Source organism: Coraliomargarita parva (assembly GCF_027257905.1).
Taxonomy (GTDB): Bacteria; Verrucomicrobiota; Verrucomicrobiia; order Opitutales; family Coraliomargaritaceae; genus Coraliomargarita_A; species Coraliomargarita_A parva.
In genome coordinates this window covers 173015-230322 of sequence record NZ_JAPZEI010000006.1, presented here as the reverse complement: position 1 = coordinate 230322, position 57308 = coordinate 173015, and the positions used below count along the sequence as shown (strand labels likewise).

Sequence of the window (57308 nt, the reverse complement as noted above, 5' to 3'; positions counted from 1 at the left end):
ATACTGGACCGGGATCTTGCGCTGAGCCTGGGTGATGGCAACCAGTCCGGCAGTCACGATAAACAGAAGCGCCAGCATGAGGATGGCCTGCGGCACACCGAGGCGGGCTTCCGTCCCGATCGGGGCGTTGAACATGGTGTAGGTCGCCATGACGGCTCCCGGAAGGCGCGAAATGATACCGACCGTAATCAGGAGGGAGATTCCGTTGCCGATGCCTTTCTCGGTAATTTGCTCGCCGAGCCAGACCATGATCATCGATCCTGCAGTCAGGAAGATAGTACCCGTGATAAGGAAAGGCACCTTGCCTGCGATCACAACCGGACCATATTCCTGTGCACTGAACCCTTGGCCGACGATGCTGCCCGGATTGGTGGAAAGCGCAACCAGCAGGAGCAAGCCCTGGACGATGCAGATCGCAATCGTCAGGTAGCGGGTGTACTGGTTGATCTTCTGGCGGCCCACATCACCTTCCTGCTGGAGGCGTGCAATGGACGGGAACACGGCCCCGACCAGCTGCATGATGATGGACGCACTGATGTATGGCATGATACCAAGCGCGAAGAGTGCCCCGTTGAGCAAAGCGCCCCCGGTAAACATGTTATACAGCCCGACAACACCGCCGCTGGCATGTGACTGGTCCGCCAAGAAATCACGGATCGGTTGAATATCCATTCCCGGCAGCGGAATATTGGCCCCGACACGGGCAATAAACAGCAAAGCCAGCGTAAAAAATATACGCTGGCGGAGCTCCGGAATCTTTAGCGAATTGGTAAACGCAGAAAGCATCAGTGGTGGCTCTTCGTCCTTTCAGGACAGGGGTGGAGAGGCGGGTTACGCCTCTTCTGTATTCTCCGGCTGTTCCGCAGCCGCCTCAACAATCTTACCGCCGGCAGCCTCGATCTTGCTCTTGGCCGACGCGGAGACCTTGTCGACATTCACAGTGAATGCCTTCGAGATTTCACCATTGCCCAGCAGCTTGACGCCTTCGCTGTTGTCGCGAATCAGGCCAGCCTTGACAAGTGCATCACGATCGACGCTCTCACCTTCGAGCTTGGCCAGCTCCCCGACGTTGACAGTCTGGTAAGTGGTACGGTGATTGAAGTTGTTGAAGCCACGACGCGGAAGCTTACGGTAGAGGGGCATTTGCCCCCCTTCGAAGCCAATGCGGATACCGCCACCGGAACGGGCCTTTTGGCCCTTGTGGCCCTTGCCGCAAGTTTTACCGTGGCCGCTGCCTTCACCACGGCCAAGACGCTTGGTCGAGTGGGTGGCACCTTTGATAGTTGGAATGTTTTCTAGATTCATGGTAACGGACCCTTAGGCTTCCGCTGCGACCTTGTCGCTGAAGCGGAGGTTCTTGATTTGATCGTTGGAACGAAGCTGCTTGAGGGCATCCATAGTGGCATTGACCATGGCAAGGTGGTTGTTCGAGCCCAGAGACTTCGAAAGCACGTTGCTGATACCCACCGCTTCGAGAACGGCACGCACGCCACCACCGGCGATGACACCGGTACCGTCGGAAGCCGGGCGAAGCATCACCTTGCCGCCGTCGGCCTCACCCAGCACGTGGTGCGGGATGGTGTCGCCACGAAGCTTGATCGAGATCATGTTCTTCTTGGCTTGCTCGGTGCCCTTGCGGATGCACTCCGGCACTTCCTTGGCCTTGCCATATCCGACGCCGACTTCCCCCTTCTGGTTGCCCACCACGACAAGCGCGGCGAAGCTGAAGCGGCGACCGCCCTTGACGACCTTGGCGCAACGGTTGATGTGCACCACCTTCTCAATCAGTTCAGGGGCTTCCTCGTTTTCCTCGGGAGAGGTGAAAGATCTTTTTTCTCTGCTCATATTGGAACCTTAGAATTGGAGCCCAGCTTCGCGGGCGGCTTCGGCGAACGATTTGACACAACCGTGGTAACGGCGACCGGCACGGTCGAAGACAACAGCCTCAATCCCGGCAGCTTTCGCTTTTTCAGCGATCGTCTTACCGAGTGCAACCGCACCTTCGATGTTAGCCTTGGCATCCCCCGCACCAACCGAGGAAACATAAGCCAGGGTGTGGCCCTTGGAATCGTCGATGCACTGTGCGTAGATGTGCTTGTTGGAGAAATGTACCGCCAGGCGGGGACGCTCTGCAGTGCCCTTGACCTTCTTGCGGATGCGCCAGCGGCGCTTTTGTAAAAGATTCTTTTTCAGTTCGAGTTTCATGCTGCGTGCCTATGCTGAGGATTAAGCGGACTTCTTGCCCTCCTTGCGACGGACATACTTGCCAACGATATGGACCCCCTTGCCCTTGTAGGGCTCGGCCGGGTAGAATGCGTAGATGCTCGCGGTGACTTCACCCACCACTTGCTTGTCCGCGCCTTCCACGGTCAGCTTGGTGTTTTCAGCCACAGTCACGGTGACTCCCTCCGGAATCGCCAATTCGCACGGGTGCGAATAGCCGAGGGAAAGATCGAGGACATTGCCCTTGAGGACGGCACGGAAACCGACCCCCTTGATCTCGAGTTGCTTTTTGTAACCCTCAACCACGCCAATCACCATGTTATTGATGATGGAACGGGCGGTGCCGAACATGGCACGTGCGTGACGGCTGCTGTCAACCGGCGAAACACGAACCTCGTTATCCACCAGCTCGATATTCACCGAGCGGTCGAAAGTCTTTTCAAGTTTACCCTTGGGGCCTTCGACTACGACAGTTTGACCGTCGATAGCCACCTTAGCCTTGTCCAGGATAGGAATGGGAAGTTTACCAATTCTGCTCATCGTAGTGCCTTTCTTTACCAGACCTTGCAGACAAGCTCGCCGCCGACGCCGTTTTCACGGGCATCGCGGGCGCGCATGACGCCTTTGGATGTTGTGAGGATGGCAACGCCGAGACCGCCGAGAACGCGGGGGATCTCACGCACGCCGTAGTAGAGGCGGCGGCCGGGAGTACTGTGACGCTCGATACCGGTGATGGCCGGGGTATCGTCGACGTATTTCAGGGAAACCGTCAGCGTTTTGAAGCCCTTGGCATCCTGGGATTCAGCGAAGTCTGTGATAAAGCCTTCGTCCTTCAGGATGGAAGCGATGGCGACGCGCATCTTGGAGTGCTGAGCACTGCAGGATGCCTTGCGAGCCATGCTGGCGTTGCGGATTATAGTGAGAAAATCTCCGATTGTGTCGTGAACTGCCATAGTCGTAACTAGTGGGTTTTCAAATGGATGGTTGGATCTCCGGCAGAATTACCAGGAGGACTTGGTCACGCCCGGAAGCTTGCCTTGGCTGGCCAACTCACGGAAGGTGATACGGGAAAGACCGAATTTGCGGATGTGGGCGCGTGGACGACCTGTGATCGAGCAGCGATTGCGCGCACGGATCGGGGAGCTGTTCTTAGGCAGCTTGGTGAGCTTGGCTTGTGCCTTGTAGAAGTCTTCGTCGGAAGTCTCCGGATTGGCAATGATCGCCTTCAGCTCGGCACGCTTGCTGGCGTACTTCTCGATCAGGCGGCGGCGCTTCAAGTCACGTTGGATTGCGGATATCTTGGCCATGGGATATAAAATTAATTACTCTTGAGCGGCAGCTGCAGCCTCCTCGGCGGCAAGCTCGGCGCTGGTCTTACGGAAGGGAACGCCAAGGAGACGAAGGAGCTCACGGCCTTCTTCGTCAGTGTCGGCACTCGTGTTGATGCAGATGTCCATACCGATTGTGGCGGTAGTGCCTTCTGCGCTGATTTCCGGGAAGATGGAATGGTCCGAAACACCCAGAGTGTAGTTACCTTTGCCGTCAAACTTCGTCGGCACGCCGCGGAAGTCACGAATGCAAGGCAATGCGACGAAAATCAGGCGGGCCAGGAAGTCATACATGGCACGGCCACGCAGCGTCACCTTGCAGCCGATCGGCTGACCTTCACGCAGTTTAAAGTTGGAGATGCTCAGCTTAGCCTTGGTCGTCACCGGGCGCTGACCGCAAATCTTGCCGATTTCCTCGTTCACATAAGTGACGTGGCTCTTGTCAGCGCTGGCGCTGAAGCCGGAGTTGATCACGATCTTCTTGATCGACGGCACGATATGAGCGTTGTCGTAGCCGAACTTTTCCTTCAGCTGGGCGACAACCTTCTCGTTGTAATGCGTTTGTAAGAATGGGAGTTCCATGGTCTTGGTGAAGCGGATTTCCGTCCCGCCTCGTTTATGGGTTCTCGTTGAATTGGAAAAAAGTGCGTGAAACTGTGATGAAATACGCGTCTGGCAAGTTAATTATACTTACTTGCTCTTGGCGTCATATTTTTCAGCCAGCATCACGTTGGAATAGTGAATGGGAGCTTCACGCTCGACGGAACGCCCTTCCGGGTTTTCCTGGGTCTTGCGCTCATACTTGGTGATCATGTTGACACCTTCGACCAGGACCTTCTCGCCGGCTTTGACGGAAAGGACCTTGCCGCGCTTCCCCTTATGGGAACCGGAAATGACAACAACTTCTTGTTCGCGTTTGATCGTCTTGGCCATGTTACAATACCTCCGGTGCGAGTGAAATAATCTTCATGTACTTGGCACGCAGTTCACGGGCAACCGGCCCGAAAATACGTGTGCCCTTCGGGTTGCCGTCGTTGTTGATGATCACAACGGCATTATTGTCGAAGCGCAGGTAGCTGCCGTCACCGCGACGGATCGGAGCCTTGGTACGAACGACCACGGCCTTGACGACCTCGCCCTTTTTGACGGATGCGTCGGTGGTGGCTTCCTTGACGGCGCAAACAACCACATCGCCCACCGCAGCGGTACGTGTGTTCTGGCCCAGGCGACGAATCATTTCGGCGGACTTGGCCCCTGTGTTATCCGCGATCGCAACGCGGCTGTTCATCTGAATCATGGTAAATCTCCGTTTATTCGGTTGAAATGTGTGCTGAGGAACCCCTGGACCTACTCACCAAGCTTGGGAGCGACTTCGATCACACGGGTCACGCGCCAGCGCTTGAGCTTGCTCAGCGGGCGTGTTTCCATGATCTCCACCTTGTCACCCAGGCCACACTCGTTCTTCTCGTCGTGTGCGTGGACCACGGTCTTACGCTTAATCTCCTTCTTGTAGAGGGGGTGCGGAATCTTATAAAAGTAAGTCACCTTGATGGTTTTGTCGCCGGAACGGCTGGTCACTTCACCAATCAGGACCTTACGGGAATTACGTGTGGCTGTTGCTTCCATATCAGTAATCGGCTAGAGGATTAAGCAGTGGCAACGGCCAGCTTTTTTTCCTTAAGGATGGTTTCGAGGCGCGCGATGTCGCGACGCAGTTGTTTAATTTGATGCGGGTGTTCGACCTGCCCCGTTTGCTTCTTCATACGGAGCTCGACCTGAGCGTCACGGGAATCACGGAGCTGCTTTTCAAGTTCAGCTTCGGACAGTTCGCGGATGTCTTTCTTGCTCATGTTAAATATCCTCTTTCAGGTAAATGGGTTTAGACTTCTTCACGGGCGACGAAGCGGCAGTGAAACGGCAGCTTCGTATCGGCCAAACGAAGGGCTTCACGGGCGGCGGTTGCAGAGCAGCCGGCAACTTCGAAAAGCATGGTGCCCGGACGGATCACAGCGACCCACTTTTCCACGGAACCCTTACCTTTACCCATCCGGGTTTCAGCGGGCTTCTTGGTGACCGGCTTGTGCGGGAAGACGCGGATCCAGACCTTGCCCTTACGCTTGAGGCTACGAGTCATCGCCACACGGGCGGCCTCGATCTGCTGGGAAGTCATACGACCGCGGGAGAGAGATTGAATACCGAAATCACCAAAGGAGAGTTCGTTCCCCTTTTGGGCAGTTCCGTAGATACGGCCCTTGTGGACTTTGCGGTATTTCGTGCGGGAAGGAAGATATGCCATGATTCGCTCGGTTTAGGAGTTCAATAGGTCGGTTAAAATGGTTTGCGGTCTTAGAGAACAGACTCGTCGGACGGCAGGCAGATCCAGCACTTCACGCCAATAATACCGTAAACGGTGCTGGCTTCGCTGAAGCCATAGTTGATGTTGGCGCGCAGCGTTTGAAGGGGCACCTTGCCCTGGCGTTGTTGCTCGGTACGTGCAATGTCGGCACCACCCAGACGGCCGCCACACTGGATACGGATACCTTCGGCACCCATCGCCATCGTGGTTTGAACGGCACGCTTCATGGCGCGACGGAAAGCGATACGACGCTCCAGCTGAAGAGCGACATTCTCGGCGACCAGTTGGGCAGACAGATCGGGACGCTTCACTTCCTGGATGTCCAGCATGATGTCCTTGCCCACCTTCTTGTTGAGCTCAGCCTTCAGCTTATCGAGTTCCTGCCCCTTGCGGCCGATGACCACACCGGGACGGGCGGTGAAGATCTTCACACGGATACGGCCGGATGCACGCTCGATGAAGATGCGGGGCACGGACGCATAACGCAGCTTCTTCTCGAGGAAAGTGCGGATGGTGTGGTCTTCCTTGACGTAGGCAGCATAGTCCTGCTTGCCCGCGTACCAGCGGGAATCCCAGTCACGGGTGACGGCAAGGCGGAAACCGATCGGATGTGTTTTTTGTCCCATAGTTCGAATTCTGTTTGGGTGTCAGCTTAGGCTTCGTCGGAAAGGACGATACGGATGTGGCTGGTGCGTTTCTTGTAAGGATGTGCGGAACCACGGGCAGCCGGACGGAAACGCTTGAAGGCGGGGCCTTCCTCCACGACGGCGGACGCGATAGTCAGGGCATCCGAGGAGAGGTTGTTGTTGTTTTCCGCATTCGCGATGGCGGACTGGAGCGTCTTGCTGACCAGACGTGCCGACTTGCGCGGGATGAAGCGAAGGATCTCGACGGCCTCGGCAGCATTACGGCCTTGGATGGCACGGGTGATCTCGCGCACCTTGCGGGGCGACATACGAGCGTATTTAGTGTAGGCTTTGACCTGCATGGCTATTAGCTGTTTTGAAGGGTTTTGATACGGGCGATATCACCCGACTGTATGAAAGCGTCTTCAGCGAGTTCGAGGATCAGTCCTGCGGAACGGTTGCTGCGTGATTCAATGATGATGAGTTCACCGACCTGCTTGAAGCCACGGGAGACGGAGCAAACCATGCCAAGACGCAGGCCCTGCTCACGGCCGCCGTCCAGAATGACGACATCGGCGGAAAGCGAAGGCACAACCTTGGCAACGACTGCGGCGTTGGGGCTATGGATCGGCTCTTTGACAAATCCCGGAACATCGGCACACAGCACCGTCGCGGTGAGCAGCACTCCGAGAAGGAGGCTGCCACCGAGCTTGGCGAAAGACTGTGTGAAAACATTCATGGATGAATACTAGGTCGGTTCTCCGGACTTACTTGCCCTTACCGGCCGGGTGGCCCTTGAAGGTACGGGTCGGTGCAAACTCGCCGAGTTTGTGGCCGACCATGTTTTCCGTCACATAGACCGGCAGGAAGCTGCGGCCGTTGTGAACGTTGAAGTTAAGGCCAACGAAATCGGGCGTGATGGTCGAACGGCGGGACCAAGTCTGGATCGGCTTGCGATCATTGTTGGCCTGGGCGACCTCGACCTTCTTGGCAAGGTGCGGATCGACGAAGAAACCTTTTTTGATGGAACGTGACATGACTGCTTAAAAGACGGGTTACTTTCTCTTCATGGGACGACCATTACGGCGAACCAGGATCTGGGAGTTGGTCGGGTTCGACTTCTTGCGGGTCGGGAAGCCCTTGGAGAGCTGACCCCAAGGCGACTGGGGATGACCGCCACCGGAGGTGCGGCCTTCACCACCACCCATTGGGTGATCGACCGGGTTCATCGCCACACCACGGACGCGGGGACGACGTCCCAACCAACGACGGCGACCAGCCTTACCCAGGCTTTGACCTTCGTGCTCGTGGTTGCCGACTTCACCGATGGTGGCACGGCACTTGGCATTCAAATAACGGATTTCACCGGACGGCAGCTTGATCGTGGCACGCTCGCCGTCGACATTGACGAGTTGAGCGGCTTGACCGGCGGAGCGGGCGATTTGAGCGCCACGGCCCGGGTGCAATTCGATCGCATGGATCTTGGTGGCCGGCGGAATCAGAGCCAGCGGCATGCAATAACCGGGGTTGAACTCGACGCGCTTGTTCACGCTAAGGAGCACATCGCCCACCTTGACACCACGCGGGGCAAGGATGTAGCGCTTTTCACCATCGGCATAGGCAAGCAGAGCCAAATTGGCGGAGCGGTTGGGATCGTATTCGATCGCCTGCACCTTGGCCGGGATGTCGAACTTATCACGACGAAAGTCGATAATACGATAAGTGCGCTTGTGACCACCACCGCGACGACGCGAAGTGATACGGCCATAACAATTGCGGCCCTTCTTGTTGTGCTTCTGAGTGGTCAGGCGACGCTCCGGCTTCTTGTTGGAGACGTCCTGCTTGTTCCGTGTGAGGAAACGCTGACCGGGAGTCAAAGGTCTGGAATCTACGAGTGGCATGGTATCGGCTCTCCTACTTAGACGAGTTCAATCTTATCGCCTTCCTTGAGGGTGACGATGGCCTTCTTATGGCCGCCCTTGGTACCCGGACGTCCGCGACGTGCGCGGTCGACCTTGAGCTTGGGCTTCTTGTTGAGAATGTTGACCTTGGTCACTTCGACCTTGAACACCTTCTCGACGGCGCGGGCGACTTCCTTGCGGTTGGCCTCTTTAGCGACTTCGAAGGTGTACTGGTTCAGATTGGCAGACAGAAGTGCTGCCTTTTCCGTGACCCGGTACTCTTTGAGAATTTTATCGGCAATAATCATGACTCACCTCCATTGGCGCGGGCGAGAATGGTTTCGATCCCCTTGCTGCTGATGAGGACCTGGCGGAAACGAACAAGATCGAGCACGCTGAGGTTGCCGGCTTCGGAAAGGGAAACCCCTTCGATATTGCGGGCAGCCAAGGCGGCGTTGTTTTCAAAGGCATCATCCACGATCAGGACCTTGCCATGCTTCGGCAGAACGGAAGTCAGCACCTTGTTAAAGAGCTTGGTCTTCGGCTCCTTGACTTCGAGCGCTTCGATCACCGAAAGGCCGCCTTCAGTGGCGCGTTCGAACAGCGCACGTTGGAACGCCAGCTTGTTCATCTTGCGGTTGATCTTTTGCGAATAGTCGCGGGGCTTCGGCCCGTGGGCCACACCACCATGACGCTGGTGCGGAACGCGGCGCTCACCCTGACGGGCGGTCCCCATACCCTTTTGGCGGAACAGCTTCTTACCAGTACCGCTCACTTCGGCGCGAGTCTTGGTGCTGGCATTGCCTTGGCGCTTGTTGGCCTGTTGTGCGAGCACAACCTGACGCAATGCGGCAAGCCCCTTCTCACCTTCGAATTCAGGGAACTGAGGAAAATCCTTCTCCTCGCTCTTGCTCCCGTCAGCTGTAAAAACTTTGAGTTTCATCGTATGTCCTCCTTCGTTCTATGGGTTACGCCTTGGAGGCCTTATTCTTGATTGCGGTACGAACAGTCACGAGGCTGCCGCGTGCGCCCGGAACACTCCCTTTGATCAGGATGAGGTTCTTATCGGCGATCACCTTGACAACGGTCAGGTTTTGTACGGTGCGCTGGGTGTTGCCCATGTGACCCGGCATCTTCTTGCCCTTGATCACGTGGCCCGGCCACTGGCACATACCATAGGAACCACCACGACGGTGGAACATCGAACCGTGGGAAGCAGGACCACCGGCGAAACCGTAGCGCTTCACAACGCCTTGGAAGCCACGCCCCTTGGACGTGCCGACCACATCGATCTTTTGGCCGGCTTCAAATTTCTCAACAGTCAATACATCACCGATATTCAGCTCGGCATCGCCATTGGTACGAAACTCCTGGAGTTCGGAAACGGGATCAACACCTGCCTTTGCAAGGTGTCCCAGGGCCGCTTTCGACATACGATGTGCCTTTTGGGCACCGAAACCGATCTGTACGGCGTCGTATCCGTCCTTTTCCGCGGACTTAATCTGGGTAACCGGACAGGGTCCGGCTTCGATGACTGTGACAGGCACCAGACGATTCTCTTCGTCAAATACCTGAGTCATACCTATCTTTTTACCAAGTAGGGCTACGTTCATAATACTAAGTGGCAGGTGGAGCGGCTGCTCCGTTGAAGAGACCTGCGTTAGTGGTTAATAAAAAATGTGAGTGAATCGCTCGATCGGGAGCGAGCGGACGAAAAAAGGTGGTAGTTTTCCCTTCGTCAACCCTAGATTTTTCAAAATCTCAAAAAATATACACGAAAAATCACCGACAGGGTCCGCAGGCAGCCTCGCCTAAGGACTCCACCCCAGAATCCAATCACACAATTATTACGCTCCCCAAACTGAAGCGGCAAGGCATCGATCAAGGCAACCAGCAACCCCCATCGAGTCAACTCCAACCCGCGACCGACTACATCCAGGATTTCCACACTCGAGACAGCTCAGCCCAAGCTAGCGCAATGAGCCCCCGCAAAAAGGGCAGTGCCTCCTGACACTGCCCCGAACGGAAGGCTTGGCCGCTAGGCGACACGCGTGCGTCGTCCCGAGCGCGAGGTCGGCGATGCCGTACGCCCCGAATCCGGTTCAGGCTCCTTCTCCATCGGGCTCAGGAACTCAACCCTGAAGGCTGCCAACACGATCCGGCTACGCTTTTCGTGCTTTTCAGTCTCCCACTGGTCCTGCTTTAAACTGCCAGCCACCAGTACTTTCGACCCCTTGCCTAAGTATTTGGGGAGATGCGGCATATTCCAGCACTCCACCGGCATAAAGACCACCCGGTCTCCTTCATTACAGGCAAGCGTGAACTTACCCAGATGCTGCTCCCCCACGTTCCGCGTTTCGATATCGGAGGTGAGGCGTCCACTCAGTATCGTCTGATTCATGATATTTCCTTTCAGTTCGGGTTATTGGCTCTTGTGAATGAATCTGTTCCGACGATTGGAACACTAACGATCCTGACAAACGACAAGCACAAGTCAAGGAAAAGTGCACATAAGAGCACCTATTCAATGGAAGCGGCTCAATTAGCGCCATGCCGGCTAGTCATCAATGCGACTAATTGCGCCCACGCCCTCAAATTCTACGCGTGCAATCCCCTTGGAAGTCTCTTTGCTAACGAAAATTTCCTTAGCAATCCACCAATTAATCATATCCATGAACATGCGAATCCTTCCACAGTCACTACGCCCTCTCCTGGCAGCCCTGATCTGCACAGGACTCCACACCGGGCCTATTAAAGCCTCCGAACTCGGTTCATCCGATTACTACCCCCTGGGCTGCTTCTACCCGAAAGGAGAGCAGAACTACCCCATCGTCAAAGTCGAGAAGAAGAAGATTCTAGCCCTGGTCGATGGAAAGGAAAAGACAGCCAAGCTCAGCAGCATCCGCTTCGACCGCCTCGAGACGTTCGCTCCCGGCTACATAGCGGTATTGGACAAGTCCTTTACTTCTACCGGATCGATCAAGGGTTCGATCGATACCAATAACATGGGCAAGTCCGGAGGTCGCGGCCTGGGAGTAGAGCTCAACAATTTCACCAGCGTGGGCATGAGCCCGACCGACCACATCAACATCGACTTAACACTGTCCACCGACCAAGCCGTCAAGGACTGTTATGCCGCCGTATTCTTCGGATCCAAGGAGGGCATCGCAGGCGATCAAACCAATGAGCTAGTCGTGCGCTTCATCGAACTCGGCGAGCTTCCAGCACAGAGCAAGATCGAGAAGAGCCTCGGCTTCACCGTCGGTAACCCAGAACATAAAAACCTATACGACGACTTCTTTGTTGTCTTCTTCAGCAAAGGCATGCCCGTCCGCAGCAGCTTCGACGGAGCCATATCCAAACATTTTGCCGCCAGAAAGCAACATGAGCATGCCTACTACATGAAGCAGTACCTCGAGAACAACCCCGGAAAGGACCTGAAGCCCACCCCCTTCTACCACTTCACGCCTTACCTACCGGAAGAGCTCTACAAGCAAACAGGCCCAATCGACTGCAAGGTCGTGTTCGACATCCAGCCAGACGGAACCGTCAAAACCAAGGCAATCAGTGGCCTGGAGGACGAAGAAGCTAAGATTTTCCTAGCCTGCAGGATCAACGAGTGGCTCTTTTTTCCGGAACTCAGCAACGGGACCCCCGAGGTCAAGCGAACCGCCACTGTTGTGCGCTTCTAGAGCGCTGAAACCATACCACCCTCACCTGCCTGCCGACGCGGCAGACAGGAATAAAAAAACCCGCGAACCGTAAGGATCGCGGGTTTTTTCAAATTAACCGGAAACGTCTTAGACGTTAATGGAAATATCCACACCAGCCGGAAGGTTGAGCTTCTTGAGCTCGTCCACCGTTGCAGCGGTCGGCTCGATGATATCGATCAGCCGCTTGTGGGTACGGACTTCGAACTGGTCCATGGACTTCTTGTTAACGTGAACGGAACGGTTCACCGTAAACTTTTCAATACGAGTCGGAAGCGGCACAGGGCCCGATACACGGGCGCCGGAACGCTTTGCTGTTTCGACGATGTCGCTGGCGGACTGGTCGATGACGCGGTAATCGAAGCCACGAAGGCGGATGCGGATGCGAGGTGCACTCATAATTATGTTTGGTTAAGGTTTTGGTTAAACTGGGAAAGGCGCTCAAGCGTCTTCACGGAAGAATTAAGAATCAGGTAACGGCTCAGTAGCGTCCCCGGGTGGAAGTTTCGAGTATGGCATTGACCACATTCGGCGGCACTTGCTCGAAGCTCTCCGGCTCCATACTATAGGAGGCACGGCCCTTACTGAGCGAGCGGACGATGGTGGAGTAGCCGAACATTTCCGCAAGCGGAACGAGGGCCGAAATAATCACATAGTTAGCCTTCGCTTTGATGCTCTGGATCTGACCGCGACGGCGGTTCAGGTCGCCCATGATATCGCCCTGGTAATCCTCGGGGGTCTCCACTTCGACCTTCATCACCGGCTCGAGAAGGATCGGCTGCCCCTTCTGCATGGCATCACGGAAAGCGAAAATACCTGCCATCTTGAAAGCCATTTCGGAGGAGTCCACATCATGGAAGGAACCGTCGAAAAGCGTGACCTTGAAGTCGACAACCGGATAGCCCGCAACCGTTCCGTTGTGAGCGGCCTCTTTAATACCGTCGAGGGTCGGCTTGATGAATTCACGGGGAATCGCACCACCGACAATCTTATCCTCGAGCTCGATCCCGGCACCGCGCTTCAGCGGCTCCACCTTGATGCGGGCATGACCGTATTGGCCCTTGCCACCGGACTGGCGTATAAATTTACCTTCGCCATCCGCTGCGACACCGAAAGCCTCGCGGTAGGCGATCTGCGGACGACCGGCTTCGGCACCGACCTTGAATTCGCGAAAAAGACGATCGCGGATGATTTCGAGGTGCAACTCGCCCATCCCCGCAATCAGGGTTTGGCCGGTCTCCTCGTCCGAGCTCACAACAAAGGTCGGATCCTCTTCAGCCAAGCGCTGCAGGCCGTTGGAAAGCTTCTCTTGGTCGGCAGTCGTCTTCGGCTCAATGGACATCGAGATCACCGGCTCCGGGAATGTGGGAGGCTCCAGGCGAACATCCTGCCCCTTCGAGCAAAGGGTATCCCCGGTAACCACATCACGGGCGCCCACCAAGGCACAGATATCACCGGAATAGGCGGTATCGATGTCTTCACGGGCATCCGCCTTCATGATCAGGAGACGGGAAATACGCTCCGTCTTACCGGTGCGCGGGTTATGCAAAACCGAGCCCTTACTCAGGGAACCGGAATAGACACGGAAAAAGACCAGTTTGCCGACATAGCCGTCATTCATCAGCTTGAAGGCGAGTCCCGTTACCGGCGCACTATCGTCAGGAGACACCTCGACCGGGCGCCCCTGGGAGTCTTCCCCCTTCATCGCAGGCAGGTCGAGCGGACCTGGCAGGTAATTGACCACCGAGTCAAGTACCGCCTGCACCCCCTTGTTCTTGAAAGCACTGCCGGGTATCACACCGACGAAGTCGAGGGATACGGTGGCTTTTCGTATGGCCTTCCGGATGTCATCGGCGGTCAATTCCTCGCCTTCGAGGTATTTCGTCGCCAAGTCATCATCAAAATCAGCCAAGGCCTCGATCAACTGCTCGTGGTACTCCTTGGCTTGATCGAGGTAATCCGTCGGAATTTCACCGATCGTATAGGTCATACCGGAAGCATCGGCGGCATCATAGATGCGGGCCTGCATGCTGGCCAGATCGATCAGGCCGGTAAAATCCTCCTCCGCTCCGATCGGAAGGAAAATAGGATGGGCGTTGGCTCCGAGACGCTCCTTCATGGACTCGATCGCCGCGAAATAATCGGCACCGACCCGGTCCATCTTGTTCACAAATGCGATACGCGGGACATGATACTTGTCCATCTGCCGCCAGACCGTTTCGGACTGGGGCTGCACGCCGGCCACGGCACAAAAGACGCCGACGGCCCCATCCAGCACACGGAGCGAACGCTCGACTTCCGCGGTAAAATCCACGTGCCCGGGAGTATCGATGATATTAATCTGATGATTAATACCGGCGTAGGGGCCCTGCTCATTCTTCCAATGGCAGGAAATTGCGGCAGAGGTAATCGTGATGCCGCGCTCACGTTCTTGTTCCATCCAGTCGGTAACCGCGCTTCCTTCGTGAACTTCGCCCATCTTATGGACGACGCCCGCATAGAAGAGAATGCGCTCGGTAGTCGTCGTTTTCCCCGCGTCGATATGCGCCGCGATGCCGATATTGCGCGTATGTTCCAAAGGGAACTTACGCTTCGGCGAATTCACGGATGCTGTAGCAACGGCGGACATAAACGGATTCGACTGGAAAAGAACAAAAGTAGAAGCAGGTAGGACCTACCAGCGCAGGTGGGCAAAGGCGCGGTTGGCCTGTGCCATGCGGTGGGTCTCTTCCTTCTTCTTCACAACAGCGCCGGTGTTGTTGTAAGCGTCAACAATCTCATCGGCGAGCGCTTCGTCCATCGGGACACCCTTGCGCTTACGGGCAGAGGCCACCATCCAGCGGAATGCCAGACTTTGTTGGCGCTCAAAGGAAATTTCAACCGGGACTTGGTAAGTAGCACCACCAACGCGGCGGCTCTTCACTTCAAGCTTCGGGCGTGCATTTTCCAATGCACCCATGACGAGGTCGACCGGATCACCCTTGCCGAGCTTCTCGCTCACGCGCTGGAAAGCAGTGTAAACGATACGCTGAGCCAAAGTGCGCTTACCGCGCTCCATGATCATGTTGACCAGGTTGGTGACCAGAGTGCTGTTGTAACGGGGATCCGGGATAATCGGACGCTTAACGGCTTGGCGACGACGTGACATGATATCTTAAATTTAAAAGTGGATTACTTGGATTCCTTCGGGCGCTTCACACCGTACTTGGAGCGGCTACGGCGGCGTTTTTCCACACCAACGCAGTCCAGCGTGCCGCGAACGATATGGTAACGTACACCCGGAAGGTCCTTCACACGACCGCCACGAACCAGCACGATGCTGTGCTCCTGAAGGTTGTGACCTTCGTCAGGAATGTAGGCGATGACCTCAATACCATTAGTCAGACGAACCTTGGCCACCTTACGGATAGCGGAGTTCGGCTTTTTGGGCGTACGGGTCATGACCTGCACGCACACGCCACGGCGGAACGGGTTCTTGTCCAGAGCACGTGACTTTGACTTTACCTTCTGCACAACGCGAGGTGCGCGGACGAGTTGGTTGATTGTTGGCATGAAACTAGGAAATTTAGATCGCTGGATTTAGAGAAAGACGGCGAAAGTAGCGTTTCGAAAATCCTGTGCAAGGATTTTATTGCAAAATTTTCGCCGCCGACAAGGCAACCCCAACCCGTAACCTAGCCGCATCAATACTGGCTCAAGCCCGAATCAGGGAGTGTCGGTGTGAATTAAAGGCTGCGGAAACTGCCCTAAATTCAAGTCCCTGCAAGCTTTTTCAGGCGCAGACGGCCTTCTTTTCGGACTCGCCCCGTCATCGCCACAGTGGCTTACATTCACTATAAGCGTCCCTGCTGGCGGTGTATAATAATAGGGTCTACCTCATGATCGGCACCTTGACTGCTGTTTTTATGGTTCACAGGCTCCCGAAATTCCGTATCAGACCAGACCGATCATGACTTTAGAAGAAAAACAACAGGCCATCGTCGAAGAGATTACGCTCATCCCCGATCCCTACGAACGGCTCGGATACATCGTCGACTGCGGCAAAAAGGCAGCCACTCTGCCCGACGACCTGCGCATCGAGACCTTCAAGATTGAAGGCTGCATGTCTCAACTCTGGGTCGTCCCGGAATTCCGCGACGGACTCTGCTACTTCCAATCCGACTCGGATTCGGCCATCGTCAAGGGCATTGCCACCCTGCTCTGCGACTTCTACAGCGCACAGAAACCCGAAGCTATCATTGAGAATGACGCAGCCTTTCTCGGGGAGGTCGGCATCACCCAACACTTGTCACCCAACCGCCGTAACGGACTCAGCCGAATCGTGGAATCGGTCCAGCGCTTCGCCAAGTCCTGCATGGCGGAATCCTAGGCCCTCGGCTGCCTCAAAGCAGACCGGGGGCGTCGGCCTCCGAGCGAGAATCAGAACTGGCAGGATAAAAGAGGCTTAGGCTGGTGCACCAGCAGGGGCACTTTCACCGGCAAGACCGCCATCGTCCTTATTCCCCTCGGGCTTCTTCTTCGCCTCTGGCTCGTCCTCGGCTTCATCATCTTTGGGCTCCGGAACTTCACGCTTAATCACAGGCGAACGAATTTCACCGAACTCAAGGATTTCCTGCACGTGCTTGCCGTCGATGGTTTCGTGCTCCAGCAGGGCCTCGGCACACACATCCAGCGCATGGCGGTTTTCCGTAAGGATCTCACGGCAGCGCTTGTGCTGCTCCTCGACGATATCGTGAATCGCCTTGTCGATCTTCTGGGCCGTCTCCTCGCTGTAGTTCTGCGAGCGCTGGATCTCCTGCCCGAGGAACACATGGTCCTTGTTTTCACCATAGGCGACCGGACCGAGGTCCGTCATCCCCCAGTCGCACACCATGTGGCGGGCCACCTTCGTCACCATGCGGATGTCCCCGGACGCACCACTGGTGATATCGCCCATCACCAGCTCCTCCGCGACACGGCCTCCCATACCACAACAGATCTGGTTCAATAAACGACGACGGGAGTGGTTCAGCACATCCTTTTTCGGCATGAACATGGTCGAACCAAGACTCTGGCCGCGCGGAATAATCGTCACCTTGTGCACCGGCAAATGACCGTCGTCGATGACAGCCTGGACAATCGCATGGCCGGCTTCATGGAAAGCGGTAATCTTACGGTCCTCGTCATCCATCAGCTTGCGACGCTCGCGACCGAAGGAAATCTTGTCGCGGGCCTCGTCGATATCCTGCATCTCGACCACCTTCTTATTATAGCGGGCCGCGATGAGGGCACCCTCATTGAGCAGGTTTGCCAGGTCGGCACCGGAAAAGCCCGGCGTATTTCGCGCCACATGCTCCAGATTCACCTCTTCCGAGAGGGCGATCCGCTTGGCGTGCACCTTCAGGATCTCATGACGGCCATTCAGGTCCGGCAAATCGATCGTAACCTGGCGGTCAAAACGTCCGGGACGCAGCAAAGCGCTGTCGAGCACGTCCGGACGGTTCGTCGCGGCGATAATAATCACGCCTTCGTGGCCGTCAAAGCCGTCCATTTCGACCAGCAGCGAGTTGAGGGTCTGCTCACGCTCGTCATTCCCGCCGCCCAGGCCGGCACCCCGCTGGCGGCCCACGGCGTCAATTTCATCAATAAAGACAATACAGGGGGCATTCTTGCGCCCCTGCTCAAACATATCGCGTACACGGGCGGCCCCGACACCAACGAACATTTCAACAAAGTCGGAACCGCTGATAGAGAAGAAGGGCACTTCCGCCTCCCCGGCCACCGCCTTGGCCAGCAGCGTCTTACCGGTCCCCGGAGGGCCGACCATGAGGACCCCCTTCGGGATACGTCCACCGATACGCTGGAACTTCTTCGGGTCCTTCAGGAAATCAACCACCTCACTGACCTCTTCTTTGGCTTCATCACAGCCGGCAACATCCTTGAAGGTCACCGAGTCCTTCTCGCGGGTCAGCATCTTCGCCTTGCTCTTGCCGAAGCTCATCGCCCCGCGCCCGGCATTCTTCAACTGGCGGACAAAGAGGAAATAGAGCAAACCGATGATCAGGATGAAAGGAAGGAAGCTGATAATAATGTCCTGAACAGCCGTACTGCGGCGCTTTTCGCTGAGCACCTCGCGCACGAGCAGGAAGTCGTCTTCGGTCAGACGTCCCTGGGCGGTGAAGTTCACCTTCGGCACCGAGCTCCCCTCAGTCATCGACCCGCTGAACTGCGGATCACTCATCTGGCCACTGATCACGTAACCATTCTGGCCGAATGTCGGGTCCGGCTTCATCACGCCGGCCCCCTTCTCGATACGTCCGTCCTTAATCGACTGCACCAGCTCGCTGATCGTCAAGGCCTCATTGTTCGTGCCGGTGCCCGGTTGGGCAAACCACAGCGCAACGATGGCAGTGATGATGACAAGCCAGATCAGGAGCACTTTCGGTTGAAAGCGCTCAGGTGGTCCGTTTCTTCCAGAGTTATTATTTTGAGGGCTGTTTTGCTTGGATGACATGTCTTATTCAGGCTCAAAGTGAATCCCTCATGCGGTAAGTCAATCGTAGAGCCAGCTGTGTTCCCGGGTGGATTTTACAGGTCTCGGCAGGAGGAAAACCCGGCACCCATAATATACTGCCTGAGGCGGCTGTGACAACCGGTAGACTCAATCGTTCCCTCTGCGGCACACGCCGGTCCGTAAAGCAATCCTGCAGCTTCCTGGAACCCGGGGCGCCGAGAGGCCGATACCGGTCCCCCGCCTCCCAGGGGCGTACAGTAAGGCTTTCCACTGGCTCAAGATCCAGATAGACTTCATCCGCCGGATCGATCCCTCCCCCTAGAATACGCGCCCGAAGCGGGGCATTCAATTCGACCCACTCCGTTTCAAACAAAGCTCCCGTCGAAAGCAGGGCCGTCTCCCCCGGCTCGACCACACAGGCCTCCAAGCGTCCGGAATCGACCGCGTCCTTGGCCGGCTCCAGCCAGATCCGCTGGGCATCCATTAGTATGAAACAGGAGGCGATCGAAAAACGATGCTGGTCCTGACGACTCCGGATCGCTTCCAGCAGTTGGTCCATCAACTGGGCACTCACCGTCTGGATCCCCTCATCATTGTGAAGCCAGTGCGAAACCGCCCGTCGCAGCAGCGCCATATGCGTGGAACGGCAGAGCGCACGATCCAAAGCGGAAGCCCCCTCGTAGGCGTCGGAAAGACGCTCCCGTGCCAGTGCGTCCAGCGCATCCGCATCTTCCTCCAACAAGCGGCGGGAGCGTGCGGCCCCCTCCGGAGCATTGCGCCCGGTCGCCTCAATCAACTCCGGAATCACCTTGATCCGAAGCGCATTGCGTGCAATCCGGACATCCTCATTCGACCGGTCTTCGCACCACGGGATACCACAGAGATTGAGGGCCATTCGCAAATCGCCGGCGCGCAGGTGGAGAATCGGACGCAGATGGGCGGGTTCGTCACTGAAATCGTGAACCGGGCGCGGTGCCGCCAAACCATCCGCCCCCGCCCCCCGGGCCAGTCGCATGAGCTGGGTCTCCAGGATATCGTCCTTCTGGTGGCCCAATGCGATACAGGACGCTCCGGTCTGGCGCGCGACCTGGCGCAGGAACCGGAGGCGTAATTCACGGGCGGTGGTTTCAGTAAAAGCAGCCTCGTCGTCTGGCCGGGACTCTGAACAGAAAGGCAAGTCCAGCGCCGCCGCCACCTTGCGGACAAATTCGGCATCCTGCTCCGAAGCCTCAGCCCGCCATCGGTGATTGTAATGCGCCACCGTGATCCGGCAGCCCAATTCCCCGCGCTGCGCCCAGAGCAGGCAGAGCATAGCCAGCGAATCGGCACCTCCGGAACAAGCGACCACCAACTCTTGCTGAGGCAAGGCCTGCAGGTAGGCCAGGACGGACGGCTCGATTCCGACGTGAATCCGCGCATTCAAGGCCCGGGCCGCATCCGGCCAATTTAGACTTTGGACTCTTTTCGACATTTAAGGGTTGTCCTAGGTATAAGAGGACTGATTAGGACAGCGATGACAATCTCAACCCGGCTTTTCAACCATGGACGCCTCCCTCTTTGATTACGAACTCCCACTCGAACGCATCGCCCAAGAACCCGCCCGGACGCGCGACGCCTCGCGCCTGATGGTCGTCAACCGCTCGGAGCGAAGCGTCACACATGCGTCTTTTGCCGAGATCGGCCGCTTTCTCCCTCCCAACGCGCGGTTTTTCCGCAATAATGCAGCCGTGCTCAAGGCACGCCTTTTTGGCGAACGTCCGACCGGCGGCAAAGTCGAGTGCCTCTTGCTACAACCTGCCGAGGACGCCCTCACCTGGTGGTGCCTGCTCCGACCGGGCAAGAAGACTTACAATGCGGGACGCTTCCTCATTCCCGGCGAGTGCGAAGCCGAGGTCCTGGAAGCCGGCAGCAACGGGAACTACCGTATCCGCTTCCATCTGGAGCGGGAGGAGTCGGTCACCGATCTGGCCGAGCGGCTCGGCATCCTGCCTCTACCGCCCTATATCGAACGTACGGAAAACGATCCGCGCCGCAGTAACGACAACGAACGCTACCAGACCGTCTACGCCGACACCGACAAGCGCGTCGCGGTGGCGGCCCCCACCGCCGGCCTGCACTTCACTCCGGCCCTCATGGCCGAACTCGAAGCCCGGGGCGCGACCTTTTACGACCTGACCCTGCAGGTAGGAATCGGTACCTTCCACCCCATCCAAGTCGACCAAATCGAGGACCACAACATCCACCATGAGTGGTACGAGATCCCGGCGGCCGCCATGGCTGCACTCCAAAGCGATGCCCCCGGGCCGCGCATTGCCGTTGGCACGACCTCGGTACGGTCCATCGAGGATGCCCTTCGACGGGACCCCGCCACGTGCCTGACTCCAAGCGGCTCCGTTCAGGCCGAGGCTGACATTTTCATCTACCCGCCCGCCCAATTCACGGGTGTGGATGCCCTCATCACGAACTTCCACCTACCAAAATCCACACTTCTCTGCCTCGTATCCGCCTTCCTGACCCCTGGCAGCATGGAGGGGATTTCCTGGCTGAAGGAACTTTACGCCGAAGCCATTGAACGTAAGTATCGTTTCTACAGTTACGGCGATGCCATGCTGATCCTCTAAAAAAATAGCATCCCCTCAGGAATAACCCGCGATCCGGACACTCACATGGTTAAAACCAGAAACCAGGACTTGGAAACTATCGTGAGTGAATACTACCAACCGCTCTATCGCTTCGGCTACAGCCTAGCGAAAAATGAGCACGATGCCGGCGACCTCGTACAGCAGACCTTTTTCATCTACGCGGAAAAAGGCGGCTCCCTGCGCGATAAGTCAAAGGTCAAATCCTGGCTCTTCACCACGCTCTACCGGGAGTTCCTCCGGCGCAAGCGCAAGGACGAGCGCATCGACAACTATGAGCCTTCCATGCTGGAAGAAACCGGCGGCAGCGTCGAACCCCACATCCGCCGCAGCCTGGACGCCAACCTGGCCGTTCAGGCCTTGGCCGAGGTCGACGCCGTCTATCGCGAAGCCTTGACCCTCTTTTATATCAAGGACCTCTCCTACAAGGAGATCGCCAGCGTACTCGACGTCCCGATCGGAACCGTGATGTCGCGCCTCTCCCGGGGCAAAAACCAACTGCGTGAAGTCTTCCAGCGCAAGGAAGCGGAAACCGCCGAAGATAACATTTGAGATGAACCGCGAAGAAGCACAACACCTGCTCCAGCTCTGCCGGCCCGACTGTCCCGATGACCGGGAGGACCCGGCCATTGCGGAAGCGCTTGCCCTGCTCGAGGAAGACGCCGAGTTGCGCGTCTGGTTTGAAGCCCAACAGGATTTCGACCGGACCTTCGCCGGTGAACTCTCACGCATTGACGTCCCGGACGACCTACAAGGAAGCATTCTGGCAGGGCTGCAGGCGCATGCCTGCCAGGAGACAACAGACGAGGAAAACTTCGCCCCCACCGCCCAACAGGCTTGGTGGCGCAACCCCTGGGTCGGTATCGCCGCAACGCTGGCCATTCTGCTCACCCTTAGCACGATTCAGCTCAACCGGCAATCCGCCCCGCAAGCAGCGGACCACCCGCAGGTCGTCGCCGCTGCGGTTCCCCGCGTACTGGAATTCCTGGCCGACCGGATCGACGCCATCTCCCCGGCGGCCATGGAACTGCGCGCGCCGGAACTGAACGAGTTGACCACCTACCTGAGCAACCACGCTTCGCCGACCCCCAGGCACATACCTTCCGGCCTCCAAAGCATGGGCACGCTGGGCTGTGTAACCTACGACTACGACGGCGTTAAATTGAGCATGATTTGCTTTAAGAATGGAGCTGTGTATCATCTGATCACAGTGCAACGGAGCGACCTGAAGGAAGAGTTTCCCGCAAGTCCCGAGAACTTCGAGGTGCGGAACCATGCCTTCCGGGTCTGGCAGGAAGACGACCAGATCTACATTCTGAGCACGAAGGCGGCTGAAGGTTGCTTCAAGCGCTTCATCTAAGACAAATCATGAAACATATCCTCACTACCATAATACTCGCAGGCTTCGCCTGCCTACCACTCGGCGCAGGCCTCCAGGCCGCGGAAAAGATCGAGACCTACAAAATCGACCCGGTCCACTCCTCGGTAAAGTTCAGCATTCGCCACTTCGTAGCCAAGACCTCCGGCAGTTTCGGGCAATTCGAAGGCACCATTACAGTGAACCGCGATGACCTGACGAAGAGCTCCGTCGAGGCCGTCATCCAAGTGGCCAGCGTCGATACGGCCAACGAAAAGCGCGATGCCCACCTCAAGACCGACGATTTCTTCGGAGCCGAATCGCACCCGATCATCAGCTTCCGTTCCACGAAGTGGGAGGCCACCGATGATGAAGATGAATTCGAGGTCACCGGAGAGCTCCGGATGCACGGCATGACCAAGGAAGTCACGTTGGAGGTTGAACTACTCGGCTTCGGCGAAGGCATGCAAGGCGCCTACCTCTCCGGATGGGAGGTCACCACGGAAATCGACCGCACCGGATGGGGCATAACCGGAGGACAACCTGCGGTCGGCGACGAGGTTGAAATCACAATCAACATCGAAGCCATCCGCCAGTAAGCTGTCGCCATATCATTTACAAGCCTCCCATCCGGGAGGTTTTTTTGTATCTGGATATGCGTCAGGCCCCGAGGGTGAACCGCCAAGGCACTGCGGCCCACCGGGGACCGGCGTAATCGACACCGATACGCGGCGCGGCTTCAACCCGTGCCGCATCGGCCACAAAGCCGTCATCTTCCACCCACAAGCCGGCCACTCGGGTCAACAGGCTGTTGTTCAAGGCACTGTCGACATGGAAATGCTTGGTCAGGCGCCCTGGCCCCTCCGTCGCTTCAACCCCCCGAAGCAAGACCGCGGCCGGGTAGCCCTCCTCCCGCGTGGTAAGGTTGAGCATCCAGTGCACGCCGTAACAAAGGTAGATGTAACTGTGTCCGGGAGGTCCGAACATGACCACATTCCGCGTTGTCGCCCCCTTATGCGCATGTGAAGCTTGGTCCTCAAAACCGTCATACGCCTCCGTTTCGGTCAAACGGGAGCGGATAATCTTGCCCGAGGGCAAGCGCCGGCACAGCACCTTTCCCAACAAGTCGCGGGCAACCTCGACCGTGTCACGGTCGAAAAAACGCTTATTGAGGACCTTGGCCATCAGAAATCACGCCCCTCCGAATCGAGTACCAAGGTAACCGGCCCGTCATTGCGGACATCGATCTTCATATCCGCCCCGAACTCACCCGTGGGCACAACCCGCCCGAGCCTCTCCGACATCAAACGGACAAAATACTCATAGAGCGGGACCGCCTGCTCCGGTCGGGCGGCACGGTTGTAGGAGGGACGGTTCCCCTTCCGTATATTACCAAAGAGCGTAAACTGACTCACGACCAGAGCTTCACCCTCCACCTCAAGAAGGGACCGGTTCATCTTACCTTCACCGTCATCGAAAATCCGTAGCTTGAGCAATCGCTCCACCAACCATTCGGCTTCGGCGACCCCGTCATTCTGCCCCACGCCGAGAAAGACCAGAAGCCCGGCACAATCCGGCCCGATCGCCCCCACACTGCGGCCATCGACCCGTACCTCCGCTTGTGATACACGTTGAATGACGACTCGCATGGCTCCGAATGGAGCTAATCCATCCGCAAACGCCAGCCAAATTTCCTAAAATAAGCCAACCTTGCGCCAAGATAAGTGGAGAAGTGTTGCCTTCCAAGCGGCAAGATGTTGTGAATCAGTGACAGTAAATGAATGAAGAAGTGGAAAGTCCACAGGATGAGAGTGCCCTGCTTCTCAAAGCGTCCGCCAAAAGGCTCTTTGAGACCTTAATGGAACAGACCCCCGACCGGATTTACATCAAGGACAGGCAAAGTAAATTCGTGTCCGTCAGTAAAGCTCTCGCCCAGCGGCATAAGTTCCGCAACCGTCATGATATCGAAGGCATGACCGACTTCGACGTGTTTTCCATCGAACACGCACAGCAAGCCTACGACGACGAACAGGAAATCATGCGTACCGGAGTCCCGATCATTAACAAGATCGAGAAAGAAACCTGGCCCGACGGCTCCGTATCCTGGGTATCCTCAACCAAGGCTCCCCTCTACCTCGGCTCGGGAAGACTCGTCGGTATTCTCGGTATTTCCCGTGATGTCACGGCGGAAACCATCGCCCAGGAGAAACTGGCCCGGAGCGAGCAACTGCTGCGCGAGCAGAACAAGATCATGCGATCGGACTACGAAAGTGCCGAACACGTGCAGAGCGTGATGATTCCCGGCCGCATTCCGGAGGTGAAACACATTAACCTGTCCTATATCTGGAAACCGATGACCTCGGTCGGTGGCGACATCATCAACTTTCCCCGCAACCCGACCAACTGCCTCTTGTTCTTTCTCGGCGACGTCTGCGGACACGGCGTCACGGCGGCCTTTTACACCGTACTGCTGAAATACCTAACCGCCCATGAGGCCGAAACCTACAACGCCGACCCGAAGCATTTCCTCGACGGTGTGAACAAGGAGGTCACCGGACGTATCCAAAAAGGGTTTGTCACAGGACTTGCGGGACATTTCGGACATCGCTGCAAGGACGGCAGCCGGAGCCTCTTCCTGGCACACGCCGGGCATCGTCAGTTTCTCGTGTACCGGAAGAAGGATCAGCGGATCCATCTGGAAACCCTCTCCCACGGAACAGTCATGGGCCTTCCGGGATGCCAGGCCTCCGAAGTCACCGAAATCAAACTGCATGTCGGAGACCGGTTTTATGCCTTTACCGACGGGATCTTCGAGACTGCCAACAAGAATGAAGAAGAATTCGGCATGCAGCGCCTGATCACGGCCTTTGAAAAAGCATCCGCCCTGCCGATCCAGGAAACACTCACAAACGTATTCGACACCGTAGAGGACTTCGCCGGATCCCCCAACCAACAGGATGACATTACAATCCTGGGATTTGAGATCGATTAGCCAGCCCGCAGCAATTGGTCCGTGACGCTCAGGATGTAGGCCGCCGCAGTTTCCGCCCGCAAGACATTCGCACCCAGACGCACCGGCAAGAAACCCGCGCCCCTCAGGCCTGCGTATTCAGCCGGCGAGAAGTCTCCCTCGGGACCAACTGCAACCGTGATCACTCCCGGCAGATCGGAACGAAGTGCCCCCAACACCGAAGCCAGTGGCCGACTGCCGGATTCCAGACTGGCAACCAGGCCAAGCCCATCGCCCGCCGCCCGGAGATAATCCTTCAAAGGCTGCGGCAGACTCAACTCAGGCAAATGCGGCAAGCCGCACTGCTTGCAGGCCTCGATCATGGTCATGCGCCATTTCTCGACTTTCCCCTGCATACGGTCCCCTCTCAGCTGTACCTCTCCGTAATCCGTATACACCGGCTGTATGCGGCTCACCCCGATCTCGGTGGCCATCTTCAGGATCAAATCCATCGTCTTTCCTTTAGGGAGTGACTGGAGCAGAACGAGTTGAGGCCGCGGCGCCGGCACCAGCTCCGAAGACTCGATCGACAAGCACACCGCTTTTGCATCCGCACGCTCGATCACGCACTGCCAGCGGCCACCTCGACCATCCAACGCTTCGACCCTCTCACCCGGCCGTGCACGCAAGACACGCACCAGATGATGACTTTCTCGTGGGTCCAAAATCAGCCGCCCTTCGCTCAGGACCGCATCCGGAAAAATGAAACTTCGATAACCCGCCACGCCTCAAAACGCTGTCGGCTCCCGCACGGCAGACAAGACTTTTAGCAGTTCCCAAGCGGCTTCAGCGACTATTTTTAGAATTATTCTAATTATAGCTTGAAAAGAATTCAGGGAACCCTTTATTGCTACTCAGTCTCATTATTAATGCTATTTAGAATCAATCCAATTTACTAACCTACCAACAGCGACCATGTATCTTGAAGAAAAATACAAAGAAATGCTCGACAACGCATTGGAGCGCAGCGGCTTACGATCGACGAAGCAGCGTGAGCACATCTTTGCCGTCCTCTTGGAAAAGCGGGACCACCCGACTGCAGATGAGATTTACGCACGGGCACGTGAAAGCATGCCCTCCATCTCGCTTGCCACAGTCTACAACTGCCTGGAGACCCTGGTCGAAAGCAGTCTCATCCGTCAGGTCAATTTCGAGCGCGAACCGACCCGCTACTGCCCGAACCTGACCCAGCACGCACACTTTTACTGCAAAGCCACCGGCGAAGTGCACGACGTCGAGTTGCCCGACCAGCTGGTTGGGGATCTCAAGTCCATTCTACCTGAAGGATTTGTCGCCGAGCACATCGACATCGCCTTCAACGGCAACTGCGCATCCACAACACCTGAATTATAAACCACTGAATTCGAAAATTAATACCATGAACACGCTGGAAATCAAAAACCTGAACGTATCCATTGATGGCCAAGCCATCCTGAAGGACTTTAGCCTGACCATTCCGAAAGGCGAAGTACATGCCCTGATGGGCCCGAATGGTACCGGTAAGAGCACCCTCGCCAAGGTCATGGCGGGCCACGAGGACTATACCGTGGAAAGCGGCGAGATCCTGCTCGACGGAGAAAGCATCCTCGGCAAGGAACCCGACGAGATCTCCCATGCGGGCCTCTTCCTCGCCTTCCAGTATCCCATGGAAATACCCGGAGTGAGTATTGCCAACTTCATCCGCGCCGCCCTCCAAGCCCGCCTGCCCGAAGGCGAGGAAATCAATGCGGTCGAGTACTACAAAAAGCTCTACGCAAAGATGGATGACCTGAAGATGGACCGCAAGTTCACCTCCCGCTCCCTCAACGAAGGTTTCTCCGGTGGTGAAAAAAAGCGCTGTGAAATCCTCCAGATGTCTATGCTGGAACCGAAGTACTGTGTGATGGACGAGACCGACTCGGGTCTGGACATCGACGCGCTCCGCATCGTTTCCGAGGGGGTCAACATGATGCGCAGCCCGGAACGCAGTTTCCTTGTCATCACCCACTATCAACGCCTGCTGGACTACATCGTGCCCGACGTCGTGCATGTCATGTTTGACGGACGCATCGTCCACACAGGAGATGCCGAACTGGCCAAGGAGCTCGAAACCAAGGGCTATGACTGGGTCAAGGACACCTTTGCCACCGCAAAGGCCTAATGTCATTCAAACTTTCAACCCTCAGACCACATGAGTGAAATATCAGAACAGGAAGAAGCAATCCGCATCGATACCGAGAAGGGTAATTTCCATTACCCGGAAAACTATGCGTACGATGCTGGTGTCGGCCTGACGGAAGACACGGTCAAGTACATTTCGGACGTCAAAAAGGAAGACGACTGGGTCCGCGAGTTTCGCCTCAAGGCCCTCGAAATTTTTCACAAGAAGCCGCTGCCCACGAACTGGGCGACGAAGGACCTGGAAACCATCGATTTCGACAAGATCCGTTACTATCTGTCCAAGGGCCAACAACCCAGCCGCAGCTGGGATGAAGTACCGGACGATGTGAAGGAAACATTCGAACGTCTCGGCATCCCCGAGCAGGAACGCAAGTTCCTCGCCGGCGTGGAGGCGCAGTTCGACTCCGAAGCCGCCTACTCCCGCATGAAGGAGGACCTGGAAAAGGAAGGCGTGATCTTTGTCGGCTCAACCGAAGGCCTGGCCAAGTATCCGGAAATTTTCCGCCCCTACTTCGGCAAGGTGATCCCTTCCGCCGATAACAAGTTTGCTGCGCTGAACAGCGCGGTCTTCTCCGGCGGCAGTTTCATCTATGTGCCCAAGGGCGTGAAGCTCAAGCAACCGCTTCAAGCCTACTTCCGAATCAACGCGGAAAACTTCGGCCAGTTTGAACGTACGCTGATCATTGCCGACGAAGGCGCGGAAATCACCTATATGGAAGGCTGCACGGCACCGAAGTTTGAAACGGCGACCCTGCACAGTGCTGTTGTCGAACTGGTCGCTCTCAAGGGGGCAAAGATCCAGTACATCACCGTACAGAACTGGTCCAACAATGTCTTCAACCTGGTAACCAAGCGTGGCATGGCCGACGAGGATGCCGAAGTGAAGTGGATCGACTGCAACATCGGCTCCCGCCTCACCATGAAGTATCCGGCGGTGGTCCTCAAAGGGAAGCATGCACGGGGCGAAGTGCTCTCGATCGCACTCGCCAACGACGGGCAGCACCAGGACACCGGCTCCAAGATGATGCACCTCGCGGACAACACCACGAGTAACATCATCTCCAAGTCCATCTCCATCGGCAAGGGGCGCTCCACCTACCGTGGCCAGGTCCACATGCCGAAGCACCTGAAGAACTGTAAGAATAATACCGAGTGTGACGCCCTGTTGATCAACACCAACAGCCGTACCGACACCTACCCGGCGATTACCACGCGCGGCGAAAACAATACGGTGCAACACGAAGCCAGCGTCTCCAAGGTCAGCGCCGAGCAGATCTTCTACATGATGCAGCGCGGACTTTCCGAGGGTGAAGCCATGAGTCTCGCCGTGAACGGATTCGTCAACGACCTGATGAAAGCCTTCCCGATGGAATACTCCGTCGAACTGAAGCGCCTGATCGACATGGAAATGGAGGGCAGTGTCGGGTAAGACCGACAAACGCCGAACATCGAACGTCCAACATTGAACATCGAATGAATACCACTTTGGAAACACCCACCGCACCTTCCGTGGCCGAGCCCGCATGGCTGGCCGAGCGTCGCATCGCCGGCAAGGCGCAGTTCAACGAACTGCCCGCCCCCACCGCCAAAGATGAACGCTGGCGCTTCGCATCCGTCGGCCGCCTCAGCACCGACGACTACGCTCCGCCCCCCGCTCCGGCGGCGGAAAAGCTGGCCGAACTGGACAAGCGTTCCGACCTCGTCAGTGATCGCGCCGGCAGCCTGGTCTTTGTCGACGACGCACCGGCCCGCTTCGAAGCCGTCAGTGAAGAACTCGCCGCCAAGGGCGTGATCTACCTGCCGGTCCTCGAAGCTGTCGAGAAGCATCCGGAATTGATGGAAAAGTACTTCCTCCAGGAGTCGACCGAACTGGGCTCCGAGAAGTACTTCGGCCTGCATGCCTCCGTCGTCCGCGCCGGATCCGTACTCTATATTCCCAAGGGCGTCGTGATCGAGCAGCCTCTGGTGAATTACTACTGGACCAGCGGGACACGCGCAGCGGTCTTCCCGCACACGCTGATTATCGCCGAAGACAACTGTCAGGCCGCCATCGTCGACGTCTTCTTCTCCGACACCGCGGAGAACCAGGCGCTAAACATCGCAGTCTCCAATATCCATGCCGGCAACGGAGCCAATGTCTTCCGTAAGGTCGTGCAGGACTGGAATGAGCAAACCACATCCTTCCAGCTCGACACTACGGTCGCCGGACGCGACACGCAGGTAAAGAACCTCGCCGTCAACATTGGTGCGGAACGCGCCCGCTTCGAAAGCCAGACCCGCATCGAGGGTCCCGGTGCCGACGTGAAGATGTATTCGCTGACCGTCGCGGAAGAGAGCCAGGAATTCGATCAACGGACCTATCAGATCCACAATGCGCCGAACGCCGTCTCCGATCTGCTCTACAAGAACGCACTGCTCGACAAGAGCCGCACGATCTTCTCCGGTCTGATCAAGGTCGCGGAAGGCGCCCAGCAAACCGACGCGTACCAGACCAACCGCAACCTGCTCTTGGATCCGACCGCCGAAGCCAACGCGCTGCCCGGATTAGAAATCCTAGCCAACGATGTGAAATGCTCCCACGGGGCCACCACGGGCAACGTCGATGAAGCCGAACTCTTCTACATGATGAGCAGAGGCATTCCCCAGCGCACCGCGATGCAACTCATGGTTTTCGGTTTCTTCGAAGAAGTTATTGAAAAGGTGGACAGCGAAGAGCTCGCCGAAAACCTCCGCATGCTCATCCACAAGAAATTCGATCACAAGATACACTAATCGAATTTCTAATTAAGTGGGGCTTCAGCTTGCTGGGGACCAGAACTCCAGCAAGCTGAGCCCGACAATCCTCAATTCGTCATTCCTAATTCCAAATTCAGTTAACAATGTCTGAAGACCGCATCCTCACACGCGAAGTCGAAGCCACGCTGATCCCGCAGGGCACGCCCATGCCCCTGCCGGAAGGCGAACCCGTCACTATCACGCACCGTCTCGGCGGCAATTACACCGTCATGACCTCGAACGGCATGTACCGCATCAAAGGGGTCGATGGCGATGCTCTGGGCGAAGAAATTACCGACGAAATCAAGAAGACCGACGCGGCCCATAGCGGACCACCCGACAGGGATGCGCTTTGGGAGTCGATCAAGAAGGTATTCGATCCGGAAATCCCAGTTAATATCGTCGACCTCGGCCTCGTCTATTCGCTCGAAGTCAATGAGCAGCTCGACGGGGGCTACAAAATCGACATGCAAATGACATTGACCGCCCCCGGCTGCGGGATGGGTCCGGCGATCGCAGAAGACGCCAAGTACCAGCTCGAAGGCGTACCCGGCGTGTCCGAAGCACAGGTTGACATTGTCTGGGATCCGCCCTGGAACCAGGACATGATCACCGAAGAAGGCAAGATGGTCCTGGGACTGATTTAGACGTCCAACAGTTTCCAACTTTCACAGAGCTCCGGCGCTTTTCGCAACCAAACCAGGTGCGAATCGCACCGGAGCTTTTTCATAGGACGGCAGCGGGCACATCCATCATCAAGCGATTTCACCCACCGGCCACGATTCAATATTTTGTATATTTTCCATAAAGTTAGCCTACAGCCATTTAATTACTTTTCTTTAAATAGTTATTTATTAGCAAGGAGGGATGACCCGCTTAGGTCAAACCGAAGATACTAGCGAATCTCAGGCATTTGTGCTCACCACGATGCTACTCCTCACCGCATCGCTTCTCGTACTGACTTGCACACTGGCTCTCATCGTAGAGCTGGAAACGCGTGCAACGGCCACGCGCATAGAGAGCTTACAAGCCAGAGAGTCAGCCCGGCTGGCATTTTATATCGCTCTGGCCGAACTTCAAAAAGCAGCGGGGCCCGACCAACGGGTCACCGCCCGATCAGATCTAACCGGAGACAGCACCCTTGAAAGCCATCGCCTTTGGACTGGAGTCTGGGACACGACAAAGGCCGAGACGGCTCCGTCATGGTTGGTATCCGGTCAAACCAAAGATCCTTCGGTCAAAGCCATCGAAGAGATCAACCTCATCCCACCCCAGAGCGTCCCAAGCTCAGGCACAAGCCCGGAAGCACGACTGGAGGTGGCATTGGAGTCCATCGAAGGAAGCCGGACACACATGGCATGGAGCGTCGAGGACGAGGGCATCAAGATCCCGCTTAAAAGAATGCGCGGACTGGAAGAGGCCTCAATGCCGGACGAAAATACAAACTATCTCGACTACAACTCGAAGACCTTCCACAACAGCCTGACCCGCCACAAGCCTGCATTCGAATACCCTCAACTCTACGATTACACAGCATGCGCGCCCTCGACACAGGCAAGACTTGAACGTTGCACCACTCTCAATCAATTGCGTCTGGCGGCCATCGAACAGGAGGCAGACCCACCGGATATCGCATACGACTCAGCCACCGTGGAAAATGCATTCGTACTCTCCAACACACGCGAAGGCGGGCTGAAAAAAGACCTGAGCTATCTCAAGACACTCGATGCGGAGAGCATTCAGCATGAGCAACTAATCAGCCTCTACCAGGACCCCGATGACCTCCTTCAACCCCCAAGCGTACAACTGGTCCAGTTTCGTGGAGAACCGACGAGCAGCACATTGCAAGAGTCGGCAGGCATGCTTCCCCCCGGAATGGCACTCGACGTCGTCCCCCAGCAGCTTCAATCCTTTTCAATCACACCGGTCATCACGGAATTCCAACTAAGCGGCGGCATCGTCAGCGACGGAGGCGAAGATGCACAGAGCAAACCTAGCGGGCTTTTCTTCGTGTATAAGCTCTATGTTGAACTGTGGAATCCCTACACGATTCCAATCCGGATTGGCGACCCGGATATGCCCACAGACCTGGGCTTCTCCGACCTACGGTTCGAAGTCCGGAACTTGCCCGACTTCACCATCCAGAACCTGAACACTGGCGAGGATGTCTCCGGCACGGTACCTGACGTGACATTACTCTGGAGTGATTATGATGCCGCCAAGTTGCTCCGCCCCGGTATGGTATTCCGACAGACACTCCCACTGGATTCCAAAGGAACCAATCAGACCGGCGCCCTGCACAAAGAACTTGGCATGCGACTCGATGGCAGCCGTTCGGACAGCTACCGCGGACAATTCACTTTCACGAACAAAGCTGTCGAAATCATCGTATATTGCCGTAATGCAGCCGCCGTTGAGCATGAAATACTGCATTTCACGCTTGAAGGATACCCCGACTACGAAATCGACTACGCTCCTACGAACCGGTCGACATGGTTCAAGCGTGCCGCAGCCTCACGCGACGGGCAGTATGGCATGAACAACGAATCACTGGAATGCTCCGGCTATGCTTTCGCATTCCGCTTCAAACTCCTCGACGAGCAGGAACTGCCGGGGCCCATCGAAGACATCAGCAATCTGCTCAGTCGTTGCGATCCACGCATACAGGACTTAGATGTCAACCTGCAAGACTGGGACATCAACCGGGCATGGGAATCGACTCCTGCCCTTCCCTACGATTTCAGACTCAATCAAAGCGACTGCGATCCCGGCTTCTTCGATCCGGCTGAGAGCTTTTCGGCCGCTGACTTTTTCCACTACGACACAAGCGGAAGCGGTCGACGTGACCGTATCGCGAGGTTCATCGACCTACCCACTGGGGAGCCGGTTAATCCCGGCATCTTCAGAAGCTTGATATTCCCGGCCACCCCCCTCAATGCCATTGGCAATCCATGGGGAGGCGCATTGAACAGGATATACGATCGCTATTTTTTCTCCACCTTGCCAAAGCCCGATCTATCCTCGTGGGACGGCACCACACCTCTGGCCAACACCAGAATTCGCGCCTTCAAAGCCCCACCCGCCCTCGATAGTTGTGAAACGGCAGAAGACCTGATGCTTCACAATGGCTTCAACCTAAACTCAAGCTCTGACCGCGCATGGGAAGCCGTAATTAGCGGGCGAAGCTTTTCCTCCGATGCCTTTGTGTGCCGATACGAAAAGGGAGCCTATCCCGCGAATCCGGAATGGTTCGAAGCGAGCAAACCGCTTGGGTCCGTCTTATTCAACCACCCGCACACCGCACTATACAATACGACCGAGTCAGAGACCGATGCTCGCTACGCACAAGTGGAACGCGCCAAGACCACGAACTATCTTGAAGCATTCAGCATCAACAACATTGCATGGCAGGCAGACCTGCAGCATCCGGCTTTCCGGCAGTCGTTCCGTGAACTCAGTCGTGCAGAAGCAAGCGCGCTGGGACAGGCCATCCCGAACGCGCTGAAGGAATTCTACGCGAGAGAGAACCACCCGCCCTTCAGTCTGGAGGAATTCATTAGCGCGGGTATACTTCAATCAGCCATCGACGCAGTACCGACCATCAATAACCGTCATGATGGACAAGACTTCATACCAAGGCACAGCACCGCCAGCATTACACAAGCCACCCTCATGAACGCATTGGGCCCGATCGGCTTTGTGCGATCCGACAGCTTTACCATCCGCGGCTATGGCGACACCAGAAACCCCGTTACCGGTGAAGTGATTTCCAGCGCCCTATGCGAAGCGACCGTACAGCGAACGCCAGAAAATCACCGTTTCGCCAAACTCGGAAGACGATTTACCGTCACGGACTTCAAATGGATCACGACATCATCCACCCAAAACTGAGAAGACTGCCATGACACGTCTTACTCTCCTTCTGATCAGCCTCTGCTTCCCTGCTTCACTCCATGCAAGAGATGAGAGCTTCATCATCAAATTCCGCACTTACGGCATGCATCCGGGTATTTATAATGGCCTGTCTTACCGCGATAACACAAACGCTTCAACCGGCCTTGTCTTCGCAAGCAAAAGCCGCTCCACAGAATACTTCGTCAAGCTATCGCCGGAGAATCCAGTAATACGCTTCTACCGGAATGAAACCACAGCTAAAGAAGGAGCCCAAAACAATGAAAATGCTGTCACTGAGATACGCGTGCATCCCAAAGACGCCGAACTGCTGCTTATTTTCCGAAAAACGACCGCAATGGAGCGCGAAGCATACTCCGTCTTTGCAATCAACGACTCCGCATCCGTCAGTCCGCCGAACAGTCTTCGCATCCTAAACCTAACGGGATTTCAGGTAAATTGCTCCCTAAATGGGAAGCGTTTTGATTTAGAGTATGCGCAAGCCTCCGACCCAATAATTCCGGACAAGACAAACGAAGCTAAGCTCGTTGTCGTCGCAGAAGGGATCACCCGCTACCATCTCATCTACAAAAGGAACCTCAAGATCCGCAGGGACGAACGTAGCCTATTGATTCTTTGCCCGCCCGCCAGACAAGGCTCACACCGTATTGGAGGCCATCTTCTGACAGAGCACCTTTAAGCATTAAAACAGCCCCCAAATTACTAATCTTCATTTTGTTATTGTATGTATCCTAAAACCTTGATTCATCGTCTGAATGCAAGCATGGAAATTAACCACTATTCTGGCACTGATATTCTCATTAGGCACGCTCGTCCGAGCACAGGAAATACGAATCACTTTCGATTCGGACCAATCCGACTATGGCGTCTATGAAATTACCGGCACGGACACGGCACTCAGCCTGACACGAAGCGGAGGAATCGTAGCAGCCAATGACTTCGCCGAACTCGACGGGCTGTCGAGCGAGACCTATTTTGCCAGCGGAGCCGAGTTGGGCACTTACACGCCTTTTCGAATCGAAATTGAGACAAGCGGCGGCTTGGCGACCACCGACACCAGCGGCCTGGATATCGGAGGGGGCGGCATCGATGCAACCGAAAGCATCAGCCTTATATTCAGCCACACTGTGCTGATCACTGAATTTGACTTAGCGAACATTGACACAGGCACCTTTGCCGCCGTAAGCGTCGGAGGATCCATCCTCAGCCTGGGAGACAGTACCGGTGACGTACATAGCGGGAGCTACCAGCTCAATGCGGGTCAAGCCTTGACCTTTAGTTATGCGGAAAGCAATAGCGCGGACTACGACATCCAAGGCTTGACGCTACAGATCGTCCCGGAAGCAAGCTGCTATAGTCTCGCAACCGGCCTGGTCAGCTTGGCATTCGCGTCGTTTGCACTCCGGAAGCGACGCTAGCCCCGGCAATGCCCCGAATCTTCCGCCGGAGCAATCCGGCGTTTTTTGTGCGACAACAAAGCCTTCGATGCTTTCCGTTTGCCTCGCGTGCCATCTCACTTCTGACTGTTTGTTTCCAACTTAGATTCAATTCAAAGCATGTCCGACTACCGCAGCATCCAGGAACTGAAAACACTCGACCCCGCCTTGGCAGTCCCCTTCCGCGGCATCTTTATCCTGCGGCGCAAGACGACCAAGACTGCCCGCAACGGTAACCCCTTCCTCAGCATTGAGTTGAGCGACGGCACCGGAAGTTTCACAGCCAACTGTTTCGGCGATTCCGCCATATTCAAGGTCTGCGACGAAGTCGACGAAGGCTCCATCCTGCGGGTATCCGGAAGTACCGAATATTTCAACGAGCGTTTCTCCCCCCGACTGCAGGCCGCCGAAGCCCTCAGCCCGGAAGAAGCGGCTGCGGAAGGCATGCTCGGCAAGCTGGTGGAAATCCCGCCCGAACCGGAAGCGAGCCTCTGGGCCGACCTGGTCGCCGGAATCGAAGCGATCGAGCACCCGAAGCTCCGTGAAACCGTGCAACGGGCAATCGACGAAACGGAAGCCGACTTCCGCGGCGCACCTGCCGCAGTCAGCATGCACCACGCCTACCGGCATGGACTGCTGGAACACACCGTGCATATGGTCCGTAATTGCCGGGCACTCCTCCCGCTTTACCCGGAAGTGGACGGCGACCTCGCCATCGCCGGAATCATTCTTCATGACATCGGTAAACTCGAGGAATACGAAGGCGAGATGGCAACCAAGGTCAGCCGCATCGGCATCTTGCAGGGACACGTGGTCATCGGCTTCCGCATCGCGCGCAAGGCGGCAATCCAGTCCAGGCTCAACGCCGACCTGACGGAACGCCTCGAGCACATCATCCTCAGCCACCAGGGAGAGAAGGAATGGGGGGCGGCAGCCATGGCGGCCACGCCTGAAGCCGTATTCGTCTCCATGATTGACAATCTCGACGCCAAAATGGGCATGGTGCAGCGCGTCCTGCGCAACAGTCCGGAAGGCGAGGCATTCTCGGACTACCTGCCCGGCCTGCAAACCCGCGTACTCCTGACCCCGCCAGACAAGAGCCATTGAGACTCACACCGTGAACGCACCGAGCCCGAAAGGGATTTCCGTCATCATCTGTAGCCGCAACAGCGGCCAACAACTACAGGCAACAGTCCGCCACCTGAAGGCACAGGTTCTCCCGGCAGGCATTCCATGGGAACTGGTGCTGGTCGACAATAATTCAGACGATGACACGCTGGCCTGCATGCAACGCTTGAAAGCCGACTCCCCTGACCTTCGTATCACCGTCACCGGGGAGGACAAAGCCGGCATCATGCACGCCCGGCTCCACGGAATCCGGACCGCGACCTACTGCTATACGATTTTCTGCGACGACGACAACCACCTCGCTCCGAACTATCTCGCAGTCGCTTACGCCATCATGGAAAAGCATCCGGAAGTCGGGATCGCCGGGGGCCAGAACCGGGCCCAACTGAACACGGCGGCACCGGACTGGTTCGAATCCGTTCAACATGACTACGCCGTAGGCATGCAAGCAAACCGGACGGGCGATGTCAGTCTGACCCGGAAATACATCTGGGGGGCCGGCATGGTCACACGTCGCGACGTTCTGACCGGCATTCTGGATAGAAGCAGCGAATTCCTGCTCTCCGGCCGCTTCCCAGGATCCTTTGCCTCCGGGGAAGATACTGAAATCTGCAAATGGTTCCTTCTCTCCGGCTACCGCTTGCGCTATGATTCCGAACTGAAGCTTGACCATTGCATCAAATCCGAGCGCTTGACCCGCGAATACTACGAGAAGCTAAAGGAAGGCCACCAAGCCGCCTACCGGAAACTGTTGATCTATGACTTCCTCATCGATTGCCGGCGGGATCGAATCAAACCGAACCGCCTGCGGGGGCTGAACTTCCTGATCAAGTGCCAGTGGAAACAAGTTCGGCGCAAAAAGAGTTCGTTTAAAAACCGCTTGAAGGCCCAATATCACCTCGGGCCACAATTCAGGATCTCCCCCGAGCTAAACAAGATCATTCAGCGATTTCCTCAAACCGCCTAAGACCAAGCATGCAACCCATTCAAAGTTTTCAACACTGCCCGAAGTGCGGCACCCAGGGGCTCCAACGCAACCCGCCAAGCCATATCGCCTGCGACCACTGCGGGCATCAGTATTTCATCAACGCCGCTTCCGCCGTCGGTGCATTCATTCTGGACTCTGCGGGGAATCTCCTCCTCGTCCGTCGCGCCAAGGATCCGGAGAAGGGCAAGCTCGGGCTTCCCGGCGGCTTCATCGACATGGAGGAAACCGCGGAAGACGCCATTCTCCGTGAAGTCAAAGAAGAGCTCAATCTGGAGTTGGCCGGCGAGCTGGAGTACATCGGATCCTACCCGAACCGTTATGATTACGCGGGCATCACCTACCCCGTACTGGACTTCTTTTTCCTCGCCCAGGTCGAAGACTTCAGACCACTGAAGCTACAGGAAAGCGAAATCGCGGGCTATGAGTACATGGATCCGATAACGCTCGATCTCGACGAGATCGCCTTTCCGTCCATGCGGGCCGCCATCCGTAAATACCGGGCAAGTCGGGGCCGATAGGGGAACCGCCAGCTCCCACACAACCAAGTTTCGAAGCGAAGCCTTTAGTCGATGATCGGCTTGAGGCTCGGGAAGAGGATCGTATCGCGGATACTTTCGGCTCCGGTCAAGAGAATGACCAGACGGTCGATTCCAAGCCCCATGCCACCGGCCGGTGGCATGCCGTGCTCCAGTGCGGTGAGGAAATCGGTGTCCATATCCTGCTGTTCTTCACCGACCTGTTCCTCGAACATCTTGCGTTGGATGATCGGGTCGTTCTGCTCCGAGTAAGCCGGCGCGATTTCCTGTCCGTTGATGCAAAGCTCGAACACGTCGATCGTGGTTTCGTCATCCTTCGTGATCTTTGCCAGTGGGCAAAGTTCCTTCGGAATATGCGTCACGAAAGTCGGCTGAATCAGGGTCGGCTCGATAATCTTCTCGAAGACATTGTTGGTGATCTCGTAGTCTTCCAACTCCCCGTCGACCTCGATATTGAGGTCACGTGCCTTCTCCAGCTTCGTCTCACGGTCATAGCTGAACCATTCAGGATCGCCGGTGGCTTCAATGATCAAATCCTTGTACTTCGCCTCGCGCCACTCGCCGCCCAGGTTGATAACCTGGCCGTCCGGACGCTGGATTTCCAGCGAACCGATGACCTTTTCAGCCACATGCTGGATCAGCCCCTGGGTCAGTTCCATCATGCCCCGGAAGTCAGAGTAGGCTTGATAGAGCTCAAGCATGGTAAACTCGGGATTATGACGGCGGGATAGGCCTTCGTTCCGGAAAACGCGACCGATTTCAAACACACGGTCCTCACCACCAACCAGCATCCGCTTCAGATACAGCTCCAGAGCGATACGCATGTAGAAGGTGCAATCCAACGCATTAAAATGGGTCACGAAGGGACGCGCCGCCGCACCGCCGGCCACGCCTTGCAGGACCGGGGTTTCCACTTCCTGGAAATCACGCTCCCAAAGATACTTGCGCATCTCCTTGATGATGTCGGCACGTTGCTTGAAGCGCTTGTTGGACTCCTTGTTGACAATCAGGTCGAGATAGCGCTGGCGGTAGATCTTGTCGTCGTCGGTCAAGCCGGCCCACTTCTCGGGCAGCGGACGCAGCGACTTGGTGACAAGGGTGTAGCTCTCGGCGCGGACGGTGATCTCGCCGGTCTTGGTCTTAAAGAGACGGCCTTCGACGCCGATGATGTCTCCGAGGTCCAGCTTCTTGAAATAGGTATTGTACTCGCCCTCAGGCAGCTCGTCACGGGTCACGTAGCACTGGATCTGTCCGTTGCGGTCCTGCAGCTTAATGAAGCTGGCCTTGCCCATGACACGAAAGGTCACGATACGACCGGCCACAGCAACGCGGGGCTGCTCCTCGTCGGCAACATCTTCCTTGTACAATTTAACAGCCTCGGCCGAGGTATGCGTCTGCGCGCAATTTGCCTGGAACGGGTTGCGCCCTTCCTTGCAAAGGTTCTCTAGCTTCTGGAGCCGGACCGCATAAAGATCATGCGTATTGTCCTGATTGGCGTTCTGGTCTGTCATAACGGAAGCGGTGGAAGATGCGTCCCCTCGAAAAAATGGCAAATGTAAAGTCGGCCAGAGTCATTCCATGATGGGATGAGAGCTTACAGCGACGTTTTTGGAGCAGGATGATTTACAGCAGAATAATTTTTCTGAAAACTCCCACCGCTTTGTAGCGAAAGCGCGATAGCGATTTCGACCAGGCACATTACAGACGAGGACAACGCCGGAGGTTCAGGCAGAATGATGCTTACAGAGGCGTGGATTTTAGACAGAACGATTTACAGCAGAATGATTTCTGCACCGCACGCGATCAACGCCGCATACTTTTTTGGGTGGTAGCGAAAGCGCGACAGCGATTTCGACCGGTGCCCATTCGAAAATAATCATTCTGCTGTAAATCGTTCTGTCTAAAATGTATGCGGCGTTGCGAGTGCGCTGTGTAAGCAAATCATTTTGCCTGTAAATGATTTTGCCTCAAACGGATGCGGTGTGATCGGTCAGTGTTCTAAGAATCATTTTGTCTTTGCTCGGGCAGGCAGGATGCCTTCGCTACGGGGACTGCGCTTTGGAAGAATGCGAGCAGGCAAAATAGTCGGAAAGACTTGCATGCATACCAGATGGGCATTTAATTATGCTCAAGTGAAGCACAATCAGCCAGACAAGACCCCCCGAGCCGAAGAGCCCGCAGCGATCTACGGCTTGGCGGATCCGAAGGGTGAACGCCCGCTGGGAATCGGCGAGACCGTCGAAAGCATCCGCCATGGTCTGCCGATGGTCGAATTCGAAGGACTTGATAAATTGCTCGGGATCGGCGCGGAACCACTGGCGAAACATCTCGGCATCTCGCGCAGCACACTGGTTCGCCGCCGTAAAAGCGGGCGACTCGACATGCAGGAATCCGATCGCCTTCTGCGTTATGCGCGCCTCTTTGCCAGGGCTTCAAGCGTGCTGGGCGGCGAAGCGGAGGCCCGCGACTGGTTACAGGCACCGGCTCGCGCACTCGATTACGAAACACCGCTTCACTTTGCCGAAACCGAAGCAGGCGCCCGCGAAGTCGAAAATGTCCTCGGCCGGATCGAATACGGGGTCTTCAGCTAAGAGATGCCGACCGCCTGGAGAATCGTGCCCGCCGCCCGAGCAAACCACGCCTTTGATGGCGAGGGCGCCCAACGCTTCGGCGGGCGCTGGAATTCATTGGGCTTGCCCGCCGTTTATCTAGCCGAAAGCCGCGCACTGGCCGCACTGGAGACACTGGTGCATTTGAACGATTTGGCACAACGAATCTCGTTCGTCCGCTTTAAGGTAGAAATACCCGAAAAACTCTTGGCTTCGCCCGAGCTCTCACAACTCCGCCCTTTCTTAAAGTCCGCATCGATCCTACCACAAACCAGGGCTTTCGGCGATACCTGGCTGCGTGCAGGCGCTCAACCCGCTCTCCGGATCGCCAGCGCAATCATCCCCGAGGAATTCAATTATCTACTCAACCCGCTTCATCCCGACTTCGACCGAGTACGGATCGGCAAAGCGGAACCTTTTGCCTTCGATCCGCGTCTGCTTGATGACAGATATCCGAAATGACTTGGATCGAATACACCGCACTGGGCGTCAGCCTGCTGATCTTCCTCATTGGCCTGGCCAGTGCGGTCCTGCCCATCGTGCCCGGCAACGCAGTCGTCTGGATGGGTGTCGTCGTGCACAAGCTATGGATGGGTGAAGCCTCGGTCAGCTGGAAAATCGTCATCCTGACCGGACTGGTCACCCTGTTCAGTCTACTCGTCGACCTGCTGCTGGGCTACTGGGGGGCCCGTAAATTCGGGGCCAGCTGGAAAGGGGCACTCGGCGCCCTGATCGGGGCGGCCGTCGCCTTATTCATCCCTCCGCCGCTCCTCTGGCTGATCATCGGCCCCATCATCGGAGCGGTCGTCGGCGAACTGGCAGCCGGCCGCAACTGGCGGGCCGGAAGCAAGGCCGGCTTCGGCACCATCCTCGGGAGCGTGCTTGCCTTCGGGGTCAAATTCGGGCTCAGCCTTTTCGTGATCGGCCTATTCCTGCTCGATTTGGTGGTCTGACAGGTTCGACTTGGCAAAGAGCAGACGCAGGCTGTTCAGACAGACGACCACAGTACTGCCTTCGTGGGCAAATACACCCACACTTAGCGGCACCAGTCCGAAAATAGCAGCCCCCGCCATGAACACCACCGTACCCAGGGCAATAGCCAGATTCTGCCGGATGACCACGCGGGCCCGGCCACTCAGTTCAATCGCAGCCAGAAAATTATCGATCCGGTCCTTCATCAGGACCACCTCGCTCTGCTCAAGGGCCGCATCGCTGCCGCGCGCCCCCATCGCCACCGAAACATAGGCCGCAGCCAGGCTGGGCGCGTCATTCACCCCATCCCCGACCATCGCCACCTTGTAACCGGATTCCGAGTACTCACGGATGGCGGCCACCTTGTCCTCCGGCTTGAGCCCCGCACGGACCTCGGAAATACCGATGGCACGCCCCACCGATTCCGCCGACCCCCGACGGTCACCGGTCAGCATGACCGAACGCAGGCCACGTGCCTGCAAGCGCCCCAGAATCGGCTTTGATTCCTGACGGATCTGGTCCTTCAGCAAGATGCGCCCGATGAGGTCATCCTTGATGATCCAATTCTCGGCAAATTCAGGCTCCGGCTCGGGCACCTCACGAATCCATTCAGCCAACGGCCCTTCCTCCAACAATTCACGGCGCCCCAGCACACAGAGGGCATCCCCCTCGCGCCCCTGCACGCCCTTCCCACTCATGGCTTGGAAATCGTCGATCTCATGCTTCGCGAGCCCCTGGGCCTGGCCGTACTTCTTGATCGCACGACCGATGGGATGCGAACCGTGCGATTCCAGCGAATAGGCTAACTCCGCCGCTTCACGCTCGCGCCCCGGAGGGAAGCTCTCCACCCGGTCGACTTCCATCTCGCCGGTTGTCAGGGTGCCGGTCTTATCCAGTGCGACCATGTCGACCTCGGCCAATTTCTCAATCGCCGCCCCGCCGCGGAACAGCACACCATGGCGAGCCCCCCAGGCAATCGCAGCCAGGATCGCAGAGGGAATCGAAAGCACCAAGGCACAAGGGCTGGCCACCACCAGCAAGGTCATCGCCCGGTAAAAAGATGAATAGCCGGCTTCGGTGTTGGCAAAAGGACGAATCCCCAAAACCAACCACCAGACGAAGAACATCAATGCGGTCAGGCTGAGAATCCCGATTGTATACCCCGTCCCGAAACGATCCGTAAAGCGCTGACTCGGCGCCTTCAGGTGCTGCGCCTCCTTGATCAGACGAATCACCTTGTTCAAGGCACTTTCCCCCACGGGTCTCGAAGCCCGGGCTTCGACCGCACCCCATAAATTCAAGGTTCCGCTGAAGACTTCGTCTCCCCGCATCTTGGAGACCGGATTGGCCTCACCGGTCAGGTTGGACTCATCCGCCGCAGTCTTTCCTTCCAAAACAACCGCATCAACCGGGAATTGTTGGCCGGGCTTGACCCGAACCCGCATGCCGACCTTGACCTCCTCCACCGGCACCTCCCGTTCGTCGCCCTGCGCGTCCACGATGATGGCGCGTTTCGGGGCCGACTCGAACAAACTGTCGATCTCCCGCCGAGTCCGGTGCATGGCAAATTCTTCCAAGGCCCCGGAGAACGAAAAGAGAAAGAGCAGCAGAGCGCCTTCCGCCCATGCGCCAATGCAAGCCGCACCCACCGCAACCGCCAGCATCAGGAAATGGATATCCAGCTCACCTTTGGGCAGGCCTTCCTTGACATCGCCGATCGCATCCCATCCGCCGGCTAGCATCGCACCTATAAAGAAAACGACCGGAACCCAGACCGGCACCGTCGCAAAATGCCCCAGCCCCCAGCCGGTCAGCCCTAGTACGGCACAGGCGCCTGCCAGTACCCCCAGAACACGCCAGTCCTCATGCTCCTCCTCTTCCGGATGCTCCGTCGGCCATTCGATTTTACGCCAGGTCCAAAAACGGGGTGCGGTTAGACAGGTCGGCTTCTGCAGCTTGATCTCGCCATTCTCCTCAGTATGCACCTCGATCCCCACCGAAGCATCGACTGCCTGTCCGGCTTCGATCTGCTCAATCGTTTCCGCTAAACGGTTGCGCAGCAGATCTATATCCACTTCACCCATCGTCGCAATTTCGACCGTATGGCGGGTGGCATCCACCCGGAGCGCCTCCACTTCGGCATTCGCCTGTAGAAAGGCCGCTAGGCCGAGAGTCCAGTTCTGTTGCTGCTGTGCTTCCGTAGACATACTTAATTTGGAATGATTCTAAATAAGTATACCTAGCTTTCGGTAAATGCAATCCGGAAAGCGCGTCTGCCCGGAGCGATCGACCAGAGAGTCAGCCACTTGCAAAAGAATTTGGCATCGATTAAGCTCCTCCCTGACTTGTTATGGATAGTATCGCACTCGGCTTTCGCAAGCACCTGACACTCGGCGATCTTGACTTCATTATCGCCTGCCTGAGCGAGACCCCCGCCCAGTCCGAAGCACTACTCCAACTCCTGTCGGACCCCTTCACGGTGGACGAAATTCTCGACCACCCGAGGCTCCTGCAGACCGTACTGGAAAGCACGGAGCATCTGCAGCTGAGTTCACGACTGTATTTTTACCTGCTCACACGTCATAGTCTCAAGCAATCGGGCCTCGATGACGCCGACCTGGCCGACTATGTGTCAGGTATCCTCGACCAGCAACTGAGCCATCACAGGATCAATGGGCAAACGATCTTCTATCTCGTCGACTGGCTCAGCAAACTGGAACGGAGCCCACGGGAGCGCCAGTTTGAGCTCTATGTCCGGGCCGGCAATTACCTGTTGTTCCTCACCGGCATGTTTCCCGCCTACTTGCACGAGCGAAGCCGCCGACGCGGCGCACCCGGTCTCGACTTCTACGAAGACGTCGGTCGATGCTCCTTCAATTCAGCCGCACAACATCCCAAAAGCCAAAGTTCGGAAACGCATGACATCTACCGCAGCATCGCAGACCATTTCTCCAATCTTCGCTATGCGCTCAATGATGTCTCTGAGCGTTTCATGCATATGGACAATCAGACACCATATGGGCTGAGTTGAGCCAGCTCAGGCATCCTTTCGACTCACACCGTATGCAACCGAAACACACAAGGTAGCCAGCAATAGCAAACCGAGCCATGGCAATCCGGCTCGCTTGCTCTGCCGAGTGCCTTCCATTTCGATGACCAAGTCTGCACGGTCATTGATCTGAAGGGAGCGGATAAAAGTCGCCGTCTTGCCCTCTTGCGGAAGGATCGTGTTAATGGCTTGAGGATTGGCCGGAGTCGCCTGCTGCTGATCAATCAAGCGTGCGGCCAACAGACGCAAGGTGTGGTTCTCCTCCTCGGAGTTGCCACTCAAGACCCCCTTGACAAGTTGATCGGTATAATTGAGCAATTGCGACTCCTCGATCTCAACCTGCGGCGCAGCATCTTGGAACATGGCGTTCTCATTAATGAAGCTGTTCCGGCGATTCGCCAGCGCGACCAGGGCCTGTTCCTCCCGCACATTTTTCAACTGCACGCGCGCGTCTTCATTGAGGGCATCGTCCGACTGCGAAAGATTGAACGCATTGGAAAACGCCTTTCGAGCTTGCTCCTGTTTCCCTTGCTCCAGCAACTGGTTCGCTTCATCGAGCAAACTCTCCGCCTGGAACTTCTGCTGCATCCGGCTTTTCATTTCCACCCGCAGGTAGTCATTCAAATCGGAAAATGAAGCCCCCTCGCCGCCGAATTGCTCGATCGTCAGATTTCCGTCCCAATCCCTCACATTCCAGGTTTCCGGATAATGAAGCGTCCATGAAATATTCTCAAGTGGCAGGTCCAACTTCGGACCGCGCAGACTCGCCCTTAACTTGGAACTGGGAGCCAGAACAGGATTCGTGGCATAGTAAAACTCAACCACCGTATCCTTCCCTTCGATGGGATTCGCTTCCAGTTGTAGAAGAACATCCTCACCCTCACGCCAGGGCCAAACACTCTGTTGGTTCACGAAGCCAAACCAGAATTCACTACCCACCGGCAAGGTGATGCGCAACATACGCTTGTCACCCGGATCGAGCTTGAGCGTCGCCTGCGTCAACATCGAACCCGCACCTGACAAAGTCGAAACCAGTTTCAATTCCTTGACCTGAGCAGGCACAAGGTCGGCGATTTGGTGACGTTTCACCCCGAGTCCGATCGTGAAACCCGACTCTAGAATCCGGTAAACATGCGATGCTTCACCGACAGGAAGGTCTCCCCGGAGCTTGGGTTCGACCATATGTGCCTCGGCCGCTTGCAAGGCATCCACAGATTGCAGCGGCTCCAATTGAATGCGCCCATGCGGTACAAGCGCAAGATAACCCGTCTGCTGGTTCACTTCGAGTACTTCCGCCCCGTTCACCACGATCTGGTCGGGCTGGTTTGGCGTCGGAAGATGGTAGGAGAGCTCCACCGTAAAGGCGCCCACCATCTTGCGGTTGAGCTTCAACAACCATTGATGCGCCTCCCCTTCAAACGCATCCGCGACGGCATCTCCGGAGAATTGCACGCCGGTCGCACCGGCCGGCAAGCGGAAGGCCTGCTCACGGATACCGGCATTCTCGACACTGAAGTTAAAGCGGGCCTTGACTTCCACCACACCGCTGCGGACATCCACGGATTGCACCCGGGTCACTTCGATCCACGGATCGACCTTCTCGACGGAGAATGCCAGTTTGGCATCCTGATTTAGTATCCGGTATAGCAATACATCCTTTCGCTGCATTCCAGCCTGAGAGGGATCCAACTGCACGGCCGCACTTCGCTCAGTGGATTGCAGGCGATAGCCAAGTTCAGGAACAAGGATGAGATTGCCATTCTGACGGTCGGTTTCGGAAAGCTGCAGCAGCGGCGGCACATAAGTCGTCCGCCCGGCGAGTCCCGGACCGGAAAGACTGAGATTGAGACTGGTGGCTCCCGTCGTCTTCCCCCTAAGGTGCAGTTGAAGCGAACGCACCCCGTCCGAATCGACAAATTCGTTCCAGTGGCTAAGCTGCTTTCCCGAAACCGCCTCAACATCATAATCCTCGGGAATCGGAAGGCTCAACTTAAAGACACCGGCACGGTTGATCTCCGCCTCCAGTTCAAGGGCGATGAGCACACGATCCTCCCCCAAAGAGATCGTCTGTTTGACCGTTGAACGGATATCCGGTTGCACCGCGAGGGCTTCAAGACTCAAAGAACCGGTCTCGGCATCCCAGCGGTAAGCCCGGCGCAATTGCGGCACGCGTCCAAGATGAGTCAAGGCCTGCACCGGCTCCGAAGGGAAGTCCTCCAGATTAATCGTGGTCGACCCAACCGCCGAAACCAAGCCCAGCTGTACGTCCTCATCGGTGGCCAGGGCAACCAAGCTCAACTGGTTGGCCGCACCGGCAACAAGCGGAGGCCGCACCGTGACGCGATAGGGCAGACTCGCAGAGGCGTATTGCGAAAACAGACTCAAGCTGAACTGAGCTTGTTGCACCGGTTCGAAGTAGAGCAGTAGATGATGCGCCTCGGGGTCGAACTGCCAATTCGCCAAGTGTTCCGCCTCCACCGAGGTAATCGTCATCCCTTCGGGAATGTCGAGCTGCAGGGTGTCGAGCTGCCCTTGGGAGAGTTTCACATGAATCACATGATGCCCACTCACCAAACCGACCAGCGGTGTGAAGACATCATAGCTTTCAACATAATACACTGCGGTTTCCTTGCTCGCATCGCGCCGCTCGGGGGACCACGTCAAGCCCGTCTCTTGAGCAGGCATGAAAACCACTTCGAACACCGAAGTCTTCGCATCCTTTGCCGCGGATGACAGAATTGAAACTGCTTGAGACGATTCCATCTGCACATTGGCCATAGGCACGGTCACCTGGGCCTGATGGCTGAGGGCCAATCCAACCGGCAGGGTTAAGGAGCGCTGGGCCGATGCGCGATCTGCCACAGGAGCACTGTACTTGAAGGCAAAGTTGTAGCGTCCCGGCGCGATGGCCAGAAGTTGGTAAACCAAAGCGCCCTGCTCACGAAACTGTAGCAGACGCAAGCCTTCCGGTACGGGCGCCGTCTCGACCAAGGTCGCCGGCGCCCGCAGGAAGGTATAAACATCCCCAGCCTCCGCCGACCAGACCAATGCGGCATCCACCCGAGCCACATCATTCTCAACAATGATCTGCTCGGCAATTTGACCGGCCACGGTAGTTGCTTCCGCTTGGGCGGTCCTGCTTTTTGCCTCGGTTTCCTGCGTCGGCAAAGCCAGCCCGAGCAGGAAGACGATCACAAGGCAGGCGGTGACGCCCCGACTTAAAACCACCGTCTTAAAGCTTGCCCCCACATGAACGCAAAAGAACAGAATCAGGACAACGAGGAAGAACGAGGCGCCACCACTCGTGTTCAAAGCGCCCAAAAACAGGCAAAACCAACCACCGGCCCAAAACAGCTGTCGCTGCGAATGGCGAACCAGCGCGGTTACGCACAGACCGACTCCAAGAAGCAGCGGAAGGACGGAGACCACACCGCCCCCCATGTCCTCGTAGGCACGGTTGACCAGATGTAAACTCAGCGGCTGGGTGGACAACTCGATCGGCGCTTTCAAGAGGATGCGATCCTGCAAGTCTGAAGGCACTATGGAGAACTCCCCCAGAATGATCCCGCAAAGGATCAAGACGCCCAAACAGGCGAGGACGAGCCCGAAACCACACACTTTCGTGATCGGCTTGAAATCGCCATATTTGCGCACCAGCAGCTTTGCCAGCAACAGCCCCAGGATTCCCGCACAGATCATAACAACGAAGATCCCGCGCATCGGCGGCCGAACGCCCTCCAAGACAATGCGCAACCAATCAAACCCTTTGGACCCCGAACGCAGTTGCCCGGAACTGATATCACCCCCAAGGTAACCCAGTCCAAATCCGGGATCGGAAGTCAGCTCCCAGTTGACGATCAGTGAAGGCGCATACATGGCGGGCGCATAGACAACCGGATTGCTGGCATCCTTGGATTCGGCAGCCAACTCGAGCTGAACACGCAAGGCACTGTTCGGCTCATGCCCTGCCGGCAGCGGAAGTAGGATACCACCTTCAACCGTCACAGGGTTGACCTTCCTGCCGGCAACTTTGGCCGACCAGATCCGGTGCTCCGGCGGCAACTGCATCCGGAAATGCGTCTGCCCCTTACTCTTCAACATCAACTCGACCGAGGTCAGGATTTCGCCGTCGCGAGAGACATGCGACTTCAGCTCGGCAAAATCGATAATCTGATCCTTCGCGTTAGCCTGGGAAAAGGATTTCAGTTCCATGCCGATCTCGAGGGGACGGTGTGTGTATTGGAAGGCCGCCAACACTTGAGCGTCATACAACAAGCGAAATTCCGCCGGAATCTCATTCGGCTCCAAACGGATCAGATCCGGACTCACTTCCACGGCCCCGATGGAAAACGGGAAATTGCTGATCACAACCACGAAACCCTGTTCCGAATCCACCCGCAGGGGAGTCGCTCCACTAAAACGGACGGTCTGGCCCTGCGATTCGAATTTTGACTCGTAACTGCAAAGCAAGGTGTAAGCACCGGCAGCCGGCGCATGCAAGCGAACCTCGTAAACCCCAGCACCAAGATCCGACCAGCCCCGGACGTCACGCCCCATAAAGTCAAGATTCTCCATGCCCTCCGGAATTTGTATCCGCAACTCTGATACTGGAGCCCCCGAGATCAGAAAGTTGATGACCGAACTCCCATAGATCCGGCCTTCCCCCACAGTATAGAGATGCAGCACATCCGCCTGGATCGCCTGTGGCAATTTTTCAATTTCAAGTACAGCCGACCAAGCTGGATCGCGCATACGCAAGGCAAGTTGCAAACCGCTAACCGACTTGGGAAAGAAGTTCACGGCTTGCTCGACCAAGCCGTCAATCGAGCTGACATTGACCCGCAATCCGGGTTCAGCCACGACACCGATATGCCCACGAATGCTTTTGGCATCCATCGGCTGAAAAACCGGCAACGTCCAGTCTTCCCCTTCGAGTACACTGTTATCTTCCAAAGACAAGCGGATCACTTGCCGACCGGAAAGCGGCTGGGCAAATACGATACGGAGCTGCTGCCCGAGAGCGTCTTCCTGGAGAAAATAGTCTGCAAGCGAAGGCGCCGAAAGTTTCGACAACGCATAAGCCTCAGGAATCCGGATGTAGAAATCGCGCAAAGGGGCCTTGCGGATGGTCAATTCCATCTCTGCCTGCAAGCTCCGGTCTTCAAAGCCAAGATCGTAGATCAACAACTGGGAAACGGAGATTTCAGGAAGGATGTTATCCGCCTGCAGCGTATAACTGTAATGCACATCCGAAAACCGGTAGGCCAGTACCTGCGTACCCGCATCCACCGCGGTTTCGACCGCAGGAAAGAACTCCGGAGAAATCTGCGCGAAACCGAAAGACTCGGGGACATCGAACGCGACGGCACCCTGATTCGAAAGGCGAATAAAGCCGGCATAACGGATCGCTCCAACGGGAAGCACACGCAAGGGTTGGGCCTTCGAAGGGAAGGCCTGCATCGCATATTGCGAACGCACTTTTAGTTCAAAATCCTCCGAATAGGCCTTGTTCAATTCGAGTGCCAGCTGCTTCCCCTCCCCGGCATCCAACACCTCCCACCTCAAGATGGAATCGCCCTCGACCTGCGTGATCTCGCCATTTCCTTCCAAATCGAAGACCAAACGGCGCATGGCTCCCTGCATCAGGTGAATCGTATAGTCCGCCTGTTGACGGATCAATCCGGGTCCGACCTCCACCTGTGCGACACTCTCCGCCGCATAGAACAGCGCGGCATCCTCCGGCTCCGGGCTCTTCCACGAAGGATCCGTCCAAATCAGGGCAAACCGTCCATCCCCCGACAAACTGCCGGCAAGGCCGTCCGCTCCCGTTTCCATCTTCACGCCGTTCAGCAGCACGCGATCCGCAGCCACCGGCAAGCCGGACAAACGCACCGGCTGGAGCGCACTATCCATCAACTGGAATGCAACCGAGCTTCGACCCGCATGGGTTTCCACCCGTGCGTCAAAACGAAGGGAAACCGGAAAGCGTCCCGGTCGCTCAAAGCGTGACCGGTAGCTTCCCCGACGATATTCAATAGCAGCACCTGGAATTTCAGGAACCGCAGAAAAGGCCGCAGCGCCCGATAACAGCGGCAATTCGAATTCGCCGGCATTCAAGACCTCGACGACACCTTCCAGAGTAAAACGCAAACGTCCGTCCACATAGCGGCCACTCAACTGGAAATCCTGAAAGGAGAGATCGGGTCGGGCTTTAGAGTGCAGGGAAAGCTCCAGCTTCTGTCCGCCACCTGTATAGGTATATGCCGGCAAGTGCTGGGTGTTCTCGGGTGCGCGAACCGTCAGCGCCGCCAGCGCCGTTGGCTCGACCTGAAGACCCGTATCCGCTTCAATACGAAGGCTGCCGGTGGACAGGGAAGGATCGGGCGGGCTGAAAAACAGTGCTTCCGTTTGAGCAGGCATTTTGATCTCGGTCTGGCGTGCTTCCACCACACAGTGCAATTCATCTTCCACCAGCGCTTGCTTTAACTCAATGACCAGCTTCAGACCGGAAGCCTTCGCTTTTGGCTGTGCACCGACAGGACGCTGCAAGCTCCATGAAGCGACCTGCTCACCACTCACACCGACTATCGGCAAACTCCCGGCAACATCCAGCTCGAGTCGTTCAAGCTTTCCGTGCTTAACGGCAGCAGTCAGTTCTGTTGTTTGCCTGATCGTGTTCTTGCCCAAGTGAAGCACCGAGTCGGCTTGCACAGCGTAGATCAGTTTCGCTTCCTGCTCCGTATCGATCGGACCACCCAGGGTCGCGGAGATGACAAGCCGTCCGCCCTTTGAATCCGCACCACCGTCAATCGACACCTCGTCCAACTTGTATTTGGCCTCCTTTGCCGGTACCACCAAGGGGAACAACATGCAGCAAGCGCTAATAATAGAAAACAGGAGTCTCTTTTTCATAGTTACAGGGAGTTAATTGTTTTCACCGTAGATGGTCTGGGCACGAAGGATCATATTCTGCAGATCCACCACCCGCCGCTGGGAAGGAAAAGCCTCCGGCAAGCCCGCGGTGAGCTTATAGAGGTCGTCATAGCCATATCCACGACCGTACGGATTGTTCGCTAAACGCTCGGCGAAGAGCGCACTGGCCGCGGCCAGACGGATGGACGGCGGAGCCACATCCATCGAAGGTACTTCACGCGGATAAGGCAGCTGCCACTTGTACTCGCGGTATTCACCGGACGCGGGATCACGGTAACGCACGTAGAGTGTGCCGAGCCCGCCGACAATCCCAGGTTCATCCTTAATCTGGACTACATATAGCGCAGTCCCGGACTCGGCCTCGCCGACCTCGGCGGCATCCACCGTATTATCCCGGAAATCCTCCTCCCGAAGCTGATGCAAATCGTATCCGATCTGCCGATACCGCGTGACACGTTCCGGATTCCAGACAACCTGCACCTTGACATCAGCAGCCGCGACACGGAGCGTCCCGGCCAGTTTCTCGGAAAAATCCCTAGCCGCATCGTCGACCGAGTTCAGGAAGGCATAGCGACCGTCGCCGTTACGGGTAATCTCTTCGAGCAAGGCGTCGTTGTAGTCATCCCATCCGATACCATAGGCATCCAGCGCAATCCCCTGCTTTCGCTGCGCAACCACCAGGCCCGCCAGTTCGCCGGAATCAACATTCCCCAAATTGGCTGCCCCGTCGGTCATCAGGATGACACGGTTGCTCGCCGTCGGATTGTAGTTGCGCTGTGCGCTGGCATAGGCGGCTTCGAGGCCGGCCTCGAGATTGGTGCCGCCCTCGGGCCGATAAGCCAGGGCTTCGTTAACCGCCGCCTGCTGCGACTCGCGGGTTCCGGCTTCGGCAATCAACTTCGGTTGACGCGCAAAGAGCACGACACTGAGACGGTCCTGATCCGTGAGTTTGGCATTCAATGACTGCAGGCCCTTCTCGAGGATGGCCTGACGATCCGGACGCTGCATCGAACCGGAGTTATCAATCAAGAGCGAGAGATTCAGCGGCTGGCTCGGAGCCCGACCTGCCGACTGTGTCTGCAGTGAAAAGCGGATAATCTGCCGGTCATGCGCATAAGGATGCTGCGCAATCTCCCAGTGCAGGCTAACCGGCTCGTCCGGCCGGGGCGCCGGATCGCGGTAGTCGAGGCTGTTGACGAATTCCTCCGTGCGGATGAAAGCGGCATCGGGGACTCGTCCGGATTCAAGCGCAGCCTGGGCCAGGCGGAATGAAACGTCGCTGATGTTCAAAGCGAAAGTGGATGCCGGTTCATCCCGGGTAAGCCTTTCAGTCTTGGGAGTTTGCCTCACGAGCCTGCTGCGGGCCGATGCAATGCGTTCCGCCTCGGAGTTCCCCTTGGCTTGTACACGGATACCGGAGGCCTCTTCGAGGTATTCGTAATCCACCTGCGAGGTCACAAATTTAAGAATCCGGTCCAGGTTCAGATTTCGAAGGGCAATATTTACAAGTGGGTCCTTTCCATCCACCGGCTTATAATCGATCCGCACACCCTCGTGACTCGGGTCATATTCAACCGAAAGCTCGCTGAGTGTTTCGAGCACCCGGCTCAAGGGCATGCCGTTGAACTGAACCTTCGGGATCACAATGCGCTGCGTTTGAGTACTCAGGCTATAAGACTCCGCCACCGGACTGTCCATGACCCGGTCATAAGCGGCATCCGTATCGGGCATTTGGATGACTTTAGGGCGCTCCCACGACTGGGAAACCGAGGCGAAAGCCAGTTCGCTTTCCTCTTTCCCCAAGTTCTCCGTACGCTGCAAGCCGATGGCTCGCGAAGACGTCGCCGGAGCGAACGCGTCGACTGGGGCACGGTCCTCATAACTGCCTTCGTAGGCAAGATCACCGGATTCGTCTCTAACAACGAAATCCTGAGGGGTCCCGGCCGTGATCGAGATCACCCGCGGTTGCCGCTTCGGGGACGGCGCAGGCGGCGCAGCAAAGGGATCAACCGGACCTGCCATGGCATAACCATCGGCCTGCGCTTCATCTTTCGTGGCATACAGAGCATCCGCTCCGGCCGCAGTGCCAAACGCCTGGCTTTGCCCTGCCACATACATGCCGGATGCATGTGCCGAGTCAGAACTAGAGGTTCTTCCTTCCAAACCGGACCATGACAACTCCAACTGGTCGATGTTTTGGACAGATCCACCCACGTCTGGGCCAAGGAGAGAACCATTCGCAAGCTGCAGATTTCCCCGTAACTCCAGCCCTTTCTCCAAGGTTTTCTTCTTCTTCGACAGCTCAGTATATTCCTGCGGAACATGATCCCACGGAACTGACTGAAGTTCCTCAAGCTTCGAATCGATCGAAGCAAGCTCCCTCCGGATCTGCCCCGGTTTCTCGGATGGTGAGAACTGCGGGCGAAGGTCACGTTCCCCCATGCTATCTGATTCTTCAGCCACTGGGGCTTCGAATTCCACAGACTGACGCATCAACTCACTCTGGCGGGCCTCGGACCGTGCCTTTGCCTCACTGGACTGCTTTTTAACCGCCCCGACCGAAGGCATCAGAATCCCCGCCAGCACAAAGAGGACACAGATCACCGCCGCGATTTCGAACAGACGCCACTTCCACGAAACCTCGCGCTTTTCCTTTCGGGGAGCCAAGGCTTCCGGTTCGATCCCCTCGAAAAGCTTGGCCCGGCGCTCTGCGCTCAAACGTCGCGGGGGTGCATCCGCCGGAGCGGCAATTTCCTCCCGCGCCTGATGCAGCTCCCCCATGAGTGCAGCCATGCGGTCACGAAACGCCGAGAGCGTCGCATCGATTGCGAGAATCTTTTCCAACTCGTCCGCTTCCGCTTCATCGAGTTCACCGGTCAGCAGGGCGATTACCCGGACTTCCAGTTCCTCCCGCAAGCTATGATCTTCAAAATGGCTCATCCCGCGACCCCTTCCTTGTTGAGTTCGACTTCGAGTGACTTCAGCGCGTGATGCAGGGCGTAGCCGACATGTCCAACCGTCATGCACATCCGATCGGAAATTTCCTTGTAGCTCAGGTTTTCGATGAACTTAAGCTCCACAAGCATCCGCTCCTGCGGTTTCATTCGCTCCAAACAGACACGCATCAAACCGGTCCGCTCATGAAGATCGGCTTGGTCATTGGGTGCCATCCCCGGATCGACCGGGTCCTGCGCGGTCGTTTCCGGGTTTCCCGTTTCAAAAGGCACGACCTTGCTGAGCTTGCGCAAGTGGTCGATGGCCAGGCGGCGTACCGTGGTATAGAGCCAGGCCTTGGGTTGCTCCACTTCCGCGATGCGGACCTGCAAGCGGACGAAGGCTTCCTGAACGATATCCTGAGCCATCTGTTCCTCTTTAACCATCTGATACGCGAATCCCAATAACGGTGATTCCAGGGCATGGAAAAGTTCCACCAGCGCACGCTGGTTGTCTATTTCATCAGCATCGACTGTCGATTTGGGGAATTTCACAGTAGACGCGGTCAAGAATTAATAGGGGCCTTTATCCATTGGAATGCTTCATGTTTCTAACGTGAAGACGCATAAGAACGACATTTATTAGAACTTTTCCGGAAAAAGTTATTTATCGCCTAAAATCTTCTCTGCCTCCGGACTTTTCTTTTTAGTGAAAACCTGTTCATATTTCGGGTCTCCAATAATCCAGAACGCTATCATCCATGATCGGACTCATCGAACAGACAGGAAGTCCCCGCAACGCGGGTTATCTCGTCGCGCTCGTAGAGACCATTTTCAAGGAAGGCGGGCAGCTCCAGACCGTACTGGGCCTGAGTCATCGCCCCCAGCAGGCCGCGATGGCGCTCTCGGTGGCCAGCGCCCTGGAAAACGACCGCCCCCTTCTGTTTGAAGCGGGCACGGGAGTCGGCAAAAGCCTGGCTTACCTGATTCCCGGCCTGATTCACGCCATGGAAACGGAGCGGCCCTTTATCGTTTCCAGCCATACCATCAGCCTGCAGGAGCAAATCCGGAACAAGGACCTCAAGCTCTGCGAACAGCTGTTCCAGAAGGGGCCAGGCCTTCAGCGCTATGCTCATTTCAAGACCGCATTGATGGTCGGACGCGGCAACTACTGCTGCACCACCCGTCTACAGAACGCACTGAAGGACGCGCAGTCCTCACAGACCGAGATATTTCCGGGCGATGAAAAAAAGGACCTGCTGCGCCTCGCCAAATGGTCGGCAACCAGCGGGGAAGGCACCCTACAGGAACTCTCCCCCGCCCCGTTGCCCGATGTGTGGGATGCGGTCAACGCCGACAGTTCCACCTGCTCCCGCAAGAACTGCGACTCCTCGGTCTGCTTCTACCAGCGAGCGCGCAAGCAGCTGATGTCGGCCAACTGCGTCATCGTCAACCACAGCCTGCTCTTCTCCCTGATCAACGCCGGCATGCCCCCGGAAGGCAATACCCGCGGCGTACTGCTGGCCGACGACTTTGTGGTACTCGACGAGGCCCACCGTATCCCCGCCATCGCGACCGATCACTTCGGGGTCCATGTCAGCTCCTATGCGGTCGACCGGGCCCTGAAACGACTATTCAACCCGCGCAAGGGCGGCATCCTCCGTAAGCACGGCAGCAACTGGGACCAGATGGCGGTCGACCAGGCCCTGGCTGCCAGCGGCGAATTCTTCAGCTACCTGTGCGATACCTTCCTCCAAAAGAAACCGATCCTTCGAATCTATGAAGGCGGCTTCTGTGAAAACATTCTCTCCGGCCCGCTCAAGGAGGTCGCGGAACGCCTCGGCGAAATCATCCAGAAGAACGACAACGAAACCGTGCAGGACGAACTGCGCGACCACCGCCGGCGTATCCTTGGGTACCGGGACGCGATCAGCGGATTCGTCAACTACGCCGAGTCCGATCATGTGCAGTGGATCGAACGTGGCGGAAAAAAAGGACAGATCGTCACCCTGCGTAGCGCACCGCTTGATGTCGCCCCCTACCTGCGAGAAGCCATTTTCAGCCGGGGCACTTCGGCCGTCCTGACCAGCGCCACGCTTTCCGACGGCCAGCGATTGGACAGTTTCCAGAAAAAGGTCGGCGGTGAAGCCGCCGATACAGAGATCGAGTATTCACCTTTCAATTACAAGGAGAACTGCCGCATCTACCTGGCCACGGACGCACCGCTGCCGGAA

General features: G+C 56.7%; 59 protein-coding genes (2 of these 59 running past the window's edge). 23 read left to right on the top strand and 36 right to left on the bottom strand.

Features of this window, described 5'->3' with window-relative positions; translation table 11 throughout:
- The 22 genes from secY to O2597_RS10850 form a co-directional block, all read right to left on the bottom strand.
- Positions 1-786 carry the 5' portion of a preprotein translocase subunit SecY gene (gene secY, locus O2597_RS10955; RefSeq protein ID WP_269524748.1) on the bottom strand. Its footprint begins 726 nt before the window's first position, so the window shows 786 of its 1512 coding nt (coding positions 1-786); its start codon is at positions 784-786; the stop codon falls past the left edge of the window.
- Between the two features lie 45 nt (positions 787-831).
- Positions 832-1305, bottom strand: a complete 474-nt coding sequence (gene rplO / locus O2597_RS10950; protein WP_269524747.1) for a 50S ribosomal protein L15 — start codon at positions 1303-1305, stop codon at positions 832-834.
- Between the two features lie 12 nt (positions 1306-1317).
- Positions 1318-1845, bottom strand: a complete 528-nt coding sequence (rpsE, locus tag O2597_RS10945; RefSeq protein WP_269524745.1) for a 30S ribosomal protein S5 — start codon at positions 1843-1845, stop codon at positions 1318-1320.
- Positions 1846-1854: 9 nt separating this feature from the next.
- Positions 1855-2205 (bottom strand): 50S ribosomal protein L18, encoded by a 351-nt coding sequence (gene rplR, locus O2597_RS10940; RefSeq protein WP_269524743.1) that lies wholly within the window; start codon positions 2203-2205, stop codon positions 1855-1857.
- Positions 2206-2226: 21 nt separating this feature from the next.
- Entirely contained in the window at positions 2227-2763 is a 537-nt protein-coding gene (rplF, locus tag O2597_RS10935; RefSeq protein ID WP_269524741.1) for a 50S ribosomal protein L6, read from the bottom strand.
- A 14-nt stretch (positions 2764-2777) separates the two neighbouring features.
- Positions 2778-3176 (bottom strand): 30S ribosomal protein S8, encoded by a 399-nt coding sequence (gene rpsH / locus O2597_RS10930; RefSeq protein ID WP_269524740.1) that lies wholly within the window; start codon positions 3174-3176, stop codon positions 2778-2780.
- Between the two features lie 48 nt (positions 3177-3224).
- Positions 3225-3530 (bottom strand): 30S ribosomal protein S14, encoded by a 306-nt coding sequence (gene rpsN, locus O2597_RS10925; RefSeq protein WP_269524739.1) that lies wholly within the window; start codon positions 3528-3530, stop codon positions 3225-3227.
- A gap of 15 nt (positions 3531-3545) precedes the next feature.
- Positions 3546-4133 (bottom strand): 50S ribosomal protein L5, encoded by a 588-nt coding sequence (rplE, locus tag O2597_RS10920; RefSeq protein ID WP_269524738.1) that lies wholly within the window; start codon positions 4131-4133, stop codon positions 3546-3548.
- 108 nt (positions 4134-4241) lie between these two features.
- Positions 4242-4484, bottom strand: coding sequence for a 50S ribosomal protein L24 (gene rplX / locus O2597_RS10915; RefSeq protein WP_269524735.1), 243 nt, complete (start codon positions 4482-4484; stop codon positions 4242-4244).
- 1 nt (position 4485) lies between these two features.
- Positions 4486-4848 (bottom strand): 50S ribosomal protein L14, encoded by a 363-nt coding sequence (rplN, locus tag O2597_RS10910; RefSeq protein WP_269524734.1) that lies wholly within the window; start codon positions 4846-4848, stop codon positions 4486-4488.
- A 50-nt stretch (positions 4849-4898) separates the two neighbouring features.
- Positions 4899-5177 (bottom strand): 30S ribosomal protein S17, encoded by a 279-nt coding sequence (rpsQ, locus tag O2597_RS10905; protein WP_269524733.1) that lies wholly within the window; start codon positions 5175-5177, stop codon positions 4899-4901.
- A gap of 20 nt (positions 5178-5197) precedes the next feature.
- Entirely contained in the window at positions 5198-5401 is a 204-nt protein-coding gene (rpmC, locus tag O2597_RS10900; protein WP_269524732.1) for a 50S ribosomal protein L29, read from the bottom strand.
- Positions 5402-5430: 29 nt separating this feature from the next.
- The gene (gene rplP, locus O2597_RS10895; protein WP_269524730.1) at positions 5431-5847 is read right to left on the bottom strand and encodes a 50S ribosomal protein L16; all 417 of its coding nucleotides are present in this window, start codon (positions 5845-5847) and stop codon (positions 5431-5433) included.
- 50 nt (positions 5848-5897) lie between these two features.
- On the bottom strand, positions 5898-6533 hold the full coding sequence (rpsC, locus tag O2597_RS10890; RefSeq protein ID WP_269524729.1) for a 30S ribosomal protein S3: 636 nt from the start codon (positions 6531-6533) through the stop codon (positions 5898-5900).
- Between the two features lie 26 nt (positions 6534-6559).
- Positions 6560-6895, bottom strand: a complete 336-nt coding sequence (gene rplV, locus O2597_RS10885; RefSeq protein ID WP_269524727.1) for a 50S ribosomal protein L22 — start codon at positions 6893-6895, stop codon at positions 6560-6562.
- A gap of 5 nt (positions 6896-6900) precedes the next feature.
- Positions 6901-7272 carry a hypothetical protein gene (locus O2597_RS10880; RefSeq protein ID WP_269524726.1) on the bottom strand — a complete coding sequence of 124 codons (372 nt, stop codon included), beginning with the start codon at positions 7270-7272 and terminating at the stop codon, positions 6901-6903.
- A 28-nt stretch (positions 7273-7300) separates the two neighbouring features.
- Entirely contained in the window at positions 7301-7570 is a 270-nt protein-coding gene (gene rpsS / locus O2597_RS10875; RefSeq protein ID WP_269524723.1) for a 30S ribosomal protein S19, read from the bottom strand.
- 18 nt (positions 7571-7588) lie between these two features.
- A complete protein-coding gene (rplB, locus tag O2597_RS10870) occupies positions 7589-8434 on the bottom strand; it encodes a 50S ribosomal protein L2 (protein WP_269524722.1) in 846 nt (281 codons plus the stop codon).
- Between the two features lie 17 nt (positions 8435-8451).
- Positions 8452-8742, bottom strand: coding sequence for a 50S ribosomal protein L23 (gene rplW, locus O2597_RS10865; RefSeq protein WP_269524721.1), 291 nt, complete (start codon positions 8740-8742; stop codon positions 8452-8454).
- Positions 8739-9377 carry a 50S ribosomal protein L4 gene (gene rplD, locus O2597_RS10860; protein ID WP_269524719.1) on the bottom strand — a complete coding sequence of 213 codons (639 nt, stop codon included), beginning with the start codon at positions 9375-9377 and terminating at the stop codon, positions 8739-8741. The genes rplW and rplD overlap by 4 nt, the downstream gene beginning before the upstream one ends.
- A gap of 25 nt (positions 9378-9402) precedes the next feature.
- Positions 9403-10047 (bottom strand): 50S ribosomal protein L3, encoded by a 645-nt coding sequence (rplC, locus tag O2597_RS10855; protein WP_269524717.1) that lies wholly within the window; start codon positions 10045-10047, stop codon positions 9403-9405.
- 425 nt (positions 10048-10472) lie between these two features.
- Entirely contained in the window at positions 10473-10835 is a 363-nt protein-coding gene (locus O2597_RS10850; RefSeq protein ID WP_269524714.1) for a single-stranded DNA-binding protein, read from the bottom strand.
- Positions 10836-11112: 277 nt separating this feature from the next.
- On the opposite strand from O2597_RS10850, the gene O2597_RS10845 reads away from it, so the two are divergent.
- Positions 11113-12126 (top strand): hypothetical protein, encoded by a 1014-nt coding sequence (locus O2597_RS10845; protein ID WP_269524712.1) that lies wholly within the window; start codon positions 11113-11115, stop codon positions 12124-12126.
- A gap of 108 nt (positions 12127-12234) precedes the next feature.
- Here the strand turns inward: O2597_RS10845 and rpsJ are convergent, their stop codons facing one another.
- The 4 genes from rpsJ to rpsL all read right to left on the bottom strand — a co-directional run bounded on the left by rpsJ (position 12235) and on the right by rpsL (position 15696).
- Positions 12235-12543: a 30S ribosomal protein S10 gene (rpsJ, locus tag O2597_RS10840; protein ID WP_269524710.1), complete on the bottom strand. Its 309-nt coding sequence runs from the start codon at positions 12541-12543 to the stop codon at positions 12235-12237.
- Between the two features lie 82 nt (positions 12544-12625).
- On the bottom strand, positions 12626-14773 hold the full coding sequence (gene fusA / locus O2597_RS10835; protein WP_269524708.1) for an elongation factor G: 2148 nt from the start codon (positions 14771-14773) through the stop codon (positions 12626-12628).
- A 45-nt stretch (positions 14774-14818) separates the two neighbouring features.
- Positions 14819-15292: a 30S ribosomal protein S7 gene (rpsG, locus tag O2597_RS10830; protein WP_269524706.1), complete on the bottom strand. Its 474-nt coding sequence runs from the start codon at positions 15290-15292 to the stop codon at positions 14819-14821.
- Positions 15293-15315: 23 nt separating this feature from the next.
- Positions 15316-15696, bottom strand: a complete 381-nt coding sequence (rpsL, locus tag O2597_RS10825) for a 30S ribosomal protein S12 (protein WP_269524705.1) — start codon at positions 15694-15696, stop codon at positions 15316-15318.
- Positions 15697-16093: 397 nt separating this feature from the next.
- Between rpsL and O2597_RS10820 the strand changes: the two genes are divergently transcribed.
- The gene (locus O2597_RS10820; protein ID WP_269524702.1) at positions 16094-16513 is read left to right on the top strand and encodes a SufE family protein; all 420 of its coding nucleotides are present in this window, start codon (positions 16094-16096) and stop codon (positions 16511-16513) included.
- 75 nt (positions 16514-16588) lie between these two features.
- Here O2597_RS10820 and ftsH read toward each other — a convergent pair whose 3' ends face one another.
- Together ftsH and tilS are read right to left on the bottom strand one after the other, a co-directional pair.
- A complete protein-coding gene (gene ftsH, locus O2597_RS10815; RefSeq protein WP_269524701.1) occupies positions 16589-18637 on the bottom strand; it encodes an ATP-dependent zinc metalloprotease FtsH in 2049 nt (682 codons plus the stop codon).
- Between the two features lie 13 nt (positions 18638-18650).
- Positions 18651-20108, bottom strand: coding sequence for a tRNA lysidine(34) synthetase TilS (gene tilS / locus O2597_RS10810; RefSeq protein WP_269524700.1), 1458 nt, complete (start codon positions 20106-20108; stop codon positions 18651-18653).
- Between the two features lie 70 nt (positions 20109-20178).
- On the opposite strand from tilS, the gene queA reads away from it, so the two are divergent.
- From queA to O2597_RS10790, 4 genes are read left to right on the top strand one after another with little or no spacing between them, the layout of a single operon-like run.
- A complete protein-coding gene (queA, locus tag O2597_RS10805) occupies positions 20179-21258 on the top strand; it encodes a tRNA preQ1(34) S-adenosylmethionine ribosyltransferase-isomerase QueA (RefSeq protein ID WP_269524699.1) in 1080 nt (359 codons plus the stop codon).
- A gap of 45 nt (positions 21259-21303) precedes the next feature.
- Complete coding sequence (locus O2597_RS10800; protein WP_269524698.1) at positions 21304-21828, top strand: RNA polymerase sigma factor; 525 nt, start codon at positions 21304-21306, stop codon at positions 21826-21828.
- A 1-nt stretch (position 21829) separates the two neighbouring features.
- Positions 21830-22636, top strand: a complete 807-nt coding sequence (locus tag O2597_RS10795; RefSeq protein ID WP_269524696.1) for a hypothetical protein — start codon at positions 21830-21832, stop codon at positions 22634-22636.
- Positions 22637-22644: 8 nt separating this feature from the next.
- Positions 22645-23232 carry a YceI family protein gene (locus tag O2597_RS10790; RefSeq protein ID WP_269524695.1) on the top strand — a complete coding sequence of 196 codons (588 nt, stop codon included), beginning with the start codon at positions 22645-22647 and terminating at the stop codon, positions 23230-23232.
- Positions 23233-23293: 61 nt separating this feature from the next.
- Here the strand turns inward: O2597_RS10790 and O2597_RS10785 are convergent, their stop codons facing one another.
- Together O2597_RS10785 and dtd are read right to left on the bottom strand one after the other, a co-directional pair.
- Entirely contained in the window at positions 23294-23818 is a 525-nt protein-coding gene (locus O2597_RS10785) for a DNA-3-methyladenine glycosylase (protein WP_269524693.1), read from the bottom strand.
- A complete protein-coding gene (gene dtd / locus O2597_RS10780) occupies positions 23818-24282 on the bottom strand; it encodes a D-aminoacyl-tRNA deacylase (protein ID WP_269524692.1) in 465 nt (154 codons plus the stop codon). Before dtd ends, O2597_RS10785 begins: the two co-directional genes overlap by 1 nt.
- A gap of 128 nt (positions 24283-24410) precedes the next feature.
- On the opposite strand from dtd, the gene O2597_RS10775 reads away from it, so the two are divergent.
- Entirely contained in the window at positions 24411-25625 is a 1215-nt protein-coding gene (locus O2597_RS10775) for a SpoIIE family protein phosphatase (RefSeq protein WP_269524691.1), read from the top strand.
- Here O2597_RS10775 and O2597_RS10770 read toward each other — a convergent pair.
- Complete coding sequence (locus O2597_RS10770) at positions 25622-26368, bottom strand: RsmE family RNA methyltransferase (RefSeq protein ID WP_269524690.1); 747 nt, start codon at positions 26366-26368, stop codon at positions 25622-25624. The genes O2597_RS10775 and O2597_RS10770 overlap by 4 nt on opposite strands.
- Positions 26369-26558: 190 nt before the next feature.
- On the opposite strand from O2597_RS10770, the gene O2597_RS10765 reads away from it, so the two are divergent.
- The 11 genes from O2597_RS10765 (at position 26559) to O2597_RS10715 (ending at position 38560) form a co-directional block, all read left to right on the top strand.
- The gene (locus O2597_RS10765) at positions 26559-26996 is read left to right on the top strand and encodes a Fur family transcriptional regulator (protein ID WP_269524689.1); all 438 of its coding nucleotides are present in this window, start codon (positions 26559-26561) and stop codon (positions 26994-26996) included.
- A gap of 25 nt (positions 26997-27021) precedes the next feature.
- Positions 27022-27783 carry a Fe-S cluster assembly ATPase SufC gene (gene sufC / locus O2597_RS10760; protein WP_269524688.1) on the top strand — a complete coding sequence of 254 codons (762 nt, stop codon included), beginning with the start codon at positions 27022-27024 and terminating at the stop codon, positions 27781-27783.
- Positions 27784-27813: 30 nt separating this feature from the next.
- Complete coding sequence (sufB, locus tag O2597_RS10755; RefSeq protein ID WP_269524686.1) at positions 27814-29232, top strand: Fe-S cluster assembly protein SufB; 1419 nt, start codon at positions 27814-27816, stop codon at positions 29230-29232.
- Positions 29233-29276: 44 nt separating this feature from the next.
- Positions 29277-30575, top strand: coding sequence for a Fe-S cluster assembly protein SufD (gene sufD, locus O2597_RS10750; RefSeq protein ID WP_269524685.1), 1299 nt, complete (start codon positions 29277-29279; stop codon positions 30573-30575).
- Between the two features lie 107 nt (positions 30576-30682).
- A complete protein-coding gene (sufT, locus tag O2597_RS10745) occupies positions 30683-31225 on the top strand; it encodes a putative Fe-S cluster assembly protein SufT (RefSeq protein ID WP_269524684.1) in 543 nt (180 codons plus the stop codon).
- Between the two features lie 280 nt (positions 31226-31505).
- Complete coding sequence (locus O2597_RS10740; RefSeq protein WP_269524682.1) at positions 31506-34469, top strand: hypothetical protein; 2964 nt, start codon at positions 31506-31508, stop codon at positions 34467-34469.
- A gap of 10 nt (positions 34470-34479) precedes the next feature.
- On the top strand, positions 34480-35169 hold the full coding sequence (locus tag O2597_RS10735) for a hypothetical protein (protein ID WP_269524680.1): 690 nt from the start codon (positions 34480-34482) through the stop codon (positions 35167-35169).
- A gap of 76 nt (positions 35170-35245) precedes the next feature.
- Complete coding sequence (locus O2597_RS10730; protein WP_269524678.1) at positions 35246-35908, top strand: hypothetical protein; 663 nt, start codon at positions 35246-35248, stop codon at positions 35906-35908.
- A gap of 138 nt (positions 35909-36046) precedes the next feature.
- A complete protein-coding gene (locus tag O2597_RS10725) occupies positions 36047-37033 on the top strand; it encodes a 3'-5' exoribonuclease YhaM family protein (protein ID WP_269524676.1) in 987 nt (328 codons plus the stop codon).
- 10 nt (positions 37034-37043) lie between these two features.
- Positions 37044-38021, top strand: coding sequence for a glycosyltransferase (locus O2597_RS10720; RefSeq protein WP_269524675.1), 978 nt, complete (start codon positions 37044-37046; stop codon positions 38019-38021).
- Positions 38022-38029: 8 nt separating this feature from the next.
- Positions 38030-38560, top strand: coding sequence for an NUDIX hydrolase (locus O2597_RS10715; RefSeq protein WP_269524674.1), 531 nt, complete (start codon positions 38030-38032; stop codon positions 38558-38560).
- Between the two features lie 44 nt (positions 38561-38604).
- Here O2597_RS10715 and lysS read toward each other — a convergent pair whose 3' ends face one another.
- Positions 38605-40089 carry a lysine--tRNA ligase gene (gene lysS / locus O2597_RS10710; protein ID WP_269524673.1) on the bottom strand — a complete coding sequence of 495 codons (1485 nt, stop codon included), beginning with the start codon at positions 40087-40089 and terminating at the stop codon, positions 38605-38607.
- Between the two features lie 588 nt (positions 40090-40677).
- Here lysS and parS point away from each other — a divergent pair.
- The 3 genes from parS to O2597_RS10695 are packed head-to-tail and all read left to right on the top strand — an operon-like array spanning position 40678 to position 42140.
- Positions 40678-41169, top strand: a complete 492-nt coding sequence (gene parS / locus O2597_RS10705; RefSeq protein ID WP_269524671.1) for a type II RES/Xre toxin-antitoxin system antitoxin — start codon at positions 40678-40680, stop codon at positions 41167-41169.
- A 24-nt stretch (positions 41170-41193) separates the two neighbouring features.
- Positions 41194-41649, top strand: coding sequence for an RES family NAD+ phosphorylase (locus O2597_RS10700; protein ID WP_269524669.1), 456 nt, complete (start codon positions 41194-41196; stop codon positions 41647-41649).
- Positions 41646-42140, top strand: coding sequence for a DUF456 domain-containing protein (locus tag O2597_RS10695; protein WP_269524668.1), 495 nt, complete (start codon positions 41646-41648; stop codon positions 42138-42140). The genes O2597_RS10700 and O2597_RS10695 overlap by 4 nt, the downstream gene beginning before the upstream one ends.
- On the opposite strand, the gene O2597_RS10690 is transcribed toward O2597_RS10695, so the two are convergent.
- Positions 42114-44366 (bottom strand): cation-translocating P-type ATPase, encoded by a 2253-nt coding sequence (locus tag O2597_RS10690; RefSeq protein WP_269524667.1) that lies wholly within the window; start codon positions 44364-44366, stop codon positions 42114-42116. The genes O2597_RS10695 and O2597_RS10690 overlap by 27 nt on opposite strands.
- 143 nt (positions 44367-44509) lie before the next feature.
- Here O2597_RS10690 and O2597_RS10685 point away from each other — a divergent pair, with 143 nt between their 5' ends.
- A complete protein-coding gene (locus O2597_RS10685; protein ID WP_269524665.1) occupies positions 44510-45190 on the top strand; it encodes a hypothetical protein in 681 nt (226 codons plus the stop codon).
- Between the two features lie 6 nt (positions 45191-45196).
- Here O2597_RS10685 and O2597_RS10680 read toward each other — a convergent pair whose 3' ends face one another.
- The 3 genes from O2597_RS10680 to O2597_RS10670 are packed head-to-tail and all read right to left on the bottom strand — an operon-like array spanning position 45197 to position 55629.
- The gene (locus O2597_RS10680; RefSeq protein WP_269524663.1) at positions 45197-52120 is read right to left on the bottom strand and encodes a hypothetical protein; all 6924 of its coding nucleotides are present in this window, start codon (positions 52118-52120) and stop codon (positions 45197-45199) included.
- A gap of 12 nt (positions 52121-52132) precedes the next feature.
- Complete coding sequence (locus O2597_RS10675) at positions 52133-55081, bottom strand: YfbK domain-containing protein (RefSeq protein ID WP_269524662.1); 2949 nt, start codon at positions 55079-55081, stop codon at positions 52133-52135.
- On the bottom strand, positions 55078-55629 hold the full coding sequence (locus O2597_RS10670; protein ID WP_269524661.1) for an RNA polymerase sigma factor: 552 nt from the start codon (positions 55627-55629) through the stop codon (positions 55078-55080). The genes O2597_RS10675 and O2597_RS10670 overlap by 4 nt, the downstream gene beginning before the upstream one ends.
- A 206-nt stretch (positions 55630-55835) precedes the next feature.
- Here O2597_RS10670 and O2597_RS10665 point away from each other — a divergent pair, with 206 nt between their 5' ends.
- Positions 55836-57308, top strand: partial view of an ATP-dependent DNA helicase gene (locus tag O2597_RS10665; RefSeq protein ID WP_269524660.1) — the 5' portion only. 588 nt of this gene lie beyond the right edge of the window; the window shows 1473 of its 2061 coding nt (coding positions 1-1473); it begins with the start codon at positions 55836-55838; the stop codon falls past the right edge of the window.

Coding starts and splice junctions, on each gene's coding strand:
- O2597_RS10845 (WP_269524712.1), top strand. CDS start 11,113: ATGCGAATCCTTCCACAGTCACTACGCCCTCTCCTGGCAGCCCTGATC.
- O2597_RS10685 (WP_269524665.1), top strand. CDS start 44,510: ATGGATAGTATCGCACTCGGCTTTCGCAAGCACCTGACACTCGGCGAT.
- fusA (WP_269524708.1), bottom strand. CDS start 14,773: ATGTCCGCCGTTGCTACAGCATCCGTGAATTCGCCGAAGCGTAAGTTC.
- tilS (WP_269524700.1), bottom strand. CDS start 20,108: ATGTCGAAAAGAGTCCAAAGTCTAAATTGGCCGGATGCGGCCCGGGCC.
- O2597_RS10735 (WP_269524680.1), top strand. CDS start 34,480: ATGACACGTCTTACTCTCCTTCTGATCAGCCTCTGCTTCCCTGCTTCA.
- O2597_RS10740 (WP_269524682.1), top strand. CDS start 31,506: ATGCTACTCCTCACCGCATCGCTTCTCGTACTGACTTGCACACTGGCT.
- rpsE (WP_269524745.1), bottom strand. CDS start 1,845: ATGAGCAGAGAAAAAAGATCTTTCACCTCTCCCGAGGAAAACGAGGAA.
- O2597_RS10725 (WP_269524676.1), top strand. CDS start 36,047: ATGTCCGACTACCGCAGCATCCAGGAACTGAAAACACTCGACCCCGCC.
- rpsH (WP_269524740.1), bottom strand. CDS start 3,176: ATGGCAGTTCACGACACAATCGGAGATTTTCTCACTATAATCCGCAAC.
- rpsS (WP_269524723.1), bottom strand. CDS start 7,570: ATGTCACGTTCCATCAAAAAAGGTTTCTTCGTCGATCCGCACCTTGCC.
- rpsC (WP_269524729.1), bottom strand. CDS start 6,533: ATGGGACAAAAAACACATCCGATCGGTTTCCGCCTTGCCGTCACCCGT.
- sufD (WP_269524685.1), top strand. CDS start 29,277: ATGAATACCACTTTGGAAACACCCACCGCACCTTCCGTGGCCGAGCCC.
- rplX (WP_269524735.1), bottom strand. CDS start 4,484: ATGGCCAAGACGATCAAACGCGAACAAGAAGTTGTTGTCATTTCCGGT.
- O2597_RS10880 (WP_269524726.1), bottom strand. CDS start 7,272: ATGAATGTTTTCACACAGTCTTTCGCCAAGCTCGGTGGCAGCCTCCTT.
- rplN (WP_269524734.1), bottom strand. CDS start 4,848: ATGATTCAGATGAACAGCCGCGTTGCGATCGCGGATAACACAGGGGCC.
- rplV (WP_269524727.1), bottom strand. CDS start 6,895: ATGCAGGTCAAAGCCTACACTAAATACGCTCGTATGTCGCCCCGCAAG.
- rpsJ (WP_269524710.1), bottom strand. CDS start 12,543: ATGAGTGCACCTCGCATCCGCATCCGCCTTCGTGGCTTCGATTACCGC.
- O2597_RS10800 (WP_269524698.1), top strand. CDS start 21,304: ATGGTTAAAACCAGAAACCAGGACTTGGAAACTATCGTGAGTGAATAC.
- O2597_RS10690 (WP_269524667.1), bottom strand. CDS start 44,366: ATGTCTACGGAAGCACAGCAGCAACAGAACTGGACTCTCGGCCTAGCG.
- O2597_RS10730 (WP_269524678.1), top strand. CDS start 35,246: ATGCAAGCATGGAAATTAACCACTATTCTGGCACTGATATTCTCATTA.
- O2597_RS10765 (WP_269524689.1), top strand. CDS start 26,559: ATGTATCTTGAAGAAAAATACAAAGAAATGCTCGACAACGCATTGGAG.
- rplO (WP_269524747.1), bottom strand. CDS start 1,305: ATGAATCTAGAAAACATTCCAACTATCAAAGGTGCCACCCACTCGACC.
- rplD (WP_269524719.1), bottom strand. CDS start 9,377: ATGAAACTCAAAGTTTTTACAGCTGACGGGAGCAAGAGCGAGGAGAAG.
- rplW (WP_269524721.1), bottom strand. CDS start 8,742: ATGATTATTGCCGATAAAATTCTCAAAGAGTACCGGGTCACGGAAAAG.
- parS (WP_269524671.1), top strand. CDS start 40,678: ATGCATACCAGATGGGCATTTAATTATGCTCAAGTGAAGCACAATCAG.
- queA (WP_269524699.1), top strand. CDS start 20,179: ATGGACGCCTCCCTCTTTGATTACGAACTCCCACTCGAACGCATCGCC.
- rpsN (WP_269524739.1), bottom strand. CDS start 3,530: ATGGCCAAGATATCCGCAATCCAACGTGACTTGAAGCGCCGCCGCCTG.
- sufC (WP_269524688.1), top strand. CDS start 27,022: ATGAACACGCTGGAAATCAAAAACCTGAACGTATCCATTGATGGCCAA.
- rpsQ (WP_269524733.1), bottom strand. CDS start 5,177: ATGGAAGCAACAGCCACACGTAATTCCCGTAAGGTCCTGATTGGTGAA.
- rpsL (WP_269524705.1), bottom strand. CDS start 15,696: ATGCCAACAATCAACCAACTCGTCCGCGCACCTCGCGTTGTGCAGAAG.
- rplR (WP_269524743.1), bottom strand. CDS start 2,205: ATGAAACTCGAACTGAAAAAGAATCTTTTACAAAAGCGCCGCTGGCGC.
- O2597_RS10795 (WP_269524696.1), top strand. CDS start 21,830: ATGAACCGCGAAGAAGCACAACACCTGCTCCAGCTCTGCCGGCCCGAC.
- O2597_RS10775 (WP_269524691.1), top strand. CDS start 24,411: ATGAATGAAGAAGTGGAAAGTCCACAGGATGAGAGTGCCCTGCTTCTC.
- O2597_RS10785 (WP_269524693.1), bottom strand. CDS start 23,818: ATGGCCAAGGTCCTCAATAAGCGTTTTTTCGACCGTGACACGGTCGAG.
- rplE (WP_269524738.1), bottom strand. CDS start 4,133: ATGGAACTCCCATTCTTACAAACGCATTACAACGAGAAGGTTGTCGCC.
- O2597_RS10820 (WP_269524702.1), top strand. CDS start 16,094: ATGACTTTAGAAGAAAAACAACAGGCCATCGTCGAAGAGATTACGCTC.
- sufT (WP_269524684.1), top strand. CDS start 30,683: ATGTCTGAAGACCGCATCCTCACACGCGAAGTCGAAGCCACGCTGATC.
- O2597_RS10695 (WP_269524668.1), top strand. CDS start 41,646: ATGACTTGGATCGAATACACCGCACTGGGCGTCAGCCTGCTGATCTTC.
- O2597_RS10790 (WP_269524695.1), top strand. CDS start 22,645: ATGAAACATATCCTCACTACCATAATACTCGCAGGCTTCGCCTGCCTA.
- rplC (WP_269524717.1), bottom strand. CDS start 10,047: ATGAACGTAGCCCTACTTGGTAAAAAGATAGGTATGACTCAGGTATTT.
- rplP (WP_269524730.1), bottom strand. CDS start 5,847: ATGGCATATCTTCCTTCCCGCACGAAATACCGCAAAGTCCACAAGGGC.
- rplB (WP_269524722.1), bottom strand. CDS start 8,434: ATGCCACTCGTAGATTCCAGACCTTTGACTCCCGGTCAGCGTTTCCTC.
- rplF (WP_269524741.1), bottom strand. CDS start 2,763: ATGAGCAGAATTGGTAAACTTCCCATTCCTATCCTGGACAAGGCTAAG.
- O2597_RS10850 (WP_269524714.1), bottom strand. CDS start 10,835: ATGAATCAGACGATACTGAGTGGACGCCTCACCTCCGATATCGAAACG.
- O2597_RS10680 (WP_269524663.1), bottom strand. CDS start 52,120: ATGAAAAAGAGACTCCTGTTTTCTATTATTAGCGCTTGCTGCATGTTG.
- O2597_RS10715 (WP_269524674.1), top strand. CDS start 38,030: ATGCAACCCATTCAAAGTTTTCAACACTGCCCGAAGTGCGGCACCCAG.
- ftsH (WP_269524701.1), bottom strand. CDS start 18,637: ATGTCATCCAAGCAAAACAGCCCTCAAAATAATAACTCTGGAAGAAAC.
- rpmC (WP_269524732.1), bottom strand. CDS start 5,401: ATGAGCAAGAAAGACATCCGCGAACTGTCCGAAGCTGAACTTGAAAAG.
- O2597_RS10675 (WP_269524662.1), bottom strand. CDS start 55,081: ATGAGCCATTTTGAAGATCATAGCTTGCGGGAGGAACTGGAAGTCCGG.
- rpsG (WP_269524706.1), bottom strand. CDS start 15,292: ATGTCACGTCGTCGCCAAGCCGTTAAGCGTCCGATTATCCCGGATCCC.
- dtd (WP_269524692.1), bottom strand. CDS start 24,282: ATGCGAGTCGTCATTCAACGTGTATCACAAGCGGAGGTACGGGTCGAT.
- lysS (WP_269524673.1), bottom strand. CDS start 40,089: ATGACAGACCAGAACGCCAATCAGGACAATACGCATGATCTTTATGCG.
- sufB (WP_269524686.1), top strand. CDS start 27,814: ATGAGTGAAATATCAGAACAGGAAGAAGCAATCCGCATCGATACCGAG.